Origin of the sequence: Mycolicibacterium iranicum (genome assembly GCF_002101705.1) — a bacterium.
Classification (GTDB): domain Bacteria; phylum Actinomycetota; class Actinomycetes; order Mycobacteriales; family Mycobacteriaceae; genus Mycobacterium; species Mycobacterium iranicum.
Map to the genome: position 1 here is coordinate 1 of NZ_LQPC01000050.1, position 55,752 is coordinate 55,752.

54 protein-coding genes (1 of these 54 only partly in view) are annotated in these 55,752 nt (G+C 67.0%); 31 read left to right on the plus strand and 23 right to left on the minus strand.

Annotated features, from left to right (window positions below):
• Nucleotides 1-134: 134 nt before the first annotated feature.
• Entirely contained in the window at nucleotides 135-479 is a 345-nt protein-coding gene (locus AWC12_RS24630; protein WP_024449196.1) for a hypothetical protein, read from the plus strand.
• Here the strand turns inward: AWC12_RS24630 and tap are convergent.
• Nucleotides 454-1,713: a multidrug efflux MFS transporter Tap gene (tap, locus tag AWC12_RS24635; RefSeq protein WP_085177635.1), complete on the minus strand. Its 1,260-nt coding sequence runs from the start codon at nucleotides 1,711-1,713 to the stop codon at nucleotides 454-456. The genes AWC12_RS24630 and tap overlap by 26 nt on opposite strands.
• Nucleotides 1,714-1,780: 67 nt before the next feature.
• Entirely contained in the window at nucleotides 1,781-2,455 is a 675-nt protein-coding gene (locus AWC12_RS24640) for a sensor domain-containing protein (protein ID WP_085177637.1), read from the minus strand.
• Between the two features lie 161 nt (nucleotides 2,456-2,616).
• Here AWC12_RS24640 and AWC12_RS24645 point away from each other — a divergent pair, with 161 nt between their 5' ends.
• A complete protein-coding gene (locus tag AWC12_RS24645) occupies nucleotides 2,617-3,417 on the plus strand; it encodes a uracil-DNA glycosylase (protein ID WP_272937897.1) in 801 nt (266 codons plus the stop codon).
• Between the two features lie 26 nt (nucleotides 3,418-3,443).
• The gene (locus AWC12_RS24650) at nucleotides 3,444-4,493 is read left to right on the plus strand and encodes an LLM class flavin-dependent oxidoreductase (RefSeq protein WP_024449200.1); all 1,050 of its coding nucleotides are present in this window, start codon (nucleotides 3,444-3,446) and stop codon (nucleotides 4,491-4,493) included.
• Here AWC12_RS24650 and AWC12_RS24655 read toward each other — a convergent pair.
• From AWC12_RS24655 to AWC12_RS24665, 3 genes are read right to left on the minus strand one after another with little or no spacing between them, the layout of a single operon-like run.
• Entirely contained in the window at nucleotides 4,490-4,948 is a 459-nt protein-coding gene (locus AWC12_RS24655) for a nitroreductase family deazaflavin-dependent oxidoreductase (protein WP_024449201.1), read from the minus strand. The genes AWC12_RS24650 and AWC12_RS24655 overlap by 4 nt on opposite strands.
• Before the next feature lie 3 nt (nucleotides 4,949-4,951).
• Nucleotides 4,952-5,389: an HIT family protein gene (locus AWC12_RS24660; protein ID WP_024449202.1), complete on the minus strand. Its 438-nt coding sequence runs from the start codon at nucleotides 5,387-5,389 to the stop codon at nucleotides 4,952-4,954.
• 9 nt (nucleotides 5,390-5,398) lie between these two features.
• On the minus strand, nucleotides 5,399-5,872 hold the full coding sequence (locus tag AWC12_RS24665) for a VOC family protein (protein ID WP_085177641.1): 474 nt from the start codon (nucleotides 5,870-5,872) through the stop codon (nucleotides 5,399-5,401).
• A 26-nt stretch (nucleotides 5,873-5,898) separates the two neighbouring features.
• Between AWC12_RS24665 and AWC12_RS24670 the strand changes: the two genes are divergently transcribed.
• Complete coding sequence (locus AWC12_RS24670) at nucleotides 5,899-6,735, plus strand: AraC family transcriptional regulator (RefSeq protein WP_085177643.1); 837 nt, start codon at nucleotides 5,899-5,901, stop codon at nucleotides 6,733-6,735.
• Here AWC12_RS24670 and AWC12_RS24675 read toward each other — a convergent pair.
• The gene (locus AWC12_RS24675) at nucleotides 6,713-7,216 is read right to left on the minus strand and encodes a DNA-deoxyinosine glycosylase (RefSeq protein WP_085177645.1); all 504 of its coding nucleotides are present in this window, start codon (nucleotides 7,214-7,216) and stop codon (nucleotides 6,713-6,715) included. The two genes, AWC12_RS24670 and AWC12_RS24675, sit on opposite strands and share 23 nt — an antisense overlap.
• A gap of 24 nt (nucleotides 7,217-7,240) precedes the next feature.
• On the opposite strand from AWC12_RS24675, the gene AWC12_RS24680 reads away from it, so the two are divergent.
• The gene (locus AWC12_RS24680) at nucleotides 7,241-8,362 is read left to right on the plus strand and encodes an adenylate/guanylate cyclase domain-containing protein (RefSeq protein ID WP_024449206.1); all 1,122 of its coding nucleotides are present in this window, start codon (nucleotides 7,241-7,243) and stop codon (nucleotides 8,360-8,362) included.
• Nucleotides 8,363-8,450: 88 nt separating this feature from the next.
• Nucleotides 8,451-9,935 carry an HNH endonuclease signature motif containing protein gene (locus AWC12_RS24685; protein WP_085177647.1) on the plus strand — a complete coding sequence of 495 codons (1,485 nt, stop codon included), beginning with the start codon at nucleotides 8,451-8,453 and terminating at the stop codon, nucleotides 9,933-9,935.
• On the opposite strand, the gene AWC12_RS24690 is transcribed toward AWC12_RS24685, so the two are convergent.
• Genes AWC12_RS24690 through AWC12_RS24695 form a run of 3 tightly spaced genes read right to left on the minus strand, consistent with a single transcriptional unit; the run spans nucleotide 9,936 to nucleotide 12,513 of the window.
• Nucleotides 9,936-12,146, minus strand: a complete 2,211-nt coding sequence (locus AWC12_RS24690; protein ID WP_085177649.1) for a heavy metal translocating P-type ATPase — start codon at nucleotides 12,144-12,146, stop codon at nucleotides 9,936-9,938.
• Nucleotides 12,143-12,304, minus strand: a complete 162-nt coding sequence (locus AWC12_RS31235; protein ID WP_162562283.1) for a hypothetical protein — start codon at nucleotides 12,302-12,304, stop codon at nucleotides 12,143-12,145. Before AWC12_RS31235 ends, AWC12_RS24690 begins: the two co-directional genes overlap by 4 nt.
• A gap of 5 nt (nucleotides 12,305-12,309) precedes the next feature.
• On the minus strand, nucleotides 12,310-12,513 hold the full coding sequence (locus tag AWC12_RS24695; protein ID WP_024449215.1) for a heavy-metal-associated domain-containing protein: 204 nt from the start codon (nucleotides 12,511-12,513) through the stop codon (nucleotides 12,310-12,312).
• Nucleotides 12,514-12,600: 87 nt separating this feature from the next.
• Here AWC12_RS24695 and AWC12_RS24700 point away from each other — a divergent pair, with 87 nt between their 5' ends.
• The 3 genes from AWC12_RS24700 to AWC12_RS24710 all read left to right on the plus strand — a co-directional run bounded on the left by AWC12_RS24700 (nucleotide 12,601) and on the right by AWC12_RS24710 (nucleotide 13,962).
• Nucleotides 12,601-13,227, plus strand: a complete 627-nt coding sequence (locus tag AWC12_RS24700; RefSeq protein WP_085177759.1) for a DUF305 domain-containing protein — start codon at nucleotides 12,601-12,603, stop codon at nucleotides 13,225-13,227.
• A gap of 9 nt (nucleotides 13,228-13,236) precedes the next feature.
• Nucleotides 13,237-13,668 carry a D-aminoacyl-tRNA deacylase gene (gene dtd, locus AWC12_RS24705; protein WP_085177651.1) on the plus strand — a complete coding sequence of 144 codons (432 nt, stop codon included), beginning with the start codon at nucleotides 13,237-13,239 and terminating at the stop codon, nucleotides 13,666-13,668.
• A 99-nt stretch (nucleotides 13,669-13,767) separates the two neighbouring features.
• Nucleotides 13,768-13,962, plus strand: coding sequence for a hypothetical protein (locus AWC12_RS24710; protein WP_024449218.1), 195 nt, complete (start codon nucleotides 13,768-13,770; stop codon nucleotides 13,960-13,962).
• Nucleotides 13,963-13,989: 27 nt separating this feature from the next.
• Here AWC12_RS24710 and AWC12_RS24715 read toward each other — a convergent pair whose 3' ends face one another.
• The gene (locus tag AWC12_RS24715; RefSeq protein ID WP_024449219.1) at nucleotides 13,990-14,877 is read right to left on the minus strand and encodes an AIM24 family protein; all 888 of its coding nucleotides are present in this window, start codon (nucleotides 14,875-14,877) and stop codon (nucleotides 13,990-13,992) included.
• Nucleotides 14,878-14,954: 77 nt separating this feature from the next.
• Between AWC12_RS24715 and AWC12_RS24720 the strand changes: the two genes are divergently transcribed.
• A complete protein-coding gene (locus tag AWC12_RS24720; protein WP_085177653.1) occupies nucleotides 14,955-15,158 on the plus strand; it encodes a hypothetical protein in 204 nt (67 codons plus the stop codon).
• A gap of 65 nt (nucleotides 15,159-15,223) precedes the next feature.
• Nucleotides 15,224-15,793 (plus strand): ATP-binding transcription factor AbmR, encoded by a 570-nt coding sequence (locus tag AWC12_RS24725; RefSeq protein ID WP_085177655.1) that lies wholly within the window; start codon nucleotides 15,224-15,226, stop codon nucleotides 15,791-15,793.
• On the opposite strand, the gene AWC12_RS24730 is transcribed toward AWC12_RS24725, so the two are convergent.
• The 3 genes from AWC12_RS24730 to AWC12_RS24740 form a co-directional block, all read right to left on the minus strand.
• Nucleotides 15,790-17,952 (minus strand): molybdopterin-containing oxidoreductase family protein, encoded by a 2,163-nt coding sequence (locus AWC12_RS24730; protein WP_085177657.1) that lies wholly within the window; start codon nucleotides 17,950-17,952, stop codon nucleotides 15,790-15,792. The two genes, AWC12_RS24725 and AWC12_RS24730, sit on opposite strands and share 4 nt — an antisense overlap.
• A gap of 67 nt (nucleotides 17,953-18,019) precedes the next feature.
• Nucleotides 18,020-19,936: an ABC transporter ATP-binding protein gene (locus tag AWC12_RS24735; RefSeq protein WP_085177659.1), complete on the minus strand. Its 1,917-nt coding sequence runs from the start codon at nucleotides 19,934-19,936 to the stop codon at nucleotides 18,020-18,022.
• A complete protein-coding gene (locus tag AWC12_RS24740; protein ID WP_085177660.1) occupies nucleotides 19,933-21,675 on the minus strand; it encodes an ABC transporter ATP-binding protein in 1,743 nt (580 codons plus the stop codon). The genes AWC12_RS24735 and AWC12_RS24740 overlap by 4 nt, the downstream gene beginning before the upstream one ends.
• Nucleotides 21,676-21,793: 118 nt before the next feature.
• Between AWC12_RS24740 and AWC12_RS24745 the strand changes: the two genes are divergently transcribed.
• Both AWC12_RS24745 and AWC12_RS24750 read left to right on the plus strand, forming a co-directional pair.
• A complete protein-coding gene (locus tag AWC12_RS24745) occupies nucleotides 21,794-22,399 on the plus strand; it encodes a DUF3558 domain-containing protein (protein WP_024449225.1) in 606 nt (201 codons plus the stop codon).
• On the plus strand, nucleotides 22,396-22,941 hold the full coding sequence (locus AWC12_RS24750; RefSeq protein ID WP_024449226.1) for a DUF3558 domain-containing protein: 546 nt from the start codon (nucleotides 22,396-22,398) through the stop codon (nucleotides 22,939-22,941). The genes AWC12_RS24745 and AWC12_RS24750 overlap by 4 nt, the downstream gene beginning before the upstream one ends.
• Nucleotides 22,942-22,991: 50 nt before the next feature.
• Here AWC12_RS24750 and AWC12_RS24755 read toward each other — a convergent pair whose 3' ends face one another.
• Nucleotides 22,992-23,510 (minus strand): SixA phosphatase family protein, encoded by a 519-nt coding sequence (locus AWC12_RS24755; protein ID WP_085177662.1) that lies wholly within the window; start codon nucleotides 23,508-23,510, stop codon nucleotides 22,992-22,994.
• 123 nt (nucleotides 23,511-23,633) lie between these two features.
• On the opposite strand from AWC12_RS24755, the gene AWC12_RS24760 reads away from it, so the two are divergent.
• From AWC12_RS24760 to AWC12_RS24770, 3 genes are read left to right on the plus strand one after another with little or no spacing between them, the layout of a single operon-like run.
• On the plus strand, nucleotides 23,634-24,773 hold the full coding sequence (locus AWC12_RS24760; protein ID WP_085177664.1) for a metallophosphoesterase family protein: 1,140 nt from the start codon (nucleotides 23,634-23,636) through the stop codon (nucleotides 24,771-24,773).
• Nucleotides 24,770-27,424: an AAA family ATPase gene (locus tag AWC12_RS24765; protein WP_085177666.1), complete on the plus strand. Its 2,655-nt coding sequence runs from the start codon at nucleotides 24,770-24,772 to the stop codon at nucleotides 27,422-27,424. Before AWC12_RS24760 ends, AWC12_RS24765 begins: the two co-directional genes overlap by 4 nt.
• A gap of 46 nt (nucleotides 27,425-27,470) precedes the next feature.
• Nucleotides 27,471-28,736, plus strand: a complete 1,266-nt coding sequence (locus AWC12_RS24770; RefSeq protein WP_085177668.1) for an alpha/beta fold hydrolase — start codon at nucleotides 27,471-27,473, stop codon at nucleotides 28,734-28,736.
• Here AWC12_RS24770 and AWC12_RS24775 read toward each other — a convergent pair.
• Genes AWC12_RS24775 through AWC12_RS24795 form a run of 5 tightly spaced genes read right to left on the minus strand, consistent with a single transcriptional unit; the run spans nucleotide 28,726 to nucleotide 34,763 of the window.
• Entirely contained in the window at nucleotides 28,726-30,429 is a 1,704-nt protein-coding gene (locus AWC12_RS24775; protein ID WP_207576480.1) for an oligopeptide ABC transporter substrate-binding protein OppA, read from the minus strand. The two genes, AWC12_RS24770 and AWC12_RS24775, sit on opposite strands and share 11 nt — an antisense overlap.
• An 11-nt stretch (nucleotides 30,430-30,440) precedes the next feature.
• Nucleotides 30,441-32,276, minus strand: coding sequence for an oligopeptide ABC transporter ATP-binding protein OppD (locus tag AWC12_RS24780; protein ID WP_085177670.1), 1,836 nt, complete (start codon nucleotides 32,274-32,276; stop codon nucleotides 30,441-30,443).
• Nucleotides 32,273-33,187 carry an oligopeptide ABC transporter permease OppC gene (locus AWC12_RS24785; protein WP_420087738.1) on the minus strand — a complete coding sequence of 305 codons (915 nt, stop codon included), beginning with the start codon at nucleotides 33,185-33,187 and terminating at the stop codon, nucleotides 32,273-32,275. The genes AWC12_RS24780 and AWC12_RS24785 overlap by 4 nt, the downstream gene beginning before the upstream one ends.
• The gene (locus AWC12_RS24790) at nucleotides 33,184-34,161 is read right to left on the minus strand and encodes an oligopeptide ABC transporter permease OppB (RefSeq protein ID WP_085177672.1); all 978 of its coding nucleotides are present in this window, start codon (nucleotides 34,159-34,161) and stop codon (nucleotides 33,184-33,186) included. The genes AWC12_RS24785 and AWC12_RS24790 overlap by 4 nt, the downstream gene beginning before the upstream one ends.
• 53 nt (nucleotides 34,162-34,214) lie before the next feature.
• Nucleotides 34,215-34,763, minus strand: a complete 549-nt coding sequence (locus tag AWC12_RS24795; RefSeq protein WP_085177674.1) for a hypothetical protein — start codon at nucleotides 34,761-34,763, stop codon at nucleotides 34,215-34,217.
• Between the two features lie 178 nt (nucleotides 34,764-34,941).
• Here AWC12_RS24795 and AWC12_RS24800 point away from each other — a divergent pair, with 178 nt between their 5' ends.
• From AWC12_RS24800 to AWC12_RS24845, 10 genes are all read left to right on the plus strand, one after another.
• Nucleotides 34,942-35,646, plus strand: a complete 705-nt coding sequence (locus AWC12_RS24800; RefSeq protein ID WP_024449236.1) for a response regulator transcription factor — start codon at nucleotides 34,942-34,944, stop codon at nucleotides 35,644-35,646.
• Complete coding sequence (locus AWC12_RS24805) at nucleotides 35,624-37,285, plus strand: sensor histidine kinase (RefSeq protein WP_085177676.1); 1,662 nt, start codon at nucleotides 35,624-35,626, stop codon at nucleotides 37,283-37,285. Before AWC12_RS24800 ends, AWC12_RS24805 begins: the two co-directional genes overlap by 23 nt.
• A 22-nt stretch (nucleotides 37,286-37,307) precedes the next feature.
• Nucleotides 37,308-39,194 carry an ArnT family glycosyltransferase gene (locus AWC12_RS24810; RefSeq protein ID WP_085177678.1) on the plus strand — a complete coding sequence of 629 codons (1,887 nt, stop codon included), beginning with the start codon at nucleotides 37,308-37,310 and terminating at the stop codon, nucleotides 39,192-39,194.
• 20 nt (nucleotides 39,195-39,214) lie between these two features.
• Entirely contained in the window at nucleotides 39,215-40,498 is a 1,284-nt protein-coding gene (locus AWC12_RS24815) for a bifunctional glycosyltransferase family 2/GtrA family protein (RefSeq protein WP_085177680.1), read from the plus strand.
• 2 nt (nucleotides 40,499-40,500) lie between these two features.
• The gene (locus AWC12_RS24820) at nucleotides 40,501-42,378 is read left to right on the plus strand and encodes an ArnT family glycosyltransferase (RefSeq protein ID WP_110808743.1); all 1,878 of its coding nucleotides are present in this window, start codon (nucleotides 40,501-40,503) and stop codon (nucleotides 42,376-42,378) included.
• Nucleotides 42,379-42,579: 201 nt separating this feature from the next.
• Complete coding sequence (gene cysD / locus AWC12_RS24825) at nucleotides 42,580-43,509, plus strand: sulfate adenylyltransferase subunit CysD (protein WP_085177765.1); 930 nt, start codon at nucleotides 42,580-42,582, stop codon at nucleotides 43,507-43,509.
• A gap of 62 nt (nucleotides 43,510-43,571) precedes the next feature.
• Nucleotides 43,572-45,428, plus strand: coding sequence for a sulfate adenylyltransferase subunit CysN (gene cysN, locus AWC12_RS24830; protein ID WP_024449241.1), 1,857 nt, complete (start codon nucleotides 43,572-43,574; stop codon nucleotides 45,426-45,428).
• Between the two features lie 28 nt (nucleotides 45,429-45,456).
• Nucleotides 45,457-46,188, plus strand: a complete 732-nt coding sequence (locus AWC12_RS24835; RefSeq protein WP_085177684.1) for a 3'(2'),5'-bisphosphate nucleotidase CysQ — start codon at nucleotides 45,457-45,459, stop codon at nucleotides 46,186-46,188.
• A gap of 77 nt (nucleotides 46,189-46,265) precedes the next feature.
• Complete coding sequence (locus tag AWC12_RS24840) at nucleotides 46,266-46,865, plus strand: cysteine hydrolase family protein (protein WP_085177686.1); 600 nt, start codon at nucleotides 46,266-46,268, stop codon at nucleotides 46,863-46,865.
• Nucleotides 46,866-46,984: 119 nt separating this feature from the next.
• Nucleotides 46,985-47,461, plus strand: coding sequence for an Rrf2 family transcriptional regulator (locus AWC12_RS24845; RefSeq protein WP_085177688.1), 477 nt, complete (start codon nucleotides 46,985-46,987; stop codon nucleotides 47,459-47,461).
• Here AWC12_RS24845 and AWC12_RS24850 read toward each other — a convergent pair.
• On the minus strand, nucleotides 47,458-47,841 hold the full coding sequence (locus AWC12_RS24850; protein ID WP_085177690.1) for a VOC family protein: 384 nt from the start codon (nucleotides 47,839-47,841) through the stop codon (nucleotides 47,458-47,460). The genes AWC12_RS24845 and AWC12_RS24850 overlap by 4 nt on opposite strands.
• 76 nt (nucleotides 47,842-47,917) lie before the next feature.
• On the opposite strand from AWC12_RS24850, the gene AWC12_RS24855 reads away from it, so the two are divergent.
• Together AWC12_RS24855 and AWC12_RS24860 are read left to right on the plus strand one after the other, a co-directional pair.
• Nucleotides 47,918-48,937: a nitronate monooxygenase gene (locus AWC12_RS24855; protein ID WP_420087739.1), complete on the plus strand. Its 1,020-nt coding sequence runs from the start codon at nucleotides 47,918-47,920 to the stop codon at nucleotides 48,935-48,937.
• A gap of 8 nt (nucleotides 48,938-48,945) precedes the next feature.
• A complete protein-coding gene (locus tag AWC12_RS24860; protein ID WP_337360679.1) occupies nucleotides 48,946-50,283 on the plus strand; it encodes a flavin monoamine oxidase family protein in 1,338 nt (445 codons plus the stop codon).
• A gap of 66 nt (nucleotides 50,284-50,349) precedes the next feature.
• Here AWC12_RS24860 and AWC12_RS24865 read toward each other — a convergent pair whose 3' ends face one another.
• The 3 genes from AWC12_RS24865 to AWC12_RS24875 are packed head-to-tail and all read right to left on the minus strand — an operon-like array spanning nucleotide 50,350 to nucleotide 53,231.
• Nucleotides 50,350-51,243 (minus strand): hypothetical protein, encoded by an 894-nt coding sequence (locus tag AWC12_RS24865; RefSeq protein WP_085177696.1) that lies wholly within the window; start codon nucleotides 51,241-51,243, stop codon nucleotides 50,350-50,352.
• Between the two features lie 18 nt (nucleotides 51,244-51,261).
• Nucleotides 51,262-51,906 (minus strand): response regulator transcription factor, encoded by a 645-nt coding sequence (locus AWC12_RS24870; RefSeq protein WP_085177698.1) that lies wholly within the window; start codon nucleotides 51,904-51,906, stop codon nucleotides 51,262-51,264.
• Complete coding sequence (locus tag AWC12_RS24875) at nucleotides 51,894-53,231, minus strand: sensor histidine kinase (protein WP_085177700.1); 1,338 nt, start codon at nucleotides 53,229-53,231, stop codon at nucleotides 51,894-51,896. Before AWC12_RS24875 ends, AWC12_RS24870 begins: the two co-directional genes overlap by 13 nt.
• Nucleotides 53,232-53,442: 211 nt before the next feature.
• Between AWC12_RS24875 and AWC12_RS24880 the strand changes: the two genes are divergently transcribed.
• The 3 genes in view from AWC12_RS24880 to AWC12_RS24890 are tightly spaced (at most 50 nt apart) and all read left to right on the plus strand, a layout consistent with a single transcriptional unit that may run on beyond the window.
• The gene (locus AWC12_RS24880) at nucleotides 53,443-54,570 is read left to right on the plus strand and encodes a TDT family transporter (RefSeq protein ID WP_085177767.1); all 1,128 of its coding nucleotides are present in this window, start codon (nucleotides 53,443-53,445) and stop codon (nucleotides 54,568-54,570) included.
• A gap of 50 nt (nucleotides 54,571-54,620) precedes the next feature.
• A complete protein-coding gene (locus AWC12_RS24885; protein WP_085177769.1) occupies nucleotides 54,621-55,496 on the plus strand; it encodes an LLM class flavin-dependent oxidoreductase in 876 nt (291 codons plus the stop codon).
• Nucleotides 55,497-55,515: 19 nt separating this feature from the next.
• Nucleotides 55,516-55,752, plus strand: the start of a protein-coding gene (locus AWC12_RS24890; protein WP_085177702.1) for a DUF899 domain-containing protein. The gene runs 444 nt beyond the window's last position; the window shows 237 of its 681 coding nt (coding positions 1-237); the start codon lies at nucleotides 55,516-55,518; its stop codon lies beyond the right edge, outside the window.

The following is a 55,752-nucleotide window of genomic DNA, read 5'->3' on the forward strand; positions in this document are numbered from 1 at the left end:
GGGAATTACGTGACGGCGGGTGAGGAATTACGTGACGGACAACCCCTCATACCTGGGGAATTACGTGACTGCTGACACCAGTCTAGGGACGGGCGGTGTCTTGTTACGCCCGTGTTACGGCTATTCTTCGACGCATGCGGGACAGTGTGGTCTTCGCCCAGGTGAAGACGTTGCAGGGCATGCGCCGTACGGCGCGGGTGTCGGCGGGCGCGTTGGAGATCCACGTGCGTGCCGTGGCGGACCGGATCGGGACGCCCTACCCGGCGTTCGTGCCTGACGAACGCCTCGATGCGATCGCCCCCGGCCGTGTCACGACGATGGCCGCCATCGAGTTGTGCATGGCCGGAATGTGGTACCGCGCTTCCGACGGTTATGTCGTGGCAGACCTCGACCTGATCGAACATTTCGCGCAGCCGGTGCGCCGCCGCTGGCTGCGGGCGATCGGCCGGTTCTTCAAGGAGTACCTGCTTCCGGTCTAGCGTGCGGCGCGTCGAGGTCTCGCAGACCGGGCAGGAACACTGCGACGATTCCGAGCGCCAGCATGGGCAGCGACAGGGCCAGGAACGTCGCATGCAGCCCCGTGGCGTCAGCCAGCGGACCGGCCAGGATCAGGCCGAGCGGCCCCGCCGCGTAGGCGAGCGATCCCATCACGCCGACCACGCGGCCGCGCAGATGCTGCGGCGCCCGGGTCTGCATCACGTAGTTGTAGATGGGCGCGATCGGCCCGTACACGAACCCGACGAGCGCACACAACGCGAGAATCACGGGAAGCGGCGGCAGGAACGCGATCACGGTCATCGCCACGCCCAGCGTCAGCACCGCCGTCAGCATCACGGTGCGCCGCTTCATGTACTTCGACATCACCGCGTAGCCGAGCGCGCCGATCAACCCGCCGATGCTCAACGCCATCAGCACCCAGCCGAGCTGGGCCGGCTCGTTGCGGTCGGTGAAGTATTTCGGGAACAGCACGCTCTCCATGGGCATGTAGAGCCCAGTGGCTGCGAGGTCGACGAAAGCCAGCGTGCGAAGGACCTTGTTGTTCCACACAAAGCGCAGGCCTTCGATGATTCCCGCCCACACGCCGTCGGACATCGCCGACGGATCGGGCTTGCCCGCACCCTCGAGCTTCAGTACGCCGATGGCGACGATCGACGTTCCGAACGCGGCGGCGGTCACCCACATCGTGTTGATGCCGCCGAGAGTGGCGATCAGCAGACCTCCGATGCCGGGCCCCACGATGTAGGCCAGGTTGAAAATCGCCTCGTACACGGAGTTGGCATGGTCAAGGGTCCAGCCGGCCTTCTGCGCCGCCTCGGGCAGCATCGTCTCGCGGGCTGTCAGCCCCGCGGGGTCGAAGAACGCACCGAGTGCGGCCAGGCCTGCCAGCACGGCGACGTTGATGGCGTCGACACCGAATGTCAGCGCCAGGACGGGCACCGCGGCCACCGACACTGCCGACAGCGCGTCAGCGATCATCGACACCCGCCTGCGGCCGAGCTTGTCGACGGCGGCGCCGGCGAGCAGCGTCGCGGCGAGCAGCGGGAGCGTTCCCGCCATCGCCACGATGGACGCGTCCAGCGCAGAACCGTTGCGCTGCAAAACCAACCAGGGGAACGCGACGATGGAGATGCCGTTGCCCGCCCCGGCCATCAGTGCGGCGAACAGGATCAGCAGCAGTGGGACGCGCCTACCGCGCGATTCTTCGTTCGTCATGGGATATCGCCGGGAATGTAGCAGTGCCGCAAAGCACTTGACGACCGAGTTTTCGGCGACTAGCGGCTCACCATTGCGCGTCGACCTTGGCCGCGATCTGGTCGGCGATCCGCAACGCGGAGTCGCCGGGAGCGGCGCTGCAGGTGTTGACATCGACGATGACGTTGTTGCGGTGCACCAGCGCCCGCCCACAACCCCAGCCTGGCGCCGCGGCGTCCTGCTGCATGGCGACCGTGTTCAATCGGTTGTCCTCCCGGACGATCGGCCCCGGGTTCCAGCGTGAACCGCTCTGGGTGTGGGTGTACTCGTGGCAGGCCGGCCACTGCTGCACAGAGGCCTCGAAGAATTCGCCGGCCTTCTCCAGATAAGGAAACAGCACCACGGCCTGCTTGACGTACGTTTTCCAGCCCTCACCGTCATTGAGGCTCTGGTCGCGTTCCGCCTGGAAGCCGCTGTCGGCATAGACCTGCAACTCGGCCGCACCGTCGATCGCGAGGCATTCTCGTGGCTCCATGATGTCGCTGTGGTCCGACATCGCGGTCTGGGACTCGATGACCGTCATCGCGGGCACGCCCATCGTCGCGGCGGCCTCTTCGGGGCTGAGCAGGACGTCGCCGAGCTCACGTTCCACGAGGGGGCGGGGGATCATTGTCCTGGTCGGTTTGGCCGACTCCGCGCTGCTCGTGCTGGCGCATCCGGTGACCAGGATGCAGATGCCTGCTATCGCTGCCGCTCGTCGCATGAATGCCCCCAATCGAAGTGCTGGGGATCAATGGTGAGCCAACTGCAGCGGCGCTCCGGTGAGGAAAGCGGCGTTTCGTGGTAACGATGAATAGTGCTTCTTGGTAACGAATCTTGACTCCCCTTCCGCATCCACGAACTGGTGATCTTTTCGAGACCCCGGTGCAACCCGGTCATGGTTGGCCCGGTGATCCCGCGACGTCGCGCACCGCGGTGGCGTCCACTCCTGCCGACGTGGTGGAGCTGGCCGGGGCGGCCAGAACGCTCAAACAGGTCGACGCCGGGGTCTCGGTGTGTCGCGCCTGCCCGCGGCTGGTCGAGTGGCGCGAGGAGGCGGCCGCGGTCAAACGCAAGTCGTATGCGGATCAGCCCTATTGGGGAAGGCCGGCTCCCGGTTTCGGGGCGGCGCGGCCGCGGATCATGATCGTCGGTCTGGCGCCGGCCGCCCACGGCGCGAATCGGACGGGCCGTGTCTTCACCGGTGACCGTTCCGGCGACTTCCTGTTCGCGTCATTGCATCGCAGCGGGCTGGCGAATCAGGCGACGTGCACTGACAGTGCAGATGGATTGCAGCTCAACGGTGTTCGAGTGGCGGCGGCCGTGCGCTGCGCTCCTCCGGGTAACGCACCGCTGCCCGCCGAGCGGACGACGTGTGCGCCCTGGCTCGACGCGGAGTGGCGGCTCACGGGCAACGGCGTGCGGGTGATTATCGCGTTGGGTGGGTTCGCGTGGCAGTCGGTGCTGGCGCTGATCCGCCGAACCGGCGGTACGGTGGGGACGCCGGCACCGAAGTTCGGCCACGGCACGCTGGCCACGTTGGCCACCGGGAGCACCGCCACCGGCACCGTGACGCTGCTCGGCTGCTTCCATCCCAGCCAGCAGAACACCTTCACCGGCCGGCTCACCCCCGCGATGATGGACGACATCTTCGCCACCGCCTGTGCGATTTCGGCGGGAACGTAATCCCACGGCGCGACGTTGCACTGTCAATGCGTCTTTCTGTCCTCGATCTCGTTCCTGTGCGCTCCGACCAGAGCACTTCCGATGCGATCGCCGCTTCGACGCTGCTGGCACAGGCGGCCGACCGGCTTGGATACACGCGATACTGGGTCGCCGAGCACCACAACATGCCGGCTGTCGCGGCGACGAGTCCGCCGGTGCTGATTGCTCACCTCGCCGCCCACACGTCATCGGTGCGGCTGGGCTCGGGCGGGGTCATGTTGCCCAACCACGCACCGCTGGCCGTCGCCGAGCAGTTCGCGCTGCTCGAAGCCGCCCATCCTGGACGCATCGACCTCGGAATCGGACGTGCGCCGGGCTCGGATCCGGTCACCTCGCTGGCACTGCGCGGTGCCGCCGGACGCGACGAACGTGACATCGAGGCGTTTCCTGAGTACCTGGACGACGTCGTCAAACTCATGAGCAGTACAGGCGTGCGCGTACCGCTCCCGCGTGACCTGATGCGGGACAACTACATCCTCAAGGCCACCCCGGCCGCCGTGACAGAACCCAAACTGTGGTTGCTGGGGTCGTCGATGTACTCCGCGCGACTCGCAGCGGCCAAGGGCCTGCCGTACGTATTCGCCCACCACTTCGCCGGTCAGGGCACCATCGAGGCGCTGCAGTTCTATCGCGAGAACTTCCGGCCCAGCGAGCTGGCGCCCGAACCCGTGACGTTCCTCACGGTGAATGCCGTCGTCGCCGAGACCCGCGACGAGGCACTGCGTTTGATCCTGCCCAATCTGCAGATGATGGCACGGCTCCGTACCGGACAGCCTCTGATTCCGATCGATCTCGTCGAGGACGCGGAGGCCACCGATCTCGGCCCGCGCGCGCAGTCCGTGATCGACGGAGGATTGCGCCAGGCCGTCGTCGGCTCGCCCGCCGAGGCTGCCGACCAGGTGCGGGCACTGGCCGAACACTTCGGCGTCGACGAGGTGATGGTTCACCCGGTCGCCTCGGCTCACCGCGGTGTCGATCCTGCGACCGCGCCGGCGCGTGAGGCCACGCTGGAGCTGCTCGCCAAAGAGTTGTTCTAGGTCCTCGGGGTGAGCCGGACGAGCGGAATCCTGCGCGTCGTTCGTTTCTGGTAACCGTCGTAGCGGTTCGAGTTGCCGTCGTTGACGATCTTCCACAGCCGCGGATAGTCGGGGTCGTCCGCAAGCACCGGTGTCGCCGTCACCGCCAATCTCTTTGGCCCGAGGTTGATTTCGACGTCCGGATCGGCCTTGAGATTGTGGTACCAGCCCGGCGCCTTGGGGTCACCGCCCTTCGAGGCGACGACGTAGTAGCTGCCGCCGTCGGGAAAGTAGGACAGCGTATTCGTACGCTGTTTCCCGGTCTTCGCGCCGACCGTGTGCAGGAGCAGCGAGGGTGGCACACCGGGCAGGGGGATGCGGTGCCCAACACGTCCGTCGGTGCTCTTGTAGATCTTGTCGTGCATCATCAGCAGGCGATAGCCGATGTTCTGTTCGACCCAGAGTGCGATGCCCATGGGTCAATAGTTCTCCGGGGCGTCGACTCGCGCCAGGGCCTCGCGCAGCAGGCGGCCGGTCTCCTCGCGATCGGCGTCGCGGCGCACCAGCATCCCCTTGGCGAACGACAGCTTGTCGCCGTCACGGCGCGGAACGACGTGCAGGTGGATGTGAAACACCGTCTGAAATGCCGCTTTGCCGTCGTTGATGGCAATGTTGTTGCCGTCGGCGTGTAGACCCGACACCCGGGCGGCCTTGGCGATGCGCTGGCCGATGGCCGTCATGCGACCCAGGGTTTCCGCCGGTGTGTCGGTCAGATCGACGGTGTGGGCCTTCGGGATCACCAGCGTGTGGCCCCGCGTGAACGGACGGATGTCGAGGATGGCGAGATAGTCGTCGTCTTCGTAGATCGTGATGGCGGGCGCCTCACCGGCGACGATGGCGCAGAACACGCAGGGCATGCCGCCACGCTAGTTCACATTCTGTGCCGCCCACTCGCCCAGGCTGCGGTCGCGCTCTTCGGCCGAGACGTCCTCGACCCGTGTCATCACGGTCCACCGGACTCCGAACGGGTCGCGGAGGGAGGCGAACCGGTCACCGGTGGCGAAGTCCTGCGGCGCCTCACGCACCGTCGCGCCGGCCTTCTGTGCCCGCGCCACCACGTCGTCGACGTCGGGGCAGTAGAGCGCGATCGAGTACGTCACGGTGTCACTGCCGGTCGCGGGAGCAGTGATTCCGTAGGCGTCCGCCGGGTCGCCGAGTTGCAGGCGGCCGGTGCCGAAGTCGAGCTCGGCGTGGGCGACGGTGCCGTCCGGGCCGTCCATCTTCTCGACGAGCGTCGCGCCGAATACCTGTGTGTAGAAGTCGATCGCGGCAGCGGCGCCCGCGACGCACAGGAACGGGGTGAGGCTGGTGTATCCCGCGGGAATCGGTTGAACAGACATGCCTTGAGTTTCGTAGGCTGCTAGACGTGGGTGCTTGGAAAAACCCGACATCCGGGCAACCACTGCTCGGCGTGGTCGGCCGGCCGGTCAGTTCCTCGGTCTTCGATCTGCGGCGGTGGCCGCCCAGTTCCGAGAGCAGCCCCTACGTTGAGCATTTCTGGTCCGTCACATGGGATCTGCGCGGTGTGGCGCCGTTCGACAGCTCGGTCATCACCTTCCCGTCCATGCACATCACCCATGAATGGGGTTCCGACGTTGAGCGGCATGGCTTTTCGCTGCCGAACACGCTGGTGCACGGCGTGGTCGAACGGGTTTTCCAGACCACGATCAGCGAGCAGGGTTGGGTCGTCGGAGCACGCTTGCGGCCCGGTGGGTTCACGGCGCGTTTCGGCGGTGATGCTTCGACGATGACGGGGCGAGTGCGACCGGTCGACACCGCACTATTCGGGGTGCCGGTCGATCTCGACGACGATGTCGACAGCGCAGCGGCGCGCCTCGATCGGCTCATCGCGCAGGCAGACCGGCCGGATGACACGTATCCGGCGCTGACCGCCCTCGTCGACCGGATCCGCGACGACACCGACATTCATCGCGTGGAGCAGGTGATGAGCCACTCGCCGTGGAGCGAGCGGACCACCCAGCGCGTCTTCCGGCGCTATGTCGGCGTCCCCGTGAAGTGGGTCCTGTGCCGGTACCGCCTACAGAACGCGGCGCTGGAGATCGAAACCGGTCCGGAGTTGGACTTCGCCGAACTCGCCGTTCGGCTCGGCTGGTACGACCAGGCGCACTTCATCAACGACTTCCGGGCGATGCTGGGAACCACGCCGGGGGAGTACGCCGCTAAGTACGGGCCTCGGTCGTGATCCGACGCCACGCGGCCAGTTTCGCGTCGAAGGACATGGTCTGCGCAGGACTGGTCGAGGGCAACCGGGTGTATTCCAAGCGGGCGGGCGCAGTGACCAGCCGACGGTAGTTCTTCTCGGCGGCCGCGCCGTTGAAGTAGACGTGGGTGATCGTCGGATAGGCGGCGAAGAGCCGCTCGAAGTCGTTGGCCACCATACTGTCCGGCTCCACGGCGGAATCGAGGCTGCCGATCCGCCGGCAGTGCTTCAGCACATCCCACACAGCCACCTCGGCCGCCGTCAGGGCAGTGACGCGGTCATCGTAGGGTGCGGCGGCGTCGAAGCCGAAAAGCGCAGCGGTGAGGCGCCAGAACGCGTTGCGCTCGTAGGCGTAGTAGCGCTGCGCCTGCAGTGAGGCCACACCGGGCATGTTGCCGAGGATCAAGATGCGGGCGCCGGGGGCGACGAGCGGCGGGAAGCTCTCCAGCATCGGTGACGTCATGAGGCGACCGTATACGTTGGGCACGTGGCCGAAGACCTCGATCTGGAGACATCCGGGCTGCTCGACGGGCTCGAAGGCAATGCGCGCGCCGAACGCGCCGAGTTGATCAGCTGGTTGGTCGAGCGAGGGGTGAGTGTCGAGCAGATTCGTGGCAATCCGGCGCCGATGCTGCTGGCGTCGCGACGCGTCATCGGCGACGACGGCCAGTACGTGTCTGCGCGTCAGGCGGCGGACAAAGCAGGCGTCGACCTCGGGCTGTTCGAACGGACTCAGCGCGCGATGGGGCTGCCGCGGGTCGACGATCCCGACGCCGAGGTGTTCCTGCGCGCCGACGCGGAAGCGGCCAAGTTCACGCGAGACTTCCTCGATGTCGGCATCGACCCCGATGAACTGGTGCAGATCACCCGACTTCTCGGGGATGGCTTGTCGCGGGCGGCCGAAGCGATGCGGCACGCAGCCCTCGCGGCGGTGATGCGTCCGGGCGCAACGGAACTGGAGATTGCGCAGGCGTCTGAGGCACTGGTCAGCAATGTGGCGCCGCTGCTGGGTCCCATGATCCAGGAGGTCATGATGCTGCAGCTGCGTCATGCGATCGAGACGGAAGCGATCAACGCGACCGAACGCGCCGAAGGGCAGCATTTGCCGGGTGCTCGTCTGGTGACGATCGGGTTCGCCGACCTTGTCGGTTTCACTCGGCTGGGCGAGGCGTTGCCGCCGGAGGAACTTGAGCGGCTTGCCCAGCACCTGGCCGATCTCACCCGCGAATTGGCCGTCGCCCCAGTGCGATTCATCAAGACGATCGGTGACGAGGTGATGCTGGTCAGCCCAGAACCCGCGCCGCTGCTCGAGACGCTGCTGCACCTGGTCGATGCCACCGAGGGTGAGGACGACTTTCCTCGGTTGCGCGCCGGCGTCGCGACGGGCATGGCCGTGAGCAGGGAAGGCGACTGGTTCGGTAGCCCGGTGAATCTTGCGGCGCGCGTCACGGGTGCGGCGCGGCCGGGCACTGTGCTGGTCGCTGAGTCGTCGCGCGAGGCGATCGGGGAGGACGACCGATTCACATGGTCCTTCGCGGGCGCCAAACATCTGAAGGGAATCAAGCCGGACGTGAAGACGTTCCGGGCTCGCCGAGGCGAACAGTCCTAGCTGAACTCTCAAATTTCTTCTGTCTCTTTCGTTTCAGCTGTCACATCGAAGCTCGGATCTGTCGGTGGTTCGAACTATTGTTCGATATGTGGATGTGGTGGTGGAGGCGTTGGCGGGGGTGGGTGAGCAGGTCGCCATCCTGTCGAAGGCTTGTGACGAGTTGTCTCATCGCGAGTTGATCGAGCTGTTGGTGGAGCTCACGACGGTGGTGCGGACGATCCCTGCTGTCGAGCATCGGATCGTGTCGCGGTTGACCGACGAGACCGAGCCGGGCGCACTCGGGGAGGCGTCGTGGAAGAAGGTGCTGACCACAGCGTTGCGGTGCAGTGAGAAGGACGCCAAACGCCGACTGGAGCGTGCGGCGACGTTGGGTCCGCGGCGGGCGATGACCGGGGAGCCTTTGGGTCCGTTGTTGGAGTCGACTGCTGCCGCGCAGGCGCGTGGTGTCCTCGATGAGGAGCATGTGAAGGTCATCGCTGATTTTCATGCCGCGTTGCCGTCGTGGGTGGATGCCGGGACGCGCGCTGACGCTGATCGTGAGCTGGCGCGGGTGGGGTCGGGGTTGGGTCCAGAGGCGTTGCGGCAGGTGGCGGGGCGGTTGTTAGGGATGATCGATCAGGATGGTCCTGAGCCCACCGAGACCGATATTGCGCGCCGGTGTGGGGTGAGGTTGGGGCCGCAGCGTCCTGATGGGACCCGCTCGATCCGGGGTGTGATCGATGCCGAGACCGGGGCGCTGTTGGAGGCGATTCTGGCCAAAGAGGCTGCCCCTGGCGCTAATGCCCCCGACGATGGCCCTGCTGTTGACCCCACGGCCGAGCCCGCCGAGGATGCCGAGCAGGCTGCTTACGTCGAATCCGAGTCCGCCGTCGATCCAGAGCCGTCGGCCGGCGTCGAGGGCGGGCCGAGCGTCGGGTCGGGGGTGGCGCCCGCGCCGGAGCGCAGCGCTGGTGAGTTGCGTTCGCAGGCTCAGCGCAATCACGATGCCCTCAAAGCGGTGGCTCGTCGGGCGCTGGAGGCGGGGCTGGGTACCCACAACGGACTCCCGGTGACCGTGATCGTGTCGACGACGCTTCAGGAGTTGGAGAAGGGTGCCGGGGTGGCGGTCACCGGAGGCGGTTCACTGCTGCCGATGCGGGATCTGATCCGCCTGGCTGCCCACGCCCATCACTACCTCTACGTGTATGACCAACACAGCGAACAATCGCTGTATCTGGGCCGTGCCAAACGGCTAGCCACCGCTGCCCAACGCCTCGCGCTGCACGCGAAAGAACGAGGCTGCACGCGCCCGGGCTGCAGCGTGCCCGGCTACTGGGCCCAGGTGCATCACGCTGCCGCGGATTGGAAAGACGACGGGCAGACCAACATTGACGATCTGACCTTCGCCTGCGGAGCCGATCATCGCATGCTCGACAACACCGACTGGCGCACCCGCAAAAACAAGAAAAATCAAACCGAATGGCTTCCGCCACCCGACCTCGACACCGGTCAACACCGCATCAACGGCTACCACCACCCCGAACGCTACCTACTCCCCGAAGACGACGACGGTAACGAAAGCGTAGGGCCGTAGTCAGCGCGAGGGTGTGAACGCGCGCAAACGCAGGCTGTTCGTCACCACGAACACCGAGCTGAAAGCCATTGCCGCGCCGGCGATCATCGGGTTCAGTAACCCGGCCGCGGCCAGCGGCAGGGCGGCGACGTTGTACGCGAATGCCCAGAACAAGTTGCTCTTGATGGTGCTCAAAGTCTTGCGCGACAAGCGAATAGCATCTGGAACCGCCCGCAGATCGTTGCTGACCAGTGTCAGATCGCTGGCTTCGATCGCGACATCGGTGCCGCTGCCCATCGCCAGTCCGAGATCCGCCTGGGCAAGCGCGGCCGCGTCGTTGATCCCGTCGCCGACCATCGCCACGACCTTGCCCTCGCCCTGCAGTCGCGTCACGGTGTCGACCTTGTCGTGCGGCAGCACGCCCGCGATGACCTCGTCGATGCCGACCTGGGTTGCCACGGAGCGAGCCACCGCCTCGTTGTCGCCGGTCACCATGATCGGCGTCAACCCGAGCTTCTTCAGCAGTGAAATTGCCTCCGCAGAGGTCGGTTTCACCGCATCAGCCACCATCAGGACGCCGCGCGCGCTGCCGTCCCATCCCACGACAACCGCGGTCCGGCCGTCGGACTCCGCGCGCTGCACCGCGTGACGTACTTCGTCGGGAATGTCCAGCGACCGGTCGGAAAGCAGACGCAGCCGGCCGAGTAGCACCCGACGGCCTTCGACCGAACCCTCGACCCCGAGACCCCGTAGATTCGCGAAACCCTCGACTGCGGGCAGTTCGCCGAGCTTCTCGCGTGCCCCCGTCGCGATCGCCGCAGCAATCGGATGTTCCGACGGACTCTCGACAGCGCCCGCGACAAGCAGCGCCTCGTCAGGCTGCTCGCCCTCGACGGCGAACACGTCCACCAGTGTCATGCGGCCCGTAGTCACGGTGCCCGTCTTGTCGACGATCACGGTGTCCACCCGCCGTGTGGACTCCAGTACTTCGGGTCCCTTGATCACGATGCCCAGTTGCGCACCGCGCCCCGTCCCGACCATCAGCGCCATCGGCGTCGCCAACCCGAGCGCACACGGGCACGCGATGATCAGCACCGCGACGGCCGCGGTGAACGCCGCCGCGACCGAAAGTCCACTGCCGATCCAGAATCCCAGTGTCGCCACCGAGAGTGCGATCACGATGGGCACGAACACGCCGGAGATCCGGTCGGCAAGCCTCTGTGCCTGCGCCTTTCCGTTCTGAGCCTCTTCGACCATGCGCGCCATCTGCGCCAGCTGCGTGTCGGCGCCGATCCGTTCGGCACGCACCACCAACCGGCCGTCCACGTTCACCGTCGCGCCGACCACCTGGGCGCCGGGCGCAACCTCGACAGGCACCGACTCGCCCGTCAGCATCGACGCATCGACGGCGGACGCGCCCTCCACGACGACGCCGTCGGCGGCGACCTTCTCTCCCGGCCGGACGACGAACTCGTCTCCGGCCACGAGCTGATCGATCGGAATGCGTTGTTCTGCAGCGCCTCTGCGAACCGTGACCTCTTTCGCCGCCAGTTCCAGCAGTGCTCGCAGCGCGGCGCCGGCCCGTCGCTTGGCCCTCGCCTCGAAGTACCGGCCTGCCAGGATGAACGTCGTTACCCCGGCTGCCGCCTCGAGGTAGATGTTTCCGCTGCCATCGGTGCGGGCGATCGTCAGCTCGAACGGATGGGTCATCCCAGGCGCCCCTGCGGTGCCCCAGAACAACGCATAGATCGACCAGCCGAATGCGGCCAGCGTGCCGATCGAGATCAACGTGTCCATCGTCGCGGCGCCATGGCGCAGGTTCGTCATCGCCGCTCGGTGGAACGGCCAGGCGCCCCAGACCACCACGGGCGCGGCCAGAGTCAGTGAAAGCCACTGCCAATACGTGAACTGCAGCGCCGGTGCCATCGCCATCGCGATCACCGGGACCGATAGCGCCACGCAGATCAGCAGGCGCTGACGTAGCGCAGCGGTCGGATCGACCTCGGGCGCGGGCTGGTCGACGGCCGTGGGTAGTTCGGCGTGATAACCGGCAGCCTCGACGGCCGTGACCAGTTGCTCGGGGGAGACGGCGTCGCCGAACTCGACGCGCGCTTTCTCCGTCGCGAAGTTCACGGTCGCGGTGACGCCGTCGAGCTTGTTCAGCTTTTTCTCGACGCGTGCGGCGCACGACGCGCACGTCATGCCGCCGATCGTGAGTTCGACTGTGTTCATCGGTGGCCGTCCGAGGGTGGGTGGGGGTGCTCGCTGGTCGCGGGACGGGGTACGGCAACGTCCGCCTCTGGGCCGAAGAGCGCGCCCAGCCACAGCGCGCCCGCGAACACGACGGCGAGCATCGCGACAAACGCGGCGATCTTGGCAGGGGCGCTCATCGCAGTCAGCCGGCCAGCGTGTAGCCGGCTTCTTCGACGGCTGCGCGGATCGCCTCGTCATCGACGGGGTTGTCGCTGGCAATCGTCACCGTGCCATTGGGAACGTCGACGTCCACGGCGAGGACGCCTGGAATGTGGGTGAGTTCGGCACGCACCGATTTGGCGCATCCACCGCAGCTCATACCCTCGACAGTGATGGTGGTGGTCATCGGGCTCCTTTAGGGGGCGGGTGAATACTATGTACCATACCCCCCTAGGGTATCGATTTCACATATCGCGGCGAAGGGAGCATGAAGTTGTTGTCGAAGCGCAGTCTGCTGGTCGGGGCGGCCGCTGTGGGGGCCACCCTCACGCTGCTGCTGTCGGGGTGCAGCGACGTCGGAACCGAATCCGCCGAGCACGACCACGCGACGCACGAGCACGAGCCGACTTCGCAGGCGGCCGACGGTGCCCACAATCAAGCAGACGCGACCTTTGCCCGCGACATGATTCCGCACCACGAGCAGGCGATCGTGATGAGCGACATCATTCTGGCGAAGCAGGACATCGACCCGCGGGTGACCGATCTGGCGAACCAGATCAAAGCCGCGCAGGGGCCCGAGATCGCGACCATGCAGGAGTGGCTGACGCAGTGGGGCGCACAGGCGCCGTCCGGGCACGAAGGCCACGACATGGGCGCCGACCACGCGGCGATGGGAATGATGAGCGATGCGCAACTCGAACAGCTGCGCCAAGCTCAGGGCGTAGACGCCAGTAAGCAATTCCTCACCGGCATGATCGCGCACCATGAAGGTGCGGTGACCATGGCGCAGACCGAGGTCGACACCGGGCAGGCCCCAGAAGCCATTCAGCTGGCGCGCGACATGATCGAGACCCAGCAGCGGGAGATCGAGACGATGAAAGGCATTCTCGGCTCGCTGTAGGTTCGCGGCATGCGTATCCTCGTGCAGCGCGTCACCTCCGCTCGGGTGACCGTCGCCGGTGACACCGTAGGTGAGATCAGACCCCAGACGCAGGGCCTGGTCGCCCTCGTCGGTGTCACCCACGACGACGACCCTGCCAAGGCGCAGAGGCTGGCCGAAAAGCTCTGGGCGCTGCGCATTCTCGATGACGAGAAGTCCGCGAGCGACGTCGCCGCACCGATCCTGGTGGTCAGTCAGTTCACGCTGTACGGCAACACCACCAAAGGTCGCCGTCCCACGTGGAATGCCGCGGCTCCCAGGGCCGTCGCCGAACCCCTCGTCGACGCATTCGCCGCGGCGCTGGCCACCCTCGGTGCGCAGGTGCGGACCGGAGTCTTCGGGGCTGACATGCAGGTCGAGCTCGTCAACGACGGGCCGGTCACGGTCCTGTTGGAGCTCTGACCGCGCCCACGGTAGGAGCGCCGCCTCATACCACGGTCGTAGACCAAGATCGGTCTTCGGCACGATGTGCCGAGACATGCGCTTTCGTAGCGTCGTGATATGGCAGCAATCGCTCCCGGAAATATCCGGGCCCGCAAGCTCATTCGCTATCGACTGCTCTACTGGTTACTGGGCGGCGCCGACGCGACCGCCGACCGTCGCGAACCGCCCGCTCCGAAGAAGGCCCCCCGCGCACGGCGGCGGGAGGACTTCATCGAAGAAGCGGCGATGACGCGCGAGATGCACCGCCTGTGACACCCGCAGTGAGTCAGTGCCCCCGGCTCACGCGGTCGGCGTGACGGGAATTCCTTCCGACGGCTGCACGATCACGAATCCGTTGCCGTGGAACGCCACCTGCATTGCCTCACCCGAACCGCGGCCGATCAAGGCGCCGGCCTTGAAGCTGGTCTTCAGCTGCGTCTGCAGATTGGCCGACCAAGCCACGATCGCGTTGGTGTCGGCGAATGTCGGCGCTTCGGCGGCATTGAGGACGACGGGAGCGCCGTCGGTGGTCAGCGCCACCCAGCCGGTCCCGCGCAGGGTCGTATTGAACAAGCCGCCGGCGACCATGCTGCCGCCTTTAACCCGTTCGACGTTCCAATCCAGGCTCGAGGAAAATGCCAGCACGTTCTTGCCGCTGATCGACAGGCCGGAGTTGTTGAGGTTCAGCAAGTGAACGTCGAAGGCCCGCTCCGCGAGGAACACGTCGCCCTGGCCGGAACACCGCATCAGCGGCAGTCCTTCACCGGTGAGGGCTTTCTTGATGAACTTTGACGCGCCGCTGCCCTCGTAGGCGAAGTCGACGTTGCCCTGATAGGCGACCATCGAACCCTGACGAGCCATGAACGGCTCGCCGAGTCGCACGCGGAGAAGCTTCGCGTTCTGGTTGGCGATCGGTTTGGCTTCCTTCTCGCTGAAGCGTCCGTCGACGAGATCCCCACTGATGCCGGAGAATCCATCGGCACCACCGAGCGGCTGGGCCTGCTGCTGAGCCTGGGCTGGGGGTGGTCCGCCGTACGCCTGTGCTTGCGGGGGCGGCCCGCCGAGTGGCGAGCGCTGCACCTGTCCTTGGTGGGAGACCTGATCGGTCCACTGTTGTCCGTCGTGCCACCGGTAGTCGAAGCGTCCCTCCGGATCGGGCTGCCAACTGCCTTGCGCAGGTCCTGTCATCGCCGCCTCCTTTAGCGAGTTTGTCGGGGTTCACCCTATGCGGCGCCGCGCCGTCGGTCAGCTGGCATTCTGGTGAAATGGCCAAAGAAATCGACCGCCAGCGTGCCCAGGGCGCGCTCGCGGTCATCAAGCAGCACCCTGGCATGGTGTTGTTCGCGCTGTCGCCCGTCCTGCTCGGGATCGGGCTGGTGTGGTGGTTGTTGGGCCCGGGATGGGCGATGATCTTGCTGGTAGCGGCCGTGCTGGGTGGCGGCGCCGCAGTGCTGTTCAAGCGCAGCTGACGGCGGTAATTCTGCTGGCGGCGAACGCAGCCCCGACAACGTTGTAACAGTGTAAGCATGTAATCATGCGACACCATCCTCATAGCCGACGGTCGGGCCGCCCCGGCGGCTGGCAGCAAGCCGACCAGCCCAATGCCACCGACGCCCCCGACTGGTTCGGTGGACGTCTCCCTGACCATTGGTTCGCCGGTGACCCGGAGGTCATCGTCGACCGTGAAGAGATCACCGTGATCGGCAGGCTTCCCGAGCCCGAGAATCCCGAAAGTGAAGCGCGCGCCTCAGGTCGGGCTGCTCGATTCCGCGAGCAGACCCGAAACGAGCGCATGCAGATCGCCGACGAGGCGGAGACGCGATACGGCCGCAAGGTTTCCTGGGGTATCGACATTGCCGGTGAGGGTGACGCTACCGAGCGAATCCTGTTCACCCACCTGGCTGTTCCAGTCATGACGCGGCTGCGTCAACCCGAAAGGCAAGTGCTCGACACGCTTGTCGATGCCGGCGTGGCGCGCTCCCGGTCGGACGCTCTCGTGTGGTCGGTGCGGCTCGTCGGCGAGCATGCCGACGAGTGGCTCGGCAAGCTGCGCGACGCGATGCGCGAGGTCGACGACCTGCGCAGTGAGGGGCCGAAACTCTAGACGCGGGCGACGGCGACGTAGGACGAGTTCAGCGCCGCCGTCTGCGACAGTGGATCCACCGGCCCGGCGTCGACGAGCAGATTGCGGTTGACGCCGAAACACTCCGGAGCCGATCCGCCGCGCGGATCGAAAACCCTTGAGCCCCAGCCGTGGTCGATGACGACGACGCCGCGACGGGGCTGATCCGAGATCGTCGCCGTCAACTCGACGGCTCCGACGGGGGAGTGCACCTTCACCCGGTCGCCGTCGCTGATGCACAGCTTCGCCGCGTCATCGGGGTGGATGACGACCTCGGTGCCCTTCCCGGACGGGTGCAGGCCCGGCAGATCGTTCAGCCACGAGTTCATGGAGTGTCGGTGCCTGCGGTTCGCGAGCAGGAACGGAAAGTCGGCGGGCGGACATGGGGCCGGCTCGGCCAGAAGTTCCCCTACGCGCGCCACGAATTCGGGCGGTGCAACGTGGACCTTCTTGTCGGGTGTGCGTAGTGCGTCCCGGAAGTGGCCGAACTCACGCGGCCCCAGCACCCAACCGTGCGGATGCGCCATCACCTCACGCCAGGAGATCCTGCGGCCGTTGAACTTTCGGCTCGTCGCGACGATCATGCGGTCGATCCAGTGCGGGTTGAACTCCAGGCCCGGTCTGCGGGTCAGCTGCGCTGCCCGCCGGGTGGCCGCGATGAAACCGTTGAGACCCTTCGCGCGGAACATCGGCTTGCCCATCGCTATCGCGAGATCGACGAAGATCCGCCATTCCTGCCGCGCACCCGGCGGGGGGTCAACAGCCCTGGCGCCGTAATGCAGGTACGGCTCGTCGTGCATGTTGCTGGTGAACGCCAGCAGGTCGTCGCGCTCCAGCCAGTGCACGGCAGGCAGCAGCCAGTGCGCGTGCCGGTGGCTCTCCCGCTGGACGAAGTCGATGGCCACCAGCAGGTCGAGTTGGGCCAGCGCTTTGTCGAGCCTGGCGCCGTCGGGTCCCGACACCACCGGGTTGCCGCAGTTGATCACCATGGCCCGGATCTGGCCCGAGCCCGGCGTCGTGATCTCGTCAGGAAGCTCCGACAGCGCGTGGGCGCCGGCAACCATCGTCCGGCCCGAGAGCCGGTTGCGGTGCGGGCTGGCCTTGGCCATTCCCGACATGCGGATCGCGTCCAAGTACCCCGGTTCGTAGCGGCGGCCGCCGGGCCGGTCCATGCGTCCCGTGATGACGTTCAGCACGTGGCCAAGCCACTCCGCGACAGTGCCCGTCAGATGCATGGAGACACCGGTACGGGTGACCACCATCGCCGCGCGCGCATTGGCGAAATCCCGTGCCACCGTCTCGATTCGGGGCCGATCGAGGTCGCAGCGGCGGGCGAGATCGTCGAGGTCGGAATCAGCAACGAGCTCGCGGAGACTCTGTAGCCCGTGGGTGAGTTCGTTGCAGTCCTGGACATGCTCCAAGCCTTCGTCGAGGATCACCTTCACCATTGCCAACAGCAGCGCCCAGTCCTGCGCCGGCCGCACCGCAAGGTGCACATCGGCCTTCGCCGCCGACTCCGTGCGCAGCGGATCGACCACGACGATCGTGGCGCCCTGCGCCTGCCGCGCCAACGCGCGTCGCCAACCTCCCGGCACCGTCTCCAACCAGTTCCACGCGCTCACCGCCGGATTCGTCCCGACCAGCAAGAAGTAGTCGCAATTGTCGACGTCGGAGACGGGCGCCATCAATATCGACCCGTACATCGCCGCCGCGACCACATGCATCGCGTTCTGGTCGATCGACCCGACCGAGTACCGGCTGTGTGTGCCGATGGCATCGAGCCAGCCGTTCATGAAGATGATGTTCGACGACGAGAATCCCGCCGGGTTGCCGTAGTAGAGGCCGACTGCGTCGGGGGTGTCGGCATCGATGACCTCGTTCATCCTGGCCGCGATGTCGGCGATCGCCTCGTCCCAGGTCGCCTCGACGTAGGTGTCACCGACGCGGCGCATCGGCGCGACGATGCGCCGCGGGTGCTCGACGAGCTGCCCCGCGGTGCGGCCCTTGGCGCAGAAATCGCGCCAGCTGTGCGGGTTCTGCTTGTCGGCCGAGATCTTGACGACGCGGTTGTCCTCGACCGTCACCTCGACACCGCACGATGCCAGGCAGTAGCGGCAGAAGGTGTGCACTGTCCGGGTCATGCCGCCATGGTCTCCCGTGCAACCGGGCAACGTCCTCGAAATAAAAATGAGCAGGGTGCTGAATTGGCTAGCGGTTGACCATCATCCAGTACTCGCCCCGGCGCTCCAGCAACTCAGCGTGCGTGCCGCGCTCCACGATCTTGCCGGCCTCCATCACGAGGATCGTGTCGGCATCTCGAATCGTCGAAAGTCGGTGGGCGATGATGAAACTCGTGCGGTCGCGGCGCAGCGTGCGCATCGCCTGCTGAATGAGCACCTCGGTGCGGGTGTCGACCGAGCTGGTGGCCTCGTCGAGGATCAACAGCTGCGGCCGGGCGAGTACCGCGCGCGCGATCGTGATGAGCTGCTTCTCGCCGGCGCTGATGTTCGCGCCGCCGTCGTTGAGCCGGGTCTCGTAACCGTCCGGCAGGGTGTGCACGAACCGGTCCACGAAAGCGGCGGTCGCCGCCTCGATGACCTCGTCGCGCTCGGCATCGGGACGGCCGTAGGCGATGTTCTCGTAGACAGTCCCCGCGAACAGCCAGGTGTCCTGCAGCACCATCCCGATCCGGGAACGCAGCGAGCTGCGGCTGACCGTCGAGATGTCGACGCCGTCGAGCAGGATTCGTCCCGAGTCGACGTCGTAGAACCGCATCAGCAGGTTCACCAGCGTTGTCTTACCCGCCCCGGTGGGTCCGACGATCGCGACGGTGGTGCCGGGTTCGACCACCAGCGAGAGGTCCTCGATCACCGGGGCGCCCGGCTGATAGCCGAACGACACCCGGTCGAATTCGACACGCCCGCTTCGGCCGTCGTTTCCCACGGGCAGCGCGGCAGCAAGATCCAGGGAGGGGTCGGGGGGCTCCTCCTCGGCGTCGAGGAGATCGAAGACCCGCTCGGCGCTCGCGACCCCGGACTGCATGGTGTTGTACATGCCCGCGATCTGGGTCAGTGGCTGGTTGAACTGTCGCACGTATTGGATGAAGGCCTGGATGCTGCCGAGCGTGATCTGACCCGTCGCGACCTGCAGACCGCCGACGACGGCCACTGCGACATAGCTCAGATTCCCAATGAAAACCGTTGCGGGGGAGACGAGCCCGGATAGGAACTGGGCTCCGAAGCTGGCATGGTAGACGTCGTCGTTGAGCTCCCGGAACTCCTCTTCGGCGCGCGCGCGGTGCCCGAACGTCTTGACGACGGTGAACCCGCTGTAGGTCTCCTCGATGTGTGCGTTGAGTTTTCCAGTGTTGGTCCATTGCGCGACGAACAGCTTGCGGGACCGCTTCGCGATCGAGCGGGTCACCCACAGCGACAACGGCACCGTGACCACCGTGAGCAGCGTCAACAGCGGCGAGATCGTCAGCATCATCACCAGCACCGCCACCACGGTCAGCACCGAGGTGAGCAGCTGTGTGATCGACATCGACAGTGACTGCTGCAGGTTGTCTACATCGTTGGTCACCCGGCTGAGTACCTCACCGCGCTGCCGGGAGTCGAAGTACCGCAACGGAAGCCGATGCACCTTGTCTTCGACGTCAGCGCGCAGCGACACCATCGTGCGCTGCACGACGACGTTGAGCAGCCGGGCCTGCAACCAGACCATCAGAGCGGCAACCAGATACAGTGCCAGCGCCAGCATCAACGTGCGCGCGACGGCGCCGAAATCGACCCCTTGGCCCGGGACGACGTTCATGCCCGACAGCAGGTCGGCGAACGTGCCGTCGCCCCGTGTCCGTGCTGCCTCGACTGCCTGCTCCTTGGTCAGGCCCGCCGGTAGCTGGCGGCCGATGACGCCGTTGAACAGCAGATCCGTCGCGTGCCCGAGGATGCGCGGTCCCACCACGCCGATCGCGATGCCGCCGACCCCTAGCACCATCACGGCGATCGCCATGGCTCGCTGTGGCATGAGGCGCTTCAGGAGCCGGATGGCCGAGCCCCTGAAGTCGCGGGACCGAACCTGTGGCGGCTCGGCCGCCCGGATCCCTCGCCCCAACGGTCCGGTCATCGTTGTCCGGCCGACACCGACTGGGAGTCGGCGAACTCGCGGTAGGCGCCACACGTGCCGAGCAGCTGATCGTGGCTCCCCGTCCCGACCACCCGGCCGTCATCGACCACCACGATCTGATCCGCGGCTGAGACCGTCGAGATCCGTTGCGAGACGATCACCACCGTTGCAGTCGCCGATGCCGCCCGCAGACGTTCGCGCACGCGGGCATCGGTGTGGACGTCGAGCGCGGAGAAGGAGTCATCGAACAGGTAGATCACCGGACGGCGGATCACGGCGCGCGCGATGGCCAGCCGCTGACGCTGCCCGCCGGAGAAGTTCATCCCACCCTGGGCCACTCGTATCGACAACCCGTCGGGGTGCCCGGCCACGAAGTCGTCGGCGCACGCCACGCGCAGCGCCTCCCACATCTCCTCCTCGCTGACAACCTTTCCCGGGGCCGCGCCGAACTGCAGATTGTCGGCGACGGTGCCCGAGAACAGGTAGCCGCGCTGCGGAACCAGCCCGATGGCACCCCACAGCTTCTCGATGTCGAATTTGCGAACATCGATGCCGTCGATGCTGATCGAGCCGGCAGTGACGTCGTAGAGCCGGCAGATCAGCGATATCAGCGTCGATTTGCCGGAACCGGTCGATCCGACGATCGCCGTCGTCGTCCCGGGCCGCGCCGTGAACGAGACGTCCTGCAGCACCGGGCGGTCGGCGCCGGCATAGCTGAATGTCGCGGCATCGAAACGGATCTCGCCCGTGACTGTCTCGGGGGACACCGCCGAGGGCGAGGTGGTCACGGCCGGTTCGGTGGTGAACACCTCGGTGATGCGCTCCGCGCACACCGTGGCCCGCGGGATGATGACCAGAATGAACGTCGCCATCAGCACCGCGACGAGGATCTGCATGAAATAGGACAGGAACGCGATGAGCGACCCGACCTGCATCTGGCCGGCGTCGATGCGCATCCCTCCGAACCAGATCAGCGCCACGCTCGACACGTTGATCACCAGCGTGGTCACCGGAAGCATCAGCGCCTGCCAACGCCCGGCTTCCAGGGCACTGTCCGCCAGACCGGTATTGGCCTCTGCGAAGCGGTTGCGCTCGAACGGTTCCCGCGCAAACGCCCGCACCACCCGCAGGCCTGTCAGCTGCTCCCGCATGACGCGGTTGATCCCGTCGATCTGGCCCTGCACCCGCCGGAAGATCGGCAGTAGACGCGTGACGATCCAGTAGTTGGTCCCCGCGAGCAGCGGCACGCTGACGACCAACAGCCACGACAGTCCCGCATCCTCGTGCACCGCCATGAAGATGCCCCCGACGCACATGATCGGCGCGGTGATCAGCATCGTGGCGGTCAGCTGCACGAGGAGCTGGATCTGCTGAACGTCGTTCGTGGTCCGGGTGAGCAGCGACGGCGCGCCGAACCGCGCGGTTTCCTCCGCGGAGAAGCCGGTGATGTGGTGGAACAGGTCAGAGCGCAGATCGCGGCCGACGCCCATGCTTGCGCGCGAACCGAAGTAGACCGCGCCGACCGCACACAGGACCTGCAGGGCGGTCACCGCGAGCATCACTCCGCCGAGCTCGACGATGCGGCGCAGGTCGCCTTGCGAAACGCCGTCGTCGATGATCGCCGCATTGACTGTCGGCAAATACAGCGTCGCCAGCGTGCTCACCACCTGAAGCGCTGCGACCACCGCCAACAGTGAGCGATACGGCCGCGCGTACCGCCGGAGCAGGCCCCAGAGCATCCCGTTACTGTCGCACACCCGGCAGCCGCTGCGGCTGTGCGGTTGGCGCACCTGAGAATCGGATAAATGAGCAGGTCAATCGGCATGTCGGTGGTTGACGCCTGGGGCTGCCGCTACAGTGCATGGCGTGACCCCGAGCTACCGCACGCATCGCCGACCGTCGGCGTCGGTTTCTGCTCCTCGCGTGCGCCGGGCGCTGGCTGTTGCTGTAGCCCTGATCCCGGTGCTTGCAGCATGTTCGGACTCCGAACCACAGGGCCCCGCCGTGCCGTCGACGGAAGCGCCGCAGCAGAACGTCTCGCATGGCCCGTTCTTCCCCGAATGCGGCGGAATCAGCGATGAGACGATCGCCCAATTGACCGAGGTCCCCGGCCTGGTGAACACCGCGAAGACCTCGGTCGGTTGCCAGTGGCTGTCCGGTGGATCCATCCTGGGTCCCCACTTCTCGTTCTCGTGGTTCCGCGGAAGTCCCATCGGTCGTGAGCGCAAGACGATGGAGTTGTCGCGGACAAGTGTCGAAGACATCAACATCGAGGGCCACGACGGATTCATCGGCATCAACGAGGACCCCGATCCCAAGATCGGCGTCAACCTGTGCGAGGTCGGCATCCAGTTCAACGACGACTTCATCGAATGGTCGATCAGCTACTCGCAGCCGCCCTATCCGGACGCGTGTGAAGTCGCCAAAGAACTCACCCGCCAGTCGATTGTGAACTCCAAATGACCCGCCGCCTGCTCGCCGGGGCGATCGCTGCGATGGCCAGTCTGGCGCTGCTGACCGGCTGTACGCAGACGGTCGAGGGCACCGCAGCCAAGTCGGGCTCCGGTGACGTCCCCCGCAACGACAACTCCGAACGCAAGTACCCGAACCTGCTGAAGGAGTGCGACGTCCTGACCGAGGACATCCTCGCCGAGACGGTGGGTGCCGATCCGCTCGACATTCAGAGCACGTTCGTCGGCGCGATCTGCCGCTGGCAGGCCGCCAACCCGGCGGGACTGGTGGATATCACCCGCTTCTGGTTCGAGACCGGCAGCCTCGACAACGAGCGCAGCGTCGCCGAACAGTTGCAGTATCAGATCGAGAATCGCTCGGTCGCCGGTATCGAATCGATCGTCATGCGGCCCAATGATCCCAACGGCGCGTGCGGGGTCGCCAGCGACGCCGCCGGCGTCGTCGGATGGTGGGTCAACCCGCAGACGCCCGGCATGGATGCCTGCGGTATGGCGATCAAACTGATGGAGTTGACGCTCGCAACCCGCGCCTAGCGCGCTCCGGTTGGATTGCGCGCTCAGCACGCTCCGGTTAAATTGCGCGCTCAGCGCGCGGTATGGAAGTCCACGAGTTCGGCGCCGCGCAGCGCCCACTGATCCCACGGCGCCGTGGAGCGCAGCACCGCGATCGAAGATGTCGGGAACTTCGCTGAAAGCTGCTGTGCGGCAGTCCCGTTGCTCGATTCCTCGTCTGCGAGGCCGAGCGCGAGCGAAGACATCACCGGTTCGTGTCCGACCACCAACAGCGTGGACACCTCGTCGCCGAATCGCGACTGTACGCCGTTGATCTCCTCGATGACGACGCCGGGCGTCGCGTCGTAGATCCGGTCGACGAACTCGACCACGGCGGTGATACCCGTTCGCTCCAGAGTCTGACGCGTGCGGGTGGCGGTGGAGCACAACACGGCATTGACTCCGTCCGCGTTCGCCCTGATCCAATCGCCGACCAGCGCGGCCTCCCTGATACCCCTCGGCGCCAGCGGACGGTCGTGGTCGGGAACCCCGTCCGGGTAATCGGACTTGGCGTGGCGCAGCAGCAGCAGGGTGCGGTATCGGTCGCTCATCTCATTAACCGTAGGGCATGCCGGTGCGCGTCCACGGACTTGTCGGAGGCCGGACCTACAGTAACGGTGCCCTTCAGGAAAACGAGGGCGCCCAGGGCGCCAGACGGGAAAGGACGGGCTGAGATGCGTTTTCTCCATACGGCTGACTGGCAGCTCGGAATGACCCGTCATTATCTCAACGGGGATGCGCAGCCACGGTATTCGGCTGCCAGGCGCGCTGCGGTGGCCGCGCTGGGGCCGCTGGCCGCCGACCTCGGCGCCGAATTCGTCGTCGTCTCCGGTGACGTCTTCGAGCACAACCAGCTCGCCCCGCGTGAGGTCAGCACGGCGCTGGAGGTGATGCGTGGCATCACGGTGCCGGTGTACCTGCTGCCCGGCAATCACGATCCTTTGGATGCATCGTCGGTGTACACCAGTGCGCTGTTCTCGTCCGAGAAGCCGGACAACGTGACCGTGCTCGACACCGCGGGTGTTCACGAGGTGCGGCCGGGCCTGCAACTGGTTGCCGCGCCGTGGTTTTCCAAGGCGCCCACCACCGACCTCGTCGCCGAGGTGCTCGATGGACTGCAGGCGGACGGAGTGACCCGCATTGTCGTCGGCCACGGCGCCGTCGACATCCTGGTGCCCGACAAGGACAGGGCCTCGCTGATCGGACTCGGCGCCGTGGAGGCCGCTATCGCGCGCGGTGCTGTGCACTATGTCGCGTTGGGGGACAAGCACTCCCGCATGAGTGTGGGGTCGACGGGGCGCATCTGGTATTCGGGCTCACCCGAGGTGACCAACTACGACGACATCGAGCCCGACCCCGGCCATGTGCTCGCGGTGGATATCGACGATGACGGTGCGGTGAAGGTCGACCCACACCGGGTGGGAGCCTGGCGATTCATGTCCTTGAAGCACTCCGTGGACAACAGCCGCGATGTGGCCGATCTCGACATCAACCTCGACCAGATGCCCGACAAGGAGCGCACGGTGATCCGGTTGGGGCTCACGGGTTCGCTCACTGTGACCGACCGCGCAGCGCTGGACACCTGCCTGGACCGCTATGCGCGGTTGTTTGCGGCTCTCGTGCCGTGGGACAAGCAGACCGAGATCGCCGTGATGCCCGCCGATGGGGAGTTCGACGATCTGGGCATCGGAGGGTTCGCGGCCGCTGCCGTCGAAGAATTGGTGAGTACAGCCCGCGCAGCCGGTGACGATGCCGAGGACGCGCGCGCCGCACTCGCCCTGCTGCTGCGGCTGGCTGAAGGAGGGGCGGCATGAAACTCCATCGTCTGGTACTCACGAACTACCGCGGAATCACCCACCGCGACATCGAGTTTCCCGATCGTGGCGTGGTGGTTGTCAGCGGCGCGAACGAGATCGGCAAATCGTCCATGCTCGAAGCGCTCGACCTGCTGTTGGAATCCAAAGACCGCTCGTCCAAGAAGGAGGTCAAGCAGGTCAAGCCCACCCACGCCGACGTGGGAGCGGAGGTGACGGCTGAGATCTCCGCGGGGCCCTACCGTTTCGTGTATCGCAAGCGATTTCACAAGAAGCCCGAAACTGAACTGACGGTCGTCGCGCCGCGTCGGGAGCAGCTCACCGGAGACGAGGCACACGAACGGGTGCGGGCGATGCTCGCCGAAACGGTGGACCTCGACCTGTGGCAGGCGCAACGGGTTCTGCAATCCGCACCGACCACCGCAGCGGATCTCTCCAGCTGCGATGCGCTGTCGCGGGCGCTCGACCTGGTCGCCGGCGAGGTCGACGACGAACCCGCTGCCGGCGGTGCGGCGGACAGCCTTCTCGTCGACCGCATCGAAGTCGAATACCGGCGCTATTTCACCTCGACAGGGCGCCCCACCGGCGAATGGGCTGCCGCGACCACCCGGCTGCAGAACGCCGATCAGGATGTGGCTCGGTGCGCTGCTGCCGTAGCCGAAGTCGAGGACGCGGCGCGCAGGCACGCGACGCTGACCGCTGATCTGGCCGTCGTCACCGGAGAAAGTGCCATTGCCGCAGAGCGGATGGCGGCTGCCGCCGAGGCCGCGCAGAAGGTCGCCGAACTGCAGGGTGAACTCGACCAGGCGAGCGCGCGTGCCGAGGCCGCGACGTCCACCCACGCGGCGTCGCAGACCGCGCTCACAGAGCGGCGTCGTACACGTGCTGACATCGACGAGCGGATCGCGGCGATCGAGCGGCTGCAAGCCGAATGCGACGCCGCCGCAGACGATCTCGACACCGCCCGCGAAATGAAGGTGGCTGCCGACGAGACCGCCGCGCACGCCAAGACGGTGGTCGCTGCCAGCCAGGAGCGTGTCGACGCCGCGCGTACCGCTGTCCAGAGGTTGTCCGATCGCGAGGAAGCGGATCGCCTCACCGGCAGAATCGCCACCCTCGAACGGCATCTACGCGAATTCGACTCCGTGGCACGCGAACTCGACTCGATGACGCTGACCGACACGCTGATGACGGCCATCGAGGAAGCCGCGGTCGTCGTGGACCGAGCGGCAGCTGCCGTCGAGCAGACGTCGGCGCACATCGAGGTGGTCGCGACGGCTGACGTGGAGGTCCGAACGGGCGACGAGGTCGCGACGGTCAGCGCCGGCGAGACATGGGCTGCGGGCATTTCGTCGGCGGCCGCTTTCGACGTTCCGGGCGTGCTGTCGATACGGGTCGTGCCCGGTGCGTCGGCCGCCACCACCAAAGCAAGGCTTGATGCAGCGACAGGCACACTGGCCGAGGCCCTGCGAAGGGCCGGTGTTGCCGATGTCGCGGCCGCGAGGGCGCTCGAACGTCGCAGGCAGGAGCTGCGTGCTGCCCGCCAGCAGGTGAGTGCCGTTCTCGAGGCGCTGACCGTCGATGGCTCCGCCGACGAATTGCGCGCACGGTTGGCGGTCGTGGCGGCCCGGCTACCCGCCGAGGACGGCCTGTTCGATCCGGCCACCGTTGAATCACTGGACCCGGGCGCTCAGCGGCTCGAACTGATCGAAGCGATCGCCGCAAACCAGGAAGCCATCCGAGACTGCGAGACCCACGCGAAGGTTGCCGAACAAGCCGGCAAGCTGCAGGCAAAGCGCGAACTGCACGCAGCGCGCCTGATGGAGAAGCTGCAGTCCGCGCAGAGTGAACTCGCCGCCTGCAGCAGGCGTCTGGCCGAACAGCGCGAGGTGATCGGCGACGACGAGCTAGCCGTCAAGACCGAAGCCGACGCGGAGGCGGCGGGCAGAGCCGCAGCCCTCGTCGCACAGCTCGGCGAGGAGTTGGCCCGTCATCACCCGGCGGAGGTGGCGGCCACTCTGGCCGACGCCGAGCGCAGCGTCCGGGTCGTCGACGTCCGGCGCGAGGCGGTTGTGGATGCGCTGCGGGAGGTGGCGGCGCAACTGAAGGTGTTCGGCACCGAGGGACGCAAGGGCAGCCTGGATGCCGCCGAAACCGAGCGCGAGCGGGCCGAGTCGGAGTTTGTCCGGGTCCAGCGCCGGGCTCGGGCTGCGCAGCTGCTCAGGTCGGTCACGGGCCGTCATCGTGACGCGATGCGGCAGCGCTACGTCGATCCGTACCGTGGCGAGGTGGAACGGTTGGGGCGCATCGTTTTCGGGGAGACGTTCGAGGTGGACGTCGACAGCGCGCTCCGCATCGGGCACCGCACGCTGTCGGGTCGCACGGTGCCGTACGAGTCGCTGTCCGGGGGCGCCAAGGAGCAGTTGGGGATCGTCGCCCGTCTGGCCAGCGCCGCGCTGGTCGCCAAGGAGGACAGCGTGCCCGTCGTCATCGACGACGCGCTGGGATTCTCCGATGCCGATCGATTGACCAAGATGGCAGAGGTGTTCGACGCCGTCGCCGGTGACGGACAGGTCATCATCCTGACGTGCAGCCCGCAGCGTTATGCCGACGTCCGCAGCGCGCAGCACATCCAGCTGATCGCGGGCTGACGGGGTCGGGTGCCGCCCGGCGATGTGCAAGGCACAATGTGGCTTGATGACGATGAATGCCAGGCGTCGCCGGGCGCATGACAAGCTCGCGGCGCTGCCGGGGGTGCGTCCGGTGCGCAGGCCGGTCCGAGCCGGCGGGAACGAGCGATTCGACGTTTTCTACGTACGAACCGGCCGAAAGTCGGCGCACCCGTTCGTCGTCATCCCCGGCGGGCCGGGTGCCGCGTCGATCGCGCTCTACCGGGCCTTCCGTCGGCGCGCCGCCGTTGCGGGCCTCGACGTCATCATGGTCGAGCATCGCGGAGTCGGGCTGTCACGCCACGATGACGCCGGAAAGGACCTGCCGCCGGAGGCGCTGACCGTCGACGCCGCGGTGGACGACATCGCTGCTGTGCTCGACGACGCCAACGTGGACAAGGCCATCGTTTATGGCACCTCTTACGGGTCGTATCTGGCCGCCGGCATGGGGGTGCGTCACCCGAACCGCGTGCACGCGATGGTGCTGGATTCACCGCTGCTGTCGGCCGATGACATCGACGTGGTCCGCACGCAGACCCGCAGGGTGCTGTGGGACGGTGCCGAGCCCGGAAGTGCCGATCTCGCGGCGCGGGTGCGGCGGTTGGCCGCAGATGGAGTGCTGTCGTCCAAGGATGTGCAATTGATCGGCGACATGTACGGAGCGGCCGGTCCCGACGTTCTGCGGCGCCAGCTCGATCTGCTTTTGGCGGGTCGCGATCTGCTGTGGGCGGCGGTCGGTCTCGGCACCCGCAAACTGTTGGAGCGCAAGACGCCGTACCACCACGAGCCGGACCTCGTCGAGCGCATCGCCTACCGCGAGTTGAACTACGGCGCCGTGCCCGACGGCGGACCGCTCGACCCTGCGATTGCCTTTCGTGAAATGGCCACCGGGGACGTGGAATTCGTCGCCGAGCCCTACGATCTGCCGTCGGCGATGCCCCGCTTCACGTGGCCGACGGCGGTGATCTCAGGAGGGCGTGACCTGACCACGCCGCCGGACGTGGCGCGTCGCGTCGTCGACCTGATCCCCGACTCGGTGCTCGTAGACCTGCCGACCGCGGGCCACAGCATCCTCGACACCCGTGAGCACGCGGCGTTGGAGATCTGCAAGGCGATGCACGCCGGCGCGATTCACGAACTGGGTTCGCGATCTGCAGAGCTGGACGCGTTGCCTGCAAATCTCACCGTCCGGCTGCTGGTACGCGCCATCGCCGTGGCCGCCCGTGCGGAATCGGCGGTACCCGGTGCGGTGCCCAAGGCCGTGCGGGAGATCGCCAACTCGTCTACTTCATGAAGCCGATCGCCGAGAAGTTGATGTCCCCGATTCCGGCGGGGCCGTAGTTCGCGAGATTGCTTCGGACGGCCGCGTTCCCGGCTGACTGCACCAGCGGCAGGCTGTGACCCTCCGCCCAGATCATCTTGTCCAATTCGTTGGCCAGCTCGCGGGCCTTGGCCGGGTCCAGCTCCGACAGGGTCTCCTCGATCTTGGCGTCGATCTCCGGGCTACCGATCTTGCCGAAGTTGCTCTCTCCGCCGTCGGCGTAGATCTGTGTGAGGCTGGCCAACGGAAATGCGTCACCGCCCCAGGCGAACTGGGCGATGTCGAAGTTGCCCGGGATCACGTAATCGGTGAACAGCGAACCGCCCGCGACCGGCATGAGCTGGACGTTGACGCCGATCTGCGCGAGCTGATTCTGCGTGATCTGACCCGTGGCGCGGGTGCTCTGCCCGTCGTAGAAGACATCGCGGAGCGTCAACTGCTTTCCGTCCTTCTCGCGGAACTGGCCGTTGAGTCGCCACCCGAGCGCATCGAGCTCGCTCTTGGCGGCCTCCGGGTCGAAGCCGATGCTGTTGTCCTGGTAGCCCTCCTGGCCGGCCAGGTAGATGTGGTTGTTCAGCGGCGCGGGATTGTCGGTGAGCCCACGTTGCGTCACTGCCGCGATGGCCTGGCGATCAATACCTTTGGCGATCGCGGCCCGTAGCGCAGGGTCCGACAGCAGCGCGCCCTCGGCGCCGTTGAACGTCATGTGGCTCCAGCTGGGCGCAGGCGCCCGGCGGATCGATACGCCCTGGGCGCGGCGGGCACGCTCGAGATCGTCCAGCGTCAACAGTCCGGCTACATCGATTGCGTTGTTCTCGAGCGCGGGAATCACCGCAGCGTCATCGAGGACGCTGTAGGTGATCGAGTCGAGCAGCGGCGGCGTGCCCCACCATTTCGGGTTGCGGGTCAATATTATTCGCTGTGCGCCCCGATCGACGGTCGTGATGATGAACGGGCCCGCCGACGGTCCCGGGCCGTTGAGGAAGCCCTTGTTGAACGCCTCGGGATCTGACGTCATCGCCTTCGGAAACAGCATGGCGTTCCCGGCGAACATGCCGCGCCAGTCGGCAAAGTGTCGTGCGAATGTGATGACCGCCTGCCGGTCGTCGACGCCCTTGGTGACCGACGCGACGCGCTCGCTGCCGTTGGGGGATGCGAACAGGAACCGCCTGTCCTTACCGCTCGTCGCATTGATTTGAGACGCCAAGTCCTCCCACGTAATGGGAGTGCCGTCCGACCATGTGGCTTTCGGGTTGATCGTGTACGTCACAACCTGCGGGTCGGTGCTGGTCAGCTCGACGTCGGTGAAGTAGTCGGTATTGACCGTCATCTCGCCGTCCGGCTTGATGAAGAAGGCGCGCGGCATCGTCGCCCGCAACGGTCTGCCGAATTCGCTGTTCCCGTCGATGTGCAGATAGTTGAAGTTGGCGGGAAAGAGCGGCAGCGACAGTCGCAGGTTCCCGCCCTGCTGCAGCGTCGCCGGGTCCTGCGGATTGATGTCGTCCGTCGCACCCAGCTCTGCGTTGCCGCCAGCCGACGGGACTTCGTTGGTGCCGCTGGAGCAGCCGGTTAAGACCAGCGCCGCCACCGCCCCTACCGCGAGCAGACGCACAATCGCACCTCTGAGGGTCAAACCGTGCGACTTTGTGTCTGCTCGCGCATTCATAGGCGTCGACTCTAACCGGGATCGGGGTGCGGGCGGGGAACCGCGGCCAGCAACCGTCGGGTGTATTCGTGCTGCGGGTTCTCGAACACCTGCTCGCCGTCGCCCTGCTCGACGATGACGCCCCTGTGCATCACCGCCACCCGGTGGGCGAGATGTCGCACCACGGACAGGTCATGCGACACGAACAGATACGCGAGCCCGAAGCGGTCCTGCAGATCCAGCAGCAGATTGATGATGCCCGCCTGGATCGACACGTCGAGCGCGGACACGGGCTCGTCGAGCGCAAGGATCTTGGGTTGCAGCGCAAGTGCCCGCGCGATGCCGATGCGCTGCTTTTGACCACCGGAGAACTCGGCCGGGTACCGGCTGGCGTCCTCGCGGCGCAAACACACCACGGTCAGGAGTTCACCGACCCGCTCGCGGATGGCCTCCCGACCGGAACCACTGGCCTGCAACGGCTCTGCCAGCACGTCGAATACGGGTAGACGAGGATCCAGCGACGCCACCGGATCCTGGAACACCACCTGCAGATCACCACGAAGAGCCCGGCGTCCAGCGCGGTCGAGGGCTGCGACGTCGCGTCCCAAGACCTCGATGCTGCCGGACTGCGGTGCCGTCAGATCCAGAATTTGATGCAGTGTCGTCGATTTGCCCGAACCCGACTCACCGACGATGCCCAGCGTCCGGCCGGCGGGCAGCTCGAAACTGATGCCGTCCACGGCGCGCACCTCGCCGATACGACGCCGCAGGACCACGCCCTTGGTCAGCTGGTAGGTCTTCGTCAGGTCGGTGACGCGCAGTACGACGGAGTCGTCGCGAGTGACCGGCTCCGGCGGTGCCGCCGTCGACACTCCGTAGATGTTAGCTGCACTGCGGCCCACGACGTGCTCGCTGCGGATGCACGCGACGTGATGGTTGGGGGTGACGAGCGCCAATTCCGGTTCCGCCGTGCTGCATTCGTCGATGGCGAGCGGGCAGCGCGGGGCGAACGGGCAGCCGGGCGGCAGCGAGGACACCGACGGTGGAGCGCCGGGGATGGGCACCAGCCGCGCGCCCTGCCTCGCATCAAGCCGCGGCACCGAACCGAGAAGCCCTGCGGTGTAAGGCATTCGGCGGTCCTGATAGAGGTCGGCGACCGGCGCGGTCTCGACTGTCCGGCCCGCGTACATCACCAACGCGCGGTCGGCGAACTCGGCCACCACGCCGAGGTCGTGGGTGATGACCAGCACGCCGGCGCCGGTGACGTCGCGAGCTGTCCGGAGCACGTCGAGGATCTGGGCCTGCACCGTCACATCCAGCGCGGTCGTCGGCTCGTCGCAGATCAGCAGGTCGGGATCGTTGGCGATCGCGATGGCGATCACGACGCGTTGCCGTTCGCCGCCGGATAATTCGTGTGGAAACGCGCGCGCACGTTGCTCGGGCTGCGCGATGCCGACGAGCTCCAGCAGCTCGATGGCCCGGGTACGCGCAGCACGCGCGTCGATCTCGCGCCGGTGGATCCGGATGGCCTCGGCTATCTGGTCGCCGACGGTGTAGACCGGCGTCAGCGCCGACATCGGATCCTGGAACACCGTGCCGATCTTGGCGCCGCGGATGCGGGACATCTGCTTGTCCGACAGCCCCAGAAGCTCGTCATCGTGCAGGCGGACCGACCCGGTCACCTCCGCGTATTCGGGTAGCAACCCGATGACGGCCATGGCGCCTGCGGATTTGCCCGCACCGGACTCGCCGACCAGCGCGACGACCTCACCGGAGTCGACGTGGTAGTCCAGGCCACGCACGGCGGGGATCAGTCCGTTCTCGGTGGGGAAGGCGACGTGCAGGTCGCGCACCTCGAGCAGGCTCATGCGCGCGCCTTCCGGCGTCGGCGTGCGGTCCGCACTCCGGGGTCGAGCGCGTCGCGGAGTCCGTCGCCGACGAGGTTGGCGCAGAACACGATCAGCACCAGCACGCCCGCCGGGAACAGGAACACCCACGGGAATGTCGTCACCGAGCGGGTGCCGTCGGCGATCAACGTGCCCAGCGACACGTCGGGCGGTTGAACGCCGAATCCGAGGAAGCTCAAGCTGGTTTCGGCCAGTATCGCCAGGCCAACGTTGAGCGTGGTGTCGATGATCAGGATCGAGGCCGTGTTCGGGATGATGTGCCGGACGATGATGCGCCAGTTACTGACACCCATATATCTTGCGGCGGTGACGAACTCGCGTTCGCGCAGGCTCATCGTCAGACCTCGCACGATGCGGGCGCTGATCATCCAGCTGAACGCCGCGAGCAGCAGGATCAGCCAGAGTTCGGTCCCGGAGTCCTGGATGCGGGGGGTGACGATCGCGATCAGCAGGAAGCCGGGAACCACCAGCAGCAGATCGACGAGCCACATCAGCGCGGCGTTTCGCCACGCCCCGAAGTATCCCGCCACCGCACCGACCGTCGCGGCGATCAACGTCGACAGGAACGCCACGCAGACACCGATCAACATCGACTTCTGCATTCCGCGCAATGTCTGTGCCAGCACGTCCTGGCCGAGGGCGTTGGTGCCGAACCAGTGCGTCGTGCTCGGCGGCTGCTGCAGCGCGTAATAGTCCAGATCGGTGTGCGTGTAGGGTAGCAGCGGCGGCAACGCGTAGCAGGCGATGAAGAGCGCGGCGAGCACGAACAGCGACACCACCGCGGGCCGGTTTCGGAGGAACCTGCGCCACACCAGCGTGCGGCGGGACACGAATTGGACCTCGGGCGCGCTCAGATGCTCTTCGCGTGTCACGAGACCCTCACCCTCGGGTCCAGCGCCGCGTACAGCACATCCGAGAGCAGTCCGGCCAGCAGCACCGTCGCGCCGGTGAACACCGTGATCGCGACGATGATGTTGGTGTCCTGCGTGGTGATGCCCTGGATGAACCATTCCCCGATGCCGTGCCAGCCGAAGATCTTCTCCACGAACACCGCGCCGGTGAACAGCCCGCCGACCCCGTAGGCGAAGAGGGTCGCCATCGGGATCAGCGCTGTGCGGAGTCCATGCTTCAGAAGCGCCTGCCGTCGGGTGAGTCCTTTCGCTCGGGCGGTGCGGATGAAGTCCTGACCGAGCACGTCGAGCATCGCATTGCGCTGGTAGCGGCTGAACCCGGCGATCGACACCAGCGCAAGCGTCAGTGTCGGTAGCACCAGGTGCTGCAGCCGGTCGACGAACTGGTCGAACGCCCCGCCCACGGCGTCGGTGGAGGTTTCGCCGGTGTACTCGAACACCTGCATCCCCAGGATCGAATTGCCGCGCAGCGCCGCCAGGATCAGCAAGTTGGCGATCACGAACGTCGGCGTGCTCAGGATCAGCAGCGCCAGCGTGGTGATGACACGATCGGAGAGCCGGTACTGCCGGATCGCGCCCCATGCCCCGGCCAGGACACCGACGACGGTGCCGACGACCGAGCCGATGATCACCAGCCGCAGGCTCACTCCGATGCGTCGCCACAGTTCATCGGAGACGGGCTGACCTGCGACGGTGGTCCCGAAGTCGCCGCGGACAGCGCCGGAAACCCAGTCCGCGTATCGGATCGGGATCGGCTTGTCGAGGTTGAGCTCGGCGGCCTTGGCGTCGATGACGGCCTGGGGCGGTCGGGGATTGCGCTCCAGCAGGCTGTCGAGCGGAGAGAACGTCAGGGACGTCAGAGCAAACGCCACAAAGGATGCCAGCCCCAGCAGGACGACATAGTTCAGCAACCGGCGCGCGAGGAAGCGGGTCATCCGGTGCTTCCGCCGAGGTGCTGCATGCGCCCCAGGTTAGGAGATGCGCGTTGCTACAGCCCGCCAGGCGCGGCCGAAAGAGGCGTGCGCACGGGGTCGAGTACCTCGGTGACGGTCGGGGTAACCGCCGCGCCGGACTGCTCACCCTGGACCATCACGCTGTCGTCCACGTCGAACCGCGAACCCTGGCCGGTCGACGTCGACCACGTTTGGGTGAACCCGTCTTCGCTGCGCACGGTGATGGAATCCGGCGTCGTGGCGGTGATGATTCCGGACTGGCTCATCATGGTGACAAACCCGCCCGCGCCGTCGGCGACGACGACCTGGCCGTGCACGGGTGGGCCGTGCTGCCCGCCGTGGCGCGCGCCGCCGGGGCCGAACGCGCCGGGCTGAGGGCCGCCATCGCTTCCCGGTGGATGCGGTGGCGGTCCCATGAACTGCGACGACGTGTTTCCGGTGGCCGCGTAGACGGCGGCACCGCCCAGCCCGGCGATCGCCGCGGCAATGCCGACGGCCATCAGCGTCTGCCGAAGTCCCCACGGTTTCGGCGCGGTTTGCGGGGTGCCCCACACCGTGTCGGTGGGGTCATGCTCGGTGGTCATGGCACCAGATTGGTCGTCGTTGATGTGGGCAAGCTGTGTGGGCGATCAGCGTGCTCTATGACGGCAGCCTCACAGCGTGCACATAGGAACGGCACAGTGCGCGCCTAGCGGGGCGTCCGATAATGGGTCAGTGGCCACCCCGCACAGCGCTCCCTCAGACGGCTCCGGCCGGGTCGTCATGCGGCGCGCCGACGGCAGCCCCATCCACGTTCTCGTCGTCGACGACGAGGCAGTGCTCGCCGAGCTGGTGTCGATGGCGCTGCGCTACGAGGGCTGGGACATTTCCACCGCCGGTGACGGCGCGTCGGCTATTGCGATCGCCCGAGAGAACCCGCCGGACGTCGTCGTACTCGACGTGATGCTGCCCGACATGAGCGGCCTGGAGGTGCTGCGCAAGCTGCGCGAGCAGGTGCCTGGCCTGCCGCTGCTGTTGCTCACCGCGAAGGACTCGGTCGAGGACCGTATCGCGGGCCTGACCGCAGGCGGCGACGACTACGTGACCAAGCCGTTCAGCATCGAGGAGGTGGTGCTGCGGCTGCGAGCGCTGCTGCGGCGAACCGGCGTGACGACCGAAGAAGGCGGCGCCAAGATCGTCGTCGGCGATCTCGTGCTCGACGAGGACAGCCACGAAGTCACCCGCGCCGGTGAGATCATCACCCTTACCGCAACGGAATTCGAACTGCTGCGGTTCATGATGCGCAACTCCAAGCGCGTGCTGAGCAAGGCGCAGATTCTCGACCGCGTCTGGAGCTACGACTTCGGCGGACGCTCCAACATCGTCGAGCTGTATGTGTCCTATCTGAGAAAGAAGATCGACAGCGGACGGGAGCCGATGATTCACACACTGCGCGGTGCGGGGTATGTCCTCAAGCCTGCGCGCTGAGCGCCCGCGGTTCTCCCCGCGTAGCTGGACACTCCGGACCCGGCTGATCGTCACCCAGGTGGTCCTGCTCGCCGTGGTCTGCGCGGGTATCGGCATCGCCACAGAGTTTGCGCTGCAACGCTTTCTGATGAATCAGCTCGACGAACAGGTCATTGAGGCGGGCCGCAGGTCCTCTGCGATCTTCGAGTTCGGGCCGCCGCCACCGCCCGGCATGGCGCCGATGCCGCCCGGCATGGCCCCGATGCCGCCCGGAATACCACCTATACCGCCCGGCATGCGGGCACCGGCGATGACCGCTTTCCCGCTCCCGCCGCGTCCGGGGCACGGTCCGCGCATCATGATCCGTGACGACCAGGGGCCGGGGCCGGCGTTTCTCAATGCGCCCGGCCAAGCCATCCTGACCGTCGGCGCCGTGGTGGCGGACGGGCGCGCGCAGGAAGCCGGGATGATCGCCTCCGACGGCTCCCGCGCCGAAATATCCAGTGCTGCGGCGCAGGAACTCGCGACGGTGCCGGTGGACGAGCAGCCCCAGACGGTGAATCTCGACGGACTCGGCCGTTACCGTGTGGTTGCGTTCCCGTCCCACATTCCCGGAGAAGCAGTCGTCGCCGGACTGCCGACCTCCGACGTCGACGACACGCTGTTCTGGGTCGTGGTGATCTTCTGCGTCGTCGCGGCCGTCGCTCTCATCGGTGCCGGCACCGTCGGCGTCGTCATCGTCCGGCGCCAACTTGCTCCGCTGACAAGGGTTTCCGCAGCCGCCCAGCAGGTCGCCGATCTGGAACTCGACCGCGGCGAGGTGAAGTTACCCACCCCGATCGTCGACGTCGACCCGTTGGCTGCACAGACCGAGGTCGGACAGCTCGGCGCGGCCCTGAACCGGATGCTCGACCGGATCGCCGGCGCGCTGTCGGCGCGGCACGCCAGTGAGACCCGGGTGCGCCAGTTCGTGGCCGACGCCAGCCACGAGTTGCGTACGCCGCTGGCTGCCATCCGCGGCTACACCGAACTCGCGCAACGCAAACAGGCGCAGCTGCCCGAGGACGTCGCCCACGCGATGAACCGCGTCGAATCCGAGACGGCCCGCATGACGCACCTCGTCGAGGACATGCTGCTGCTCGCGCGTCTCGACACCGGGCGACCGCTTCAGCGCGACAGCGTGGACCTCACCCGGCTGGTCGTCGACGCTGTCAGCGACGCCCACATTGCGGGGCCCGACCACCACTGGGAACTCGACCTTCCCGACGAGCCGGTCACCGTCGCGGGCGATGAAGCCCGCCTGCATCAGGTGCTGGCGAACCTGCTCGCCAATGCGCGCACCCACACCCCGCCGGGAACCACGGTCACCACCTCACTCGCGGTAGGGGACCGCGGTGACGTGGTCCTGACCGTCCTCGACGACGGCCCGGGCATCCCGCACTGGCTGCAACCGAACGTGTTCGAACGCTTCGCCCGCGGGGACACCTCGCGCTCCCGCATCGGTGGCAGCACCGGCCTCGGGCTCGCCATCGTGGCTGCCGTCGTGCGTGCGCACGGCGGCACGATCGACGTGCAGAGCGTCGAGGGCAGAACCGAATTCACGGTGAGCCTGCCCGGCGATTCACAGCTGCGGCACAGTTCGCCCCCATCAGACGCCTAGCCGGGCCACCGATGCTCGTCCGGTGACCCTGCTGATCCCGGACGAGCAGACGCACACCCGCGCGCCTGAGCGCTCGGGCGCGCGAGTTCGCGTCTGCTCGCCACGGACCGGCCTTGCTGTGCTGCTCATGGCGACCGCAGGTCTCTATCTGTGGGGACTCGGCGCCAGCAACTGGGCAAATGCGTATTACTCGGCGGCCGCGCAGGCGGGCTCGCAGAGCTGGACGGCGATGTTCTTCGGGTCCAGTGACGCCGCGAATTCGATCACCGTCGACAAGCCACCCGCCGCGCTGTGGGTGACGGACCTCTCGGTGCGATTGTTCGGGGTGAACCCGTGGAGTGTGCTCGTCCCGCAGGCCCTCATGGGGGTGGCGACCGTCGCGGTCCTGTACGCGGCGGTACGCCGGGTCAGCGGACCCGGCGCCGGCCTTCTGGCAGGCGCGGTCATGGCCCTGACGCCCGTGGCGGCGTTGATGTTCCGCTACAACAATCCGGACGCGCTGCTGGTGCTGCTTGTGGTGCTCGCCGCGTACTGCACGCAGCGCGCGTGTGAGAAGGATGCCCGCCGTTGGTGGCTGATCGCCGCGGGGGTGGCGGTCGGGTTCGGATTCCTGACCAAGATGCTGCAGGCATTCCTGGTGTTGCCCGCGTTGGCAGGAACGTATCTGGTTGCGGGACAACGGCCGCTGCGGCGCCGCATCACCGACGCGCTGCTGGCGGCACTCACCGTCGGGGTGTCGGCCGGATGGTACCTGCTGCTCGTCGACCTGTGGCCCAAGGGGGCGCGGCCCTACATCGGCGGTTCGCAGACCAACAGCATCCTCGAACTCACCCTGGGGTACAACGGGATCGGCAGGCTCACCGGCGACGAGCCCGGTGGGCTCGGAAATCTCAACCACGACGTCGGCTGGGGTCGGCTGTTCGGGTCAGGCATGGGTGCCGATATCGGATGGCTGTTGCCCGCCGCGCTGATCATGCTCACCGCGGGTCTCGTCATCACCCAGGGGCGACCACGCACCGATGCCACGCGTGCTGCGCTGATCCTCTGGGGTGGTTGGCTTTTGGTGACGGCTGTGGTGTTCAGCTATATGAACGGCATCGTCCACCCGTACTACACGGTGGCGCTCGCCCCGGCCATCGCGGCAGTGATCGCAATCGTTGCCACGCTGTTGTGGGAGCGGCGCCACGACATCAGGTCGGCAACCGCACTCGCGGGCGCCGTGGCCGTCACCGCGGTTCTCGCCGCCGTCCTGTTGGGACGCCACAGCGACTGGATGCCGTGGCTCCGGGTCGCTGTCGCGGTCGGGGGAGTGGGGGCCGCAGTGCTCCTCCTCGTCGTCGGAAGACTGCGCGCCCGTGTGGCGGTGGGGATCGCGGGTTTGGCGATCGTGTCATGTCTTGCCGGCCCCGCCGCGTTTTCGTTGGCGACGGCCGCGTCACCGCACAGCGGTGCGATCCCGTCGGTCGGGCCGTCACGTGTCCACAGCAGCTTCGCCGGTGGCGGATTGCTGAGCTCCCCGCAGCCTCATCCCGATCTGATCAGCTTGCTGGCCCAGGACGCCGACGAGTTCACCTGGGCCGCAGCGGTTGTCGGATCCAACAACGCGGCGGGCTATCAGCTGGCGACCGGTGCGCCCGTGATGGCGATCGGAGGGTTCAACGGCACCGACCCCTCGCCCACGCTCGACGAATTCATCCGCTACGTCGACGAGGGCCGAATCCACTACTTCATCGTCGGCCCGACGACCATGATGGGCCACCGCACCGGAAACGACACCCACGAATCCACGGCGATCCGCGAGTGGGTCGAGGCCCGCTATCCGGAGCTGACGGTGGACGGGACCGCCGTGTACGACCTGACCCAGCCGCCCGTCATCTCACAGCCAGGGCATAGCTCCGGCCCACGATGAGCACACATCCGCCCACGAGCATGGCTGACATGACAGACACCATCCTTGAGATCCCGTTTCGGCAAGGTCGTTTCGAGGCCCGGCCCAATGCCGCGATGGCCGCGCGGGCCACGGGGGCTCCGGTGCTCGACGTCGTGGTCCCGGTCTACAACGAGCAGGCCGCGCTCGCGGATTCGGTGCACCGCCTGCACCGCTACCTCCACGACTCGGTGCCGTTCCCCGCGCGGATCACGATCGCCGACAACGCCAGTGTGGACGACACCCCGCGCATCGCGGCGGAGCTCGCCGCCGAGCTCGCCGACGTGCGGGTGGTCCGGTTGGAGCAGAAGGGTCGCGGCCGCGCCTTGCACCAGGTGTGGTCGCAGTCCGACGCCGCGGTACTCGTTTACATGGACGTCGACCTGTCGACCGACCTTGCCGCGTTCGCCCCGCTCGTCGCGCCGTTGATCTCCGGTCATTCGGACCTCGCGATCGGCACCCGGCTGGCCCGCGGCGCCCGTGTCCAGCGCGGGCCGAAGCGCGAGATCATCTCACGCTGCTACAACCTGATCCTGAAATCCACGTTGTCAGCGGGCTTTTCAGATGCTCAGTGTGGATTCAAAGCAATCCGCTCCGATGTCGCCGCCCAACTGCTTCCCTACGTCGAGGACACGGGATGGTTCTTCGACACCGAACTACTCGTCCTCGCGGAACGAAGTGGGCTACGGATCCACGAAGTCCCGGTGGACTGGGTCGATGATCCGGACAGTCGGGTCGACATCGTCGCCACCGCCGCGGCCGACCTCAAAGGAATCGGCAGGCTCCTGCGCGGGTTCGCCACCGGGACGATCCCGGTCAACACCATCGCTGCGCAGCTCGGTGAGTCCAGGGACTCCGCCGCGCCGGGATCGCTGTTGCGGCAGGCGGTTCGATTCGGCGCTGTCGGTGTTGCGTCCACCGTCGCCTACATTGTGCTGTTCATCCAGCTGCAGCCATGGGCCGGTGCGCAGCTGGCCAACCTGACGGCCCTCCTTGTCACCGCGGTCGGCAACACGGCCGCCAACCGGCGCTTCACCTTCGGTGTCAGGAAGCGCTCACAGCTGGCCCGCCACCATGTCGAAGGCCTGTTCGTGTTCGGCGTGGCCCTGACCATCACCAGCGGTGCCCTCGGAATCCTGCACGCCACCGTCGCATCCCCGCACCACCTGGTCGAGCTGGCGGTTCTCGTCGCGGCCAATCTGGTCGCCACCGCGGTGCGGTTCGTCCTCCTGCGCGGCTGGGTGTTCCATCCCCGCCGCCTCGTCACCGAAGGAACCACCCGATGACCATGACCGCGCCGCCGGCCGTCAGTGCACACGCGGCAACCGATGCCGCCGAACGTCGCCAGCCGCGATGGGTGTGGCCCGCGCTGTCGGCCCTGCTGGCCACCACGGCCCTGCTCTACCTGTGGGGACTGGGATCGTCGGGATGGGCCAACACGTACTACGCGGCGGCCGCCCAGGCGGGCACCCAGGACTGGAAAGCGTGGCTGTTCGGCTCGCTCGATGCCGGCAACGCGATCACCGTCGACAAGCCCCCAGCCGCGCTGTGGGTGATGGCGCTGTCGGGCAGGCTGTTCGGCTTCAGCCCGTTCACGATGTTGCTTCCCCAAGCGCTGATGGGTGTGGCCTCGGTCGCAGTGCTCTTCGCCGCGGTACGCCGGGTCAGCGGCCCGGGGGCCGGTCTGATCGCAGGCGCCGCCCTCACCGTGACGCCGGTGGCGGCGCTGATGTTCCGCTACAACAATCCGGACGCCCTGCTGGTGCTGCTGCTCGTGGTCGCTGCCTACCTGATGGTGCGGGCGATCCAGACCGGTGCCACCCGATGGGTGGTGCTGGTGGGGGTGGTGCTCGGCTTCGCGTTCCTGACCAAGCTGCTGCAGGCGTTCCTGGTCATGCCGGGCCTGGCGCTGGCGTTCCTCGTTGCCGCGCCGATCGGGATGTGGCAGCGCATCTGGCGGTTGCTCGCCGGGGCGCTCGCCATGGCCGTGACGGCGGGGTCGTTCCTCGCGATGGTCAGCCTCTGGCCTGCGGACTCGCGTCCCTACATCGGTGGCTCGACCGACAACAGCCTGCTGCAGCTCGCACTGGGCTACAACGGGATTCAGCGGGTCATGGGCGGCGAAGGCACACCCGGCCGCGGCGGTCCGCCGCCCGGCGGTGGCCCCGGCGGTCCCGGCGGCGCCAACCTGTTCTTCGGCGGTGACCCCGGTATCGGCAGGCTGTTCGGAGCATCGATGGGAACCGAGGCGTCGTGGCTGCTTCCCGCGGCGCTGATCGCCCTCGTAGCGGGTCTCTGGTTTACCCGTCGCACGGCGCGCACCGACGCGGTCCGCGCGAGCCTGCTGCTGTGGGGCGGTTGGGTGCTCGTGTCCGGCCTCGTGTTCAGCTTCATGGACGGCATCATCCATCCCTATTACACGGTGGCGCTGGCGCCGGGAATCGCTGCGCTGGTCGGCATCGCCGTTGCCGAACTATGGCGCGGGAGAACGACGGTGGCGCCGCGGCTGATACTGGGGACGATGTCGGCGGCCACCGGTGTGTGGGCGTTCGTGCTGCTGAACCGGACACCGGACTGGCAGCCGTGGCTGCGGTGGGTGGTCCTGATCGGCGCGATCGTGGTGGCCGTGGTCATCGCCGTGGGTGTGCACCGGCTGGGCCGTGCCACCGCAGCGGTGGCCGCCGCAGCGCTGCTGTTCGCCGGTGCCGCACCGGCGGCCTACGCGGTCGAGACCGTCCTGCACGCTCATGACGGCCCGATGGCGATGTCGGGCCCGGCCAGGTCCGACACCGGTTTCGGTGGTTTCCGCGGTCCTGGCGGGCCTGCCGCATCGGTGGCGGACAACATCGAACTGCAACAGCTCGTCGAGTCCGCTGAGAACCGATGGGCGGCAGCAAGTATCGGATCGATGACGGCGGGGGAGCTCGAACTGCAGACCGGGGCGTCGGTGATGGCGATCGGTGGTTTCACCGGCGGCGACAACTCGCCGACCCTGCAGCAGTTCCAGGACTACGTCGCCGATGGTCAGGTCCGCTACTTCATCGCCGGCGAACATCGCGGCCCGGGAGGTGACTCCGGCTCGTCGAGCCTGATCACCTCGTGGGTCGAGCAGAACTTCGAGCCCATGGACGTCGGCGGGGCCACCGTCTTTGACCTGCAGGGGTAAGGCGCGAACCAAGACGTCGTCGAGCGTGCGTTGAGGGCGGGATTTTGGCCCAGAACGCGCCGCCAGCGCACGCTCGGCGCCTGCATCCGATGGCTGGCTCGGAGGTCATCGATCACCGTTGTTGACAGCGTCCCCCGTCGCTGGTTTCATATCTGGTTATGACCATAAATATGGTCAAATCTACCAACTTTACGGGGAATGATGACTGCGACCGATGAGCTCACGCAGAATGCGGGGCGCTACGAGTTGAGCCACCTCCGCGCGCTGGAGGCCGAGGCGATCCACATCATCAGGGAGGTAGCCGCCGAGTTCGAGCGGCCGGTGCTGCTGTTCTCGGGCGGCAAGGACTCCATCGTGATGCTGCATCTGGCCCTCAAGGCGTTCCGGCCGGGCCGGCTTCCGTTCCCGGTGATGCACGTCGACACCGGGCACAACTTCGAGGAGGTGCTGCAGGCCCGCGACGAGCTCGTCTCCGAATCGGGTGTGCGCCTCGTGGTCGCCAAGGTGCAGGACGACATCGACGCCGGGCGGGTGGTCGAGACGATCCCGTCGCGCAACCCGATGCAGACCTTCACGCTGCTGCGCGCGATCCGTGAAAACAAGTTCGACGCCGCGTTCGGCGGTGCCCGGCGTGACGAGGAGAAGGCGCGCGCCAAGGAGCGGGTGTTCAGCTTTCGCGACGAGTTCGGTCAGTGGGACCCGAAGAACCAGCGCCCCGAGCTGTGGAACCTCTACAACGGCAGGCACCGCAAGGGGGAGCACATCCGGGCGTTCCCGCTGTCGAACTGGACCGAGTTCGACATCTGGTCCTACATCGGCGCCGAGAAGATCAAGCTGCCCTCGATCTACTACGCCCATCAGCGTCAGGTCTTCGAGCGCGACGGAATGCTGCTCGCCGTGCACAAGTACCTGCAGCCGCGCAAGGACGAGAAGATCGTCGAGAAGACGGTGCGGTTCCGCACTGTTGGCGACGTGACGTGCACCGGCTGCGTGGAGTCCACGGCGGCAACGGTTTCCGAGGTCATCGCCGAGACCGCGATCTCACGGCTCACCGAGCGCGGGGCAACCCGCGCCGACGACCGGATTTCGGAAGCAGGCATGGAAGACCGCAAGCGCGAGGGGTATTTCTGACATGGGGCGAGCGAAGCGACGGGATATGGATCCGGGGCGAGCGAAGCGACGGGATTTCTGACATGGGTTCGTCCACCACACTTTTGCGCATCGCGACCGCGGGTTCGGTCGACGACGGAAAGTCCACCCTGATCGGCCGGTTGCTGTACGACTCCAAGGCGGTCATGGAGGATCAGCTCGCCGCCGTCGAGCGCACCTCCAAGGAACGCGGCAACGACTACACCGACCTGGCGTTGGTCACCGACGGGTTGCGCGCCGAGCGCGAGCAGGGCATCACGATCGACGTCGCATACCGCTACTTCGCCACGGCCAAGCGGAAATTCATCATCGCCGACACCCCGGGCCACATCCAATACACCCGCAACATGGTCACCGGCACGTCGACCGCACAACTGGCGATCGTCCTCGTCGACGCCCGCCACGGGTTGCTCGAGCAGTCGCGCCGGCATGCGTTCCTCGCCTCGCTGCTCGGCATCCAGCACATCGTGCTCGCCGTCAACAAGATGGACCTGATCGACTGGGACAGAGAGCGTTTCGAGAAGATTCGCGATGACTTTCATGACTTCGCGGCACGCCTCGACGTTCACGACGTCACGACGATTCCGCTCTCGGCGCTCAACGGCGACAACGTGGTCACCAAATCCGATGTCACGCCCTGGTACGAGGGGCCGTCGCTGCTCGCCCACCTCGAAGAGGTCTACATCGCCGGCGACCGCAACCTCACCGACGTCCGCTTCCCGGTCCAGTACGTCATCCGGCCGCAGACCCGCGACCACGCCGACCACCGCAGCTATGCGGGCACGGTGGCCAGCGGTGTGATGCGCCCCGGCGACGAGATCGTCGTGCTGCCGACCGGCAAGACGTCGCGGATCACCGAGATCGAGGGTCCGGGCGGCCCGGTCACCGAGGCGTTCCCGCCGATGGCGGTGTCGGTCAGCCTCGCCGACGACATCGACATCTCCCGCGGCGACATGATCGCGCGTCCGAACAACCAGCCGCGTGTCGCGCAGGAGTTCGACGCGACGGTGTGTTGGATGGCCGACGCCGATTCGCTCGAGCCGGGGCGGGACTACGTCATCAAGCACACCACCCGCACGACCCGGGTCAAGGTGACTGGCCTCGACTATCGCCTCGACGTCAACACCCTGCATCGCGACAAGACGGCGACGGCACTCAAACTCAATGAGCTGGGTCGTATCTCGCTGCGCAGCCAGGTCCCGCTGCTGCTCGACGAGTACAGCCGAAACTCGGCGACGGGCTCTTTCATTCTGATCGATCCCAACACCAACGGCACCGTCGCGGCCGGCATGATCCTGCCCCACGTCGCAGGGCGGACGTCGACACCGAACACGGTTCGCCACGAGTCGCTATGCAAGCAGGAGGACCGGCTCACCAAGGGCCGCACGGTGTGGTTCACCGGCCTGTCGGGTTCGGGCAAGTCGTCCGTGGCGGTGCTCGTCGAGCAGAAGCTGCTCGAAAAGGGCATCCCCGCATACGTTCTCGATGGTGACAATCTGCGGCACGGCCTCAACGCCGATCTCGGCTTCTCAATGGATGACCGCGCCGAGAATCAGCGCCGGCTCGCGCACGTCGCCGCCATTCTCGCCGATTCCGGCCAGGTGGTGCTCGTGCCCGCGATCAGCCCGCTCACCGAGCATCGGGCGTTGGCGCGCAAGGTGGCCACCGACCAGGGTCTGGACTTCTTCGAGGTCTTCTGCGACACGCCGCTGGAAGACTGCGAGCGCCGTGATCCGAAGGGGCTGTATGCCAAAGCCCGAGCAGGAGAGATAACGCACTTCACCGGGATCGACAGCCCGTACCAGCGGCCGAAGAACCCGGACCTGCGGTTGACTCCGGATCGCACGCCTGACGAGCACGCCGAAGCTGTGATCGCGCTGCTGGAAGGCTGCGCCGAATGACGAGCGCCTGCGCGACGAACAGACGATCATGACCGATCACGAACTGGCGGGGCGGCTTACCACCGAAGCAGGCGCGCTGCTGCTCGATGTCCGCGCCGAGCTCGCGCAGGCGACGGCCGAGGAGCGAAAAGCCGCGGGGGACAAGCGGTCCCACGACTTCCTGATGGCGGCTCTGGCCACAGAGCGGCCGGAAGACGCAGTGCTGTCAGAGGAAGGTGTCGACGATCCGGTGCGGCTCTCGGCGCGCCGGGTGTGGATCGTCGACCCTCTCGACGGGACGCGGGAGTTCTCCGAACTGGGGCGGGCCGACTGGGCCGTGCACGTCGCGCTCTGGGAGGAGGGCGAGCTCGTCGCGGGCGCAGTCGCGTTGCCCGCGCAAGGCGTCACGCTCGCGACCCCGACCGTCGTCGCACCGCCTGCCGGCGCGGACGCACCGCGCGTCGTGGTGTCGCGCACCCGTCCGCCGGCCATCGCGCTGGAGGTCAGGGACGCCCTTGGGGGCACACTTGTCGAAATGGGTTCAGCCGGAGCGAAAGTCGCATCCGTGATGCAGGGCATCTCCGATGTCTACGTGCATGCCGGTGGCCAGTATGAATGGGACTCCGCGGCGCCCGTTGCCGTCGCCCGCGCAGCCGGTCTGTTCACATCCCGCCTCGACGGATCCCCGTTGGTGTACAACCAGCGCGACTCGAAGCTGCCCGACCTGATCGTGTGCCGCCCGGAACTCGCCGAGGCCGTGCTGGCGGTCACGGCGGGCTGACGGGCGGATCGCCGATACCGGGGCATGCCTGCACCAGGTCGTGACGCAACAGCGTTGCCGCCAGTAGGCTGCGACGGGTGTCTGAACCCCAAACCCTGCGCGCGCTCGCAGGACTGCCACTTGCTCCGGTGAGCCTCTCGGATTCGGTGCTGGTGCTCATCGATTGTCAGAACACCTACACCAGAGGCGTGATGGAACTCGACGGAGTCCAGCCCGCACTCGACGAGGCCGCCACACTGCTCGACCGGGCCAGAACGGCAGGCATCCCCGTCGTGCACATCCAGCACGACGACGGACCGGGGTCGCTCTACGACATCGAGGGCGAAAGCGGCGCGATCGTAGACCGGGTCGCGCCACGCAACGGCGAGTCCGTCGTCGTCAAGAACTACCCGAACTCATTCGTCAAGACCGATCTCGACGACATCCTCAAGTCGTTCGACGCGTCCCACCTCGTTCTCGCCGGCTTCATGACGCACATGTGCGTGAATTCGACGGCCCGTGGCGCATTCAACCTCGGGTACGCGCCGACGGTGGTTGCGGCGGCCACGGCGACCCGCACACTGCCGGGCGTCGACGGCGCTTCGGTGCCTGCGCAGGCGCTGCATACGGCCAGCCTCGCCGCGGTCGCCGACCTGTTCGCCGTGGTCGTACCGAAAGCGAGCGACATCCCCGACTGAGCTTGCCTTCGAAATCCACCTTTTGCAGGCGTTCTCTCGCACTTCCGCCGCAAAAGGTGGATTTCGGCGTGCTCGCGACCGGACACCCATCCAAGACGTCATCCGACTAGGGTTGCCCCATGCGGATGTCGGCCAAGGCGGAGTATGCCGTGCGGGCGATGATCCAGCTGGCGACGGTCGACGATGGTGCCCTGGTCAAAACCGATGACCTCGCCAAAGCCCAGGGCATACCGCCGCAGTTCCTGGTCGATATCCTCTCCGACCTGCGCACCGACCGGCTGGTTCGCAGTCACCGCGGCCGCGAGGGGGGTTACGAACTGGCCCGCCCCGCGGCTGATATCAGCGTCGCCGATGTGCTGCGCTGTATCGACGGACCGCTGGCCAGTGTGCGCGACATCGGCCTGGGCGACCTTCCCTACTCCGGTCCGACCGCCGCGCTGACCGATGTGTGGCGCGCGCTGCGCGCGAGTATGCGCTCGGTACTGGAGGAGACGAGCCTCGCCGACGTCGCGTCGGGTGTGTTGCCCGATCACGTTCGCGCCATGGCCGATGACTACCGCAGGCAAGAAGAGGCGCGCGGTCACTCGATCAGCTAGGACCCGGATCCGTACGGGCGGGTCAGGATCTCCAGATAGTGCCCGCCGGGATCCTGGAAGTAGACGCCGCGGCCGCCGTCGTTGTGATTGATCTCGCCCGGCCCCCCTCCCCGCGGGTCGGCCCAGTGCTGAAGGCCGCGTTCGCGGATCTTGCCGTAGATGGCGTCGAACTCGTCCTCGGACACCAGGAACGCATAGTGCTGTGGCGATATCGGAGCATCGGGCGCGACCTCGGCGTAATCGAGGCTGACATCGCCGATGCTGACGACCAGAAAATGGCTGAACGGTGTCGGGCTCGGCAGGCCGAACAGTTCGGTGAGGAAGGTTGCCGATTCCGTCTTGTCCCGGGCCGCCACGATGGTGTGGTTGAGGGTGACCATTGCTTCGAGAATAGAACCGGCGACGGCTGCTGTTCCAGTAAGAAGTCGATGTTGATCATGATACGAAAGGCACGTGATGTTCGACCTGCGCGAACTCAGCACACCTGTTCTTTCCGCCCCGATGGCCGGCGGGCCGTCGACACCTGAGCTCGCCGCGGCGGTGTCGAACGCCGGCGGGCTCGGTTTCGTCGCGGCCGGATACCTCACCGCGGACGCGTTCGCCGACCGACTGCGCGCCGCGCAGAGGCTCACCTCAGCGCCCGTGGGGGCCAATCTCTTTGTGCCCCAGCCCAGTGCGGCCACACCGGACGCAATCGCGGCATATGCCGCGACGCTGGAATCAGAAGCCCAGCGCTACGGGGTCAGCCTGGGCGCACCACGATTCGACGACGACCACTGGGTCGCCAAGCTCGACGTCGTACTCGACCTGCGGCCTGCCGTGGTCTCGTTCACCTTCGGGCTGCCCAGCGCCGACGAGCGACGCCGCCTCACCGAGGCCGGCATCGCGACCGCAGGTACCGTCACGACGCTGTCCGAGGCGCGGGCCGCAGCGGACGTCGGTGTGGACGTCCTTATCGCGCAGGGCCCGTCGGCGGGTGGACACCGAGGCACATTCGACGCCACCGCGCAGCCATCGGAAGAGTCATTGGACGATCTGATCGCCACGCTCACCGCCAACCTGGACCTACCGGTCGTCGCGGCCGGCGGGTTGATGACCGCCGGCGATGTCAGTGGGGTACGGCGCGCCGGGGCGGTGGCCGCGCAACTCGGAACGGCTTTCCTGCTGGCCGACGAAGCGGGGAGCAGCCCCGTCCACCGCGCCGCGCTGCAGGATCCCCAGTTCACCGAAACCGCCGTCACCCGAGCGTTTTCCGGCCGGTATGCCCGCGGTCTGCGCAACCGATTCATCGTCGAGCACGAAGCCGACGCTCCGTTCGGCTACCCCGAAGTGCACTACATGACGAGCCCGGTGCGAGCGGCATCCGTGCGTGCGGGCGATCCGCATGCGGTGAATGTCTGGGCGGGAACGGGCTTTCGGAAAGCGAGGACCGGTTCGGCGGCAGACATCATCGCCACCTTGGTCGGCGCGGACTGATGATCCCGATGACGCGGCGGCAGTTCACGCTGGGACTCGGCGCGGTGACCGCCGCCCCCCTGCTCGCCTCCTGCGGTGACGGCGGTGGGGGCGGAACGTCCAGCCAACATGTCCTGGTGGTGGGTGCCGGGATCTCGGGACTGAGCGCCGCCCGGCGTCTGGCGGACGCCGGGGTGAGGGTCACCGTGCTCGAAGCCCGTCAACGGATTGGCGGACGGACGTGGACGGACACCTCGCTCGGGCTGCCGATCGACCTAGGCGGCGCCTGGATTCACGGCCCCGAAGGCAACCCGCTGACAGAACTCGCCGAACAGGTCGGGGCGCGCACCGTCGGGACCGACTTCGACGACACCGTCGTGCTTGCGGACGGCACCGTGGTCGACCCGGCATCGGTAGATGCCGCAGGCCAGGAGTGGGTGCGGATACTCGACGACGTCGACGGCATGACCGCGACGGCAACCCCCGATGCGTCGCTGGCTGACGGACTCGCCCAGACCGGCGCAGACTTCGACGACCCGCTGATGCAATGGATCGTGGCCGGGGCGATCGGCGCCGAGTACGCGGCCGACCCCGACGAACTGTCGCTGCGCTGGTTCGGAAACGAAGGCGAATTCGGCGGCGGTGACCTGATCCTGCCCGGCGGATACCGCCAGATCGTCGACCACGTCGCACGAGATCTGACAATCGAGCTGGGCGCCGAGGCGGCCAAGATCGCCTACGGCGATTCGGGAGTCACGGTCGAAACGGTGCAGGGGAGCTTCCAGGGTGACCGCGTGATCGTCACCGTCCCGCTGGGTGTGCTGAAAGCCGGCACCATCGCCTTCGACCCCGTGCTGCCGCAGGCCAAAGTCGACGCGATTCAACGCCTGGGCTTCGGAGTGCTCGACAAGGTGGTGCTCACCTTCGACGAGCCCTTCTGGATCGAGCAGTTCGGCGCGCGAACCGACATGATCAGCCTCGCCGGTGAGGACCAGCCGGCGTCGGATCTGGTCAACGGTATGAGGTTCGCCGATGCTCCGGTGCTGATCGGTTTACGCGGGGGAGCGAACGCCCGTATCCGTGAGGCGGATTCGGACAAGGAATCGGTGGCTCAGCTCGTCTCAGCTCTCCGGGCGCCCGAGCCGACCGGCTTCCTCGTGACCCGGTGGGCCGCCGACCCGTACGCCCGCGGCTCCTACAGCTTCCTGGCCGTCGGGTCGAGCCCCGACGACCAGGAGGCGCTGGCCGAGCCTGTCGGCGAACGGCTCGGCTTCGCCGGTGAGGCGACCAATCCCGAGTATTTCGCCACCGTGCACGGGGCCTACCTCAGTGGATTGCGGGAAGCCGACCGAATCCTCGGGACATAACCCGCCGAAACTGCATTCCATGCGGCCCTTTCGCCGAACTGGGCGCATGGAATGCAGTTTCGGCGGTCAGCCCAACTCGTTGACGACGACGTCGCCGGTTTCGGCCCGACCCGTGATCACCGCCGCGGCATTCTCGCGATCCCTGGTCTGCGGCACCTCGACGACCGCCGAGTTGCCCGGCAGCGCCGTCGTGGCGTCGACGAAGTAGGGTCCCGGCGGCGGTAGCGAGATCACGACATCGCCGTGTTCGGTCGTCGCATCCACGGTTTGCGGCGGTTCGGCGAAGTCGACGCTGACGTCGCCGGTCGTCGTCGCGCGGAACGATTCAGTGACCGCGATCGGCTCGCGCGTGGTGACATCGCCGTGTTCATTGGTGATCTCGACTCGTCGGGCTGAGCCGCTGAGAACGACAGCCCCCTCCACCGTTCGCGCCGTCAACTGGTCGATGTCGGCCTGCGCGAACAGAACTCCCATCTCCTGCTGGGTGGTCACCGAGACTCTGCGGGCAAGCTCCGGGGGCAACACCACGGTGATCTCACTGGCTCTGCCCCACCGCAGAAATTCCGCGGCTTCGCCGTCGATGGTCACCCTCGCAGTGGTGCCGTCAGCGGTGACCGCCAGGGGATGGGAGCCCGCCCGGGTGGAATTCACCATGCGCATGTCCACCCGCGGTTCACGCACCTCACGGTCGGTGGTGATGCGCACGGCGGCGGGTACCGACCCGGTGTCGACCGTGACCGAGGTGAGCGTGTTCGGTAGTGGCATCGAGTCTTTGACGACCCGGAATGTGCTGATCCCGAATGCGGCCGCGCCCAGTGCCACCACGACGGCGATCACCAGCGCGGTGGCGGCGATGATGAGCAGTACCCGGAACGCGCTGCGGCCGCCGGGGGACAGTGGAGGTGGCGGCGACGTGGGAGCGGGAGCAGGGACGGGCGAGGGGGAGAACGTGGTAGTCACGGGAGTCCTTTCAATGCTTCAGGATTCGAGGTATCGCAGCACCGCGAGGACACGGCGGTTCTCACTCTCGTCGGGAGCGAGGTTCAGCTTGGTGAAGATGGAGGCGATGTGCTTCTCGGCCGAGCCGACCGACATGTGCAGGGCCGTGGCGATGGCGGAGTTCGTCTTGCCCTCGGCCATCAGCTGCAGCACCTCGTTTTCGCGCGGTGTCAGCGCGTCGAGCACATTGCGGCGGTGTGAGCGGACCAGGATCTGCGAGACCACCTCGGGGTCGAGGACCGTCCCACCGGAGCCGATGACACTCACCGCGTCGAGGAATGCGGGCACATCCGCGACCCTGTCCTTGAGTAGATATCCGAAACCTCTTGTGTCCGAGGCGATCAGATCAGCCGCATAGCGCTCCTCGACGTAGTGCGAGAGCACGAGCACGGGCGACTCAGGGTTCTGGCTGCGCAACAGCGCCGCGGCGCGGATGCCCTCGTCGGTGAACGTCGGGGGCATTCGGACATCCAGGATCGCTAGATCGGGTCGCATCTCGTTGACCAGACGCAGCAGGTTCGTCGCATCGGGCACGCCGGCGATCACCTCGTGGCCGGCGTCGGTGAGGATCCGCTCGATTCCTGCCCGCAGCAGAGCCGAGTCCTCGGCGATCACGATCCGCATGGCAGCACCGCCGTGATGATGGTCGGGCCGGTGGCTGGGCTGGACACGGTAAACGTCCCGCGGGCGGCGCGCACACGTTCGTCGAGGCCGCGCAGGCCCGTGGCTTCCCTGTCGACGTCGTCCTCGACGATGCGCGCGCCGCCGCGGCCGTCGTCGAATACGCTGACGTGCAGTTGATTTGTGCTCTCGTCCAGGCGGACGGTGACCGCGGCGTTCGACGCCCCGGAGTGTCGGCTGACGTTGGTGAGGGCTTCGGCGACGACGAAGTAGGCGCACGCCTCGACCTCCTCCGGCAGCCGGCGCGGTAGGTACACGCTCAGCGTGGTCGGCACACCGGAGTTGACGGCGCGCTGCACCACCGCCGACAGCGCCGCGTCGAGTCCGCGGTCGGACAGGATCGTCGGGGCGATGCCGCGCACCACATTCCGCAGTTCCACCAGAGCGTTCTTGGCGTCGTCGTGGGCCTCGGCGATCAACGCCTTGGCCGCAGGCAGATCGGAGTCGAGCTTGGTCTGCGCGAGCCCGATCGTCATCGCCAGGGACACCAGGCGCGGCTGCACGCTGTCATGCAGATCGCGTTCGATGCGGTGCCGTTCGGTCTGTGCGGATGTGACCGCTCCCTCCCGTGCGTCGGAGAGTGCACTCACCTCGTGTTGAAGTGCTGCGGTGGGCGACGGGGGCAGCAGCCAGCGGTCGATCGTCGCGTCCAGGGCGGGTGCGAAGATCACCAGAGCGGCCGCAGCGGCGATGGCCACCACCGCCAACACCACGGCGAGCGGAGTCGGCATGAATGACAGTCCGGCGTCGGGGTCGCTGTGACCGATCGCGATCGCCGCCGCAGGTGCCAAGAAAGCGAACGCCAGCAGCGCGAATACCAGCCCGGTCACGAACGCGTCGTAGAGCATTCGCAGGTAGTGATGGCCGATCGCCTTCCAGAACCGGCCACTGCTGACGTCCAGCCAGAGTTGGTGTGCCCAGCCCTGGAAGCCGGTGTGATGCGAGAGCCGGCGCGGCGGGACGCCGATGCCGAAGCCGAAGACGGCTTCGCTACGGATCCGCTCGATGTAGTCCACGCCGCGCATCAGGTAGATGAAGACAACCGCCGACACCGCAAAGCCGATGACGCTGGGGATCGACGAGAGGCCGATCACGAGAAGCGCCAACGGAATCCAGAACCACACCACCGCGATCGCGCCGCCCACGAGCAGGGACGCGCTGGCCGCGGCGCTGAACGGCCGGGTGCGAGGTGGGGCGGGCGGTTCGGCGTGGTCGTACACGTCCACCGGGGCCGTCGGGATGGTGTCTGTGTCGGTGACTGCGGACATGACACCAACCTATGGACCGACGCGCAACGGCGATACAGCGTTTTCCCGAGATTCCCCCGGGGGATAACCACCCCTTCCGCCGGCCCGGCACCGCGAGCGCGGGCCCGGCACCGCGAGCGCCGGCCCGGCACCGCGAGCGCGCGTGTCTGCGCATCGACACGCCGCCAACCTTGGCATTTTGCGCGCGCTCGCGGTCGCCATACTGGTCGGCATGACCGCCGAAACGGCCAACGAGCGTCCCGCGATCCTGGGATACCTCGGGCCCAACTGGTTCGCCTCGGTGATGGGCACGGGCATTGTCGCCAATGCCGGTGCCACACTCCCGGTGCATGTGCCCGGCCTGCGCACGTTCGCGCTTGTGGTGTGGGTGGCGTCGGCACTGTGGCTGGTGGTCGTGGTCTTGGCGATGCTGGCGCACTGGCTGCGCAACCCGACGGTGGCGCGCAGCCATCACCGCAACCCCACCATGGCCCACTTCTACGGTGCCGCTCCGATGGCCTTGCTGACCGTCGCCACCGGGGCGCTGGTGGTCGGCCATGACCTGATCGGAGCCCGGATCGCCGTCGACCTTGCCTGGGTGCTGTGGGCGGCGGGCACGCTCGGCGGGCTGTTCACCGCGATGAGCATTCCGTACCTCATGTTCACCCGATACCGCGTCGAACCGGATGCCGCGTTCGGGGGCTGGCTGATGCCCGTCGTGCCGCCGATGGTCGCGGCCGCCACGGGCAGCCTCCTCATCCCTCACATGGCCCAAGGCCCGGGCCGCGCGACGATGCTCTACGGCTGTTACGCGATGTTCGGTCTGTCGCTGGTGGCCTCGCTCATCATCATCACGATGGTGTGGAGTCGTCTCGCGCACTTCGGTACCTCCGGCACCGCGCGCGTTCCCACGCTGTGGATCGTGTTGGGCCCTCTCGGTCAATCCATCACCGTCGCAGGGCTTCTCGGCACCGATGCGGCGCTGGCCGTCGACGGCGAGCTCGCCGGCGGGATGCGGGTGTTCGCCGTTCTCTACGGCGTGCCGGTGTGGGGTTTCGCGGTCTTGTGGATCGCGCTGGCCACCGCGCTGACGGCGCGCACGCTTCGTCGCGGGATGCCCTTCGCGCTGACGTGGTGGAGTCTGACGTTCCCGGTCGGCACGTTCGTCACCGGCACGACACAGCTCGCCGTCCACACTTCACTGCCCGCGTTCCGCTACGCCGCCGCGGTCGCCTATGTCGGACTACTGTGCACGTGGGTGCTGGTCGCGGTCCGCACCTGGCGGGTCGGCGTGCGACGCGGACTCTTCACGCCGCCGGGCACTGACCCGGTCCGCGCGTATAAGGACCCGCCGGCCTAGACACATTTAGCCGACGTGTCAGAATCGCCGACGTGCGTATCGGGATGACGATGCCGGTGATGGAGCCCAATCTCGACAGGGCCACGTTGAAGTCGTGGGCGCAACTGGTCGACGGCGGTCCCTTCTCCTCGCTGTGCTGGGGCGAGCGCATCGCGTTCGACAATCCAGAGAGCCTGACGCTGCTCGGTGCGCTCGCGGCGTGGACGGACCGGGTGCGGTTGGTGACGACGGTGGTGATCCCGCAGCTGCACGACCCGGTGATGCTGGCCAAACAGCTGGCGACCGGCGATCTCCTCTGCGGCGGGCGGCTGACAGTCGGCGTCGGCGTCGGTGGGCGCCACGAGGATTACCTCGCTGTGGGTGCCGACCCGTCCACGCAGACGATGCGTCAGATGGCCGAGCGCGTGGCCGTCATGAAGCGCGTGTGGGCGGGGGAGAAGATCACCGATTCGACGCTGCCCGTGGGCCCGCCGCCGGTGCAGCCGGGCGGCCCCGAGTTGCAGGTCGGCACGTTAGGGCCCAAGACGATTCGCAGTGCCGCCGCCTGGGCCGACGGTGTCGCCGGGATGACGCTGGATCTGGCCCTCGACAAGCAGAACGAACTGTTCGACGTCGCTCGTGACGCGTGGCGGCAGGCGGGAAAGGCGACCCCGCACCTGGCCACGTCCTTCTGGTTCGCTCTCGGCGACGGCGACGGGCCGCGCGAGCAGGTGCACCGCCATCTGCTCCGATACATGAACTGGATCCCGTCGGAGTTCGTCGACTCCATGGCGCCGACCACCGGCTTCGCGGGCACCGTTGATGACCTGCGCGGCGTGCTGCAGCGCTTCGCCGACATCGGCACCGACGAGGTTCATCTGATCCCGACGAGCTCGGACATCGATCAGGTACGCCAGGCTGCCGAGGTGGTTGCCGACCTGGGCTGACCAACGGCAAGCTTCTCGCATGCACACCGCCAAAGCGTTGCCGCCCATCGTGTCGCGCGCCGAATGGGAAGTCGCACGCGCCGAACTCCTCGTGCGGGAGAAGGAGCTGTTCCGGCTGAAAGACGCTGTCAGCGCTCAGCGCCGCAGGCTGCCGATGGTCCAGATCGACGAACCCTACGTCTTCGACACCGAATCAGGGCCACTGACCCTGCTCGACTTGTTCGACGGCCGCAGCCAGTTGATCGTCCAGCACTTC

What these genes read in the sequence shown, in the direction of transcription:
- AWC12_RS24630 (WP_024449196.1), top strand. Translation starts at nt 135, where the DNA reads ATGCGGGACAGTGTGGTCTTCGCCCAGGTGAAGACGTTGCAGGGCATG.
- tap (WP_085177635.1), bottom strand. Translation starts at nt 1,713, where the DNA reads ATGACGAACGAAGAATCGCGCGGTAGGCGCGTCCCACTGCTGCTGATC.
- AWC12_RS24640 (WP_085177637.1), bottom strand. Translation starts at nt 2,455, where the DNA reads ATGCGACGAGCGGCAGCGATAGCAGGCATCTGCATCCTGGTCACCGGA.
- AWC12_RS24650 (WP_024449200.1), top strand. Translation starts at nt 3,444, where the DNA reads ATGCGTCTTTCTGTCCTCGATCTCGTTCCTGTGCGCTCCGACCAGAGC.
- AWC12_RS24655 (WP_024449201.1), bottom strand. Translation starts at nt 4,948, where the DNA reads ATGGGCATCGCACTCTGGGTCGAACAGAACATCGGCTATCGCCTGCTG.
- AWC12_RS24660 (WP_024449202.1), bottom strand. Translation starts at nt 5,389, where the DNA reads ATGCCCTGCGTGTTCTGCGCCATCGTCGCCGGTGAGGCGCCCGCCATC.
- AWC12_RS24665 (WP_085177641.1), bottom strand. Translation starts at nt 5,872, where the DNA reads ATGTCTGTTCAACCGATTCCCGCGGGATACACCAGCCTCACCCCGTTC.
- AWC12_RS24675 (WP_085177645.1), bottom strand. Translation starts at nt 7,216, where the DNA reads ATGACGTCACCGATGCTGGAGAGCTTCCCGCCGCTCGTCGCCCCCGGC.
- AWC12_RS24690 (WP_085177649.1), bottom strand. Translation starts at nt 12,146, where the DNA reads ATGAACACAGTCGAACTCACGATCGGCGGCATGACGTGCGCGTCGTGC.
- AWC12_RS31235 (WP_162562283.1), bottom strand. Translation starts at nt 12,304, where the DNA reads ATGAGCGCCCCTGCCAAGATCGCCGCGTTTGTCGCGATGCTCGCCGTC.
- AWC12_RS24695 (WP_024449215.1), bottom strand. Translation starts at nt 12,513, where the DNA reads ATGACCACCACCATCACTGTCGAGGGTATGAGCTGCGGTGGATGCGCC.
- dtd (WP_085177651.1), top strand. Translation starts at nt 13,237, where the DNA reads ATGCGTATCCTCGTGCAGCGCGTCACCTCCGCTCGGGTGACCGTCGCC.
- AWC12_RS24710 (WP_024449218.1), top strand. Translation starts at nt 13,768, where the DNA reads ATGGCAGCAATCGCTCCCGGAAATATCCGGGCCCGCAAGCTCATTCGC.
- AWC12_RS24715 (WP_024449219.1), bottom strand. Translation starts at nt 14,877, where the DNA reads ATGACAGGACCTGCGCAAGGCAGTTGGCAGCCCGATCCGGAGGGACGC.
- AWC12_RS24720 (WP_085177653.1), top strand. Translation starts at nt 14,955, where the DNA reads ATGGCCAAAGAAATCGACCGCCAGCGTGCCCAGGGCGCGCTCGCGGTC.
- AWC12_RS24725 (WP_085177655.1), top strand. Translation starts at nt 15,224, where the DNA reads ATGCGACACCATCCTCATAGCCGACGGTCGGGCCGCCCCGGCGGCTGG.
- AWC12_RS24730 (WP_085177657.1), bottom strand. Translation starts at nt 17,952, where the DNA reads ATGACCCGGACAGTGCACACCTTCTGCCGCTACTGCCTGGCATCGTGC.
- AWC12_RS24735 (WP_085177659.1), bottom strand. Translation starts at nt 19,936, where the DNA reads ATGACCGGACCGTTGGGGCGAGGGATCCGGGCGGCCGAGCCGCCACAG.
- AWC12_RS24740 (WP_085177660.1), bottom strand. Translation starts at nt 21,675, where the DNA reads ATGCTCTGGGGCCTGCTCCGGCGGTACGCGCGGCCGTATCGCTCACTG.
- AWC12_RS24750 (WP_024449226.1), top strand. Translation starts at nt 22,396, where the DNA reads ATGACCCGCCGCCTGCTCGCCGGGGCGATCGCTGCGATGGCCAGTCTG.
- AWC12_RS24755 (WP_085177662.1), bottom strand. Translation starts at nt 23,510, where the DNA reads ATGAGCGACCGATACCGCACCCTGCTGCTGCTGCGCCACGCCAAGTCC.
- AWC12_RS24760 (WP_085177664.1), top strand. Translation starts at nt 23,634, where the DNA reads ATGCGTTTTCTCCATACGGCTGACTGGCAGCTCGGAATGACCCGTCAT.
- AWC12_RS24765 (WP_085177666.1), top strand. Translation starts at nt 24,770, where the DNA reads ATGAAACTCCATCGTCTGGTACTCACGAACTACCGCGGAATCACCCAC.
- AWC12_RS24770 (WP_085177668.1), top strand. Translation starts at nt 27,471, where the DNA reads ATGACGATGAATGCCAGGCGTCGCCGGGCGCATGACAAGCTCGCGGCG.
- AWC12_RS24775 (WP_207576480.1), bottom strand. Translation starts at nt 30,429, where the DNA reads ATGAATGCGCGAGCAGACACAAAGTCGCACGGTTTGACCCTCAGAGGT.
- AWC12_RS24780 (WP_085177670.1), bottom strand. Translation starts at nt 32,276, where the DNA reads ATGAGCCTGCTCGAGGTGCGCGACCTGCACGTCGCCTTCCCCACCGAG.
- AWC12_RS24790 (WP_085177672.1), bottom strand. Translation starts at nt 34,161, where the DNA reads ATGACCCGCTTCCTCGCGCGCCGGTTGCTGAACTATGTCGTCCTGCTG.
- AWC12_RS24795 (WP_085177674.1), bottom strand. Translation starts at nt 34,763, where the DNA reads ATGACCACCGAGCATGACCCCACCGACACGGTGTGGGGCACCCCGCAA.
- AWC12_RS24800 (WP_024449236.1), top strand. Translation starts at nt 34,942, where the DNA reads ATGCGGCGCGCCGACGGCAGCCCCATCCACGTTCTCGTCGTCGACGAC.
- AWC12_RS24805 (WP_085177676.1), top strand. Translation starts at nt 35,624, where the DNA reads ATGTCCTCAAGCCTGCGCGCTGAGCGCCCGCGGTTCTCCCCGCGTAGC.
- AWC12_RS24815 (WP_085177680.1), top strand. Translation starts at nt 39,215, where the DNA reads ATGGCTGACATGACAGACACCATCCTTGAGATCCCGTTTCGGCAAGGT.
- AWC12_RS24820 (WP_110808743.1), top strand. Translation starts at nt 40,501, where the DNA reads ATGACCGCGCCGCCGGCCGTCAGTGCACACGCGGCAACCGATGCCGCC.
- cysD (WP_085177765.1), top strand. Translation starts at nt 42,580, where the DNA reads ATGACTGCGACCGATGAGCTCACGCAGAATGCGGGGCGCTACGAGTTG.
- cysN (WP_024449241.1), top strand. Translation starts at nt 43,572, where the DNA reads ATGGGTTCGTCCACCACACTTTTGCGCATCGCGACCGCGGGTTCGGTC.
- AWC12_RS24835 (WP_085177684.1), top strand. Translation starts at nt 45,457, where the DNA reads ATGACCGATCACGAACTGGCGGGGCGGCTTACCACCGAAGCAGGCGCG.
- AWC12_RS24845 (WP_085177688.1), top strand. Translation starts at nt 46,985, where the DNA reads ATGCGGATGTCGGCCAAGGCGGAGTATGCCGTGCGGGCGATGATCCAG.
- AWC12_RS24850 (WP_085177690.1), bottom strand. Translation starts at nt 47,841, where the DNA reads ATGGTCACCCTCAACCACACCATCGTGGCGGCCCGGGACAAGACGGAA.
- AWC12_RS24855 (WP_420087739.1), top strand. Translation starts at nt 47,918, where the DNA reads ATGTTCGACCTGCGCGAACTCAGCACACCTGTTCTTTCCGCCCCGATG.
- AWC12_RS24860 (WP_337360679.1), top strand. Translation starts at nt 48,946, where the DNA reads ATGACGCGGCGGCAGTTCACGCTGGGACTCGGCGCGGTGACCGCCGCC.
- AWC12_RS24870 (WP_085177698.1), bottom strand. Translation starts at nt 51,906, where the DNA reads ATGCGGATCGTGATCGCCGAGGACTCGGCTCTGCTGCGGGCAGGAATC.
- AWC12_RS24875 (WP_085177700.1), bottom strand. Translation starts at nt 53,231, where the DNA reads ATGTCCGCAGTCACCGACACAGACACCATCCCGACGGCCCCGGTGGAC.
- AWC12_RS24880 (WP_085177767.1), top strand. Translation starts at nt 53,443, where the DNA reads ATGACCGCCGAAACGGCCAACGAGCGTCCCGCGATCCTGGGATACCTC.
- AWC12_RS24885 (WP_085177769.1), top strand. Translation starts at nt 54,621, where the DNA reads ATGCCGGTGATGGAGCCCAATCTCGACAGGGCCACGTTGAAGTCGTGG.